The 56,667-nt window shown below is 39.0% G+C and carries 54 protein-coding genes and 1 pseudogene; 2 read left to right on the forward strand and 53 right to left on the reverse strand.

The genetic code is table 11. The features are described 5' to 3' along the window. The 19 genes from CYP64_RS00835 to lpxB all read right to left on the reverse strand — a co-directional run. A partial coding sequence (locus CYP64_RS00835) for a Fur family transcriptional regulator (protein ID WP_103648319.1) occupies window positions 1–320 on the reverse strand: 320 nt, incomplete at its 3' end. A gap of 72 nt (window positions 321–392) precedes the next feature. Continuing rightward, window positions 393–2,219 (reverse strand): 1-deoxy-D-xylulose-5-phosphate synthase, encoded by a 1,827-nt coding sequence (gene dxs, locus CYP64_RS00840; RefSeq protein WP_103648320.1) that lies wholly within the window; start codon window positions 2,217–2,219, stop codon window positions 393–395. Further along, window positions 2,212–3,075, reverse strand: coding sequence for a flagellar assembly protein FliH (fliH, locus tag CYP64_RS00845; RefSeq protein ID WP_103648321.1), 864 nt, complete (start codon window positions 3,073–3,075; stop codon window positions 2,212–2,214). Before fliH ends, dxs begins: the two co-directional genes overlap by 8 nt. Next, the gene (gene fliG, locus CYP64_RS00850; protein WP_103648322.1) at window positions 3,072–4,103 is read right to left on the reverse strand and encodes a flagellar motor switch protein FliG; all 1,032 of its coding nucleotides are present in this window, start codon (window positions 4,101–4,103) and stop codon (window positions 3,072–3,074) included. The genes fliH and fliG overlap by 4 nt, the downstream gene beginning before the upstream one ends. Beyond that, on the reverse strand, window positions 4,103–5,800 hold the full coding sequence (gene fliF, locus CYP64_RS00855; protein WP_103648323.1) for a flagellar basal-body MS-ring/collar protein FliF: 1,698 nt from the start codon (window positions 5,798–5,800) through the stop codon (window positions 4,103–4,105). Before fliF ends, fliG begins: the two co-directional genes overlap by 1 nt. 4 nt (window positions 5,801–5,804) lie before the next feature. Beyond that, on the reverse strand, window positions 5,805–6,902 hold the full coding sequence (hisC, locus tag CYP64_RS00860) for a histidinol-phosphate transaminase (RefSeq protein WP_103648324.1): 1,098 nt from the start codon (window positions 6,900–6,902) through the stop codon (window positions 5,805–5,807). Continuing rightward, window positions 6,902–7,981, reverse strand: a complete 1,080-nt coding sequence (pheA, locus tag CYP64_RS00865) for a prephenate dehydratase (RefSeq protein ID WP_103648325.1) — start codon at window positions 7,979–7,981, stop codon at window positions 6,902–6,904. Before pheA ends, hisC begins: the two co-directional genes overlap by 1 nt. Then, window positions 7,965–9,188, reverse strand: a complete 1,224-nt coding sequence (gene lysA, locus CYP64_RS00870) for a diaminopimelate decarboxylase (RefSeq protein ID WP_103648326.1) — start codon at window positions 9,186–9,188, stop codon at window positions 7,965–7,967. The genes pheA and lysA overlap by 17 nt, the downstream gene beginning before the upstream one ends. Before the next feature lie 55 nt (window positions 9,189–9,243). Further along, a complete protein-coding gene (locus CYP64_RS00875; protein WP_103648327.1) occupies window positions 9,244–10,308 on the reverse strand; it encodes an LptF/LptG family permease in 1,065 nt (354 codons plus the stop codon). Continuing rightward, entirely contained in the window at window positions 10,305–10,853 is a 549-nt protein-coding gene (gene pth / locus CYP64_RS00880; protein WP_103648328.1) for an aminoacyl-tRNA hydrolase, read from the reverse strand. The genes CYP64_RS00875 and pth overlap by 4 nt, the downstream gene beginning before the upstream one ends. Before the next feature lie 11 nt (window positions 10,854–10,864). Further along, window positions 10,865–11,401, reverse strand: coding sequence for a 50S ribosomal protein L25/general stress protein Ctc (locus tag CYP64_RS00885; RefSeq protein WP_103648329.1), 537 nt, complete (start codon window positions 11,399–11,401; stop codon window positions 10,865–10,867). Window positions 11,402–11,518: 117 nt separating this feature from the next. After that, window positions 11,519–12,511: a transaldolase gene (locus CYP64_RS00890; RefSeq protein WP_103648330.1), complete on the reverse strand. Its 993-nt coding sequence runs from the start codon at window positions 12,509–12,511 to the stop codon at window positions 11,519–11,521. Window positions 12,512–12,517: 6 nt separating this feature from the next. Then, the gene (gene serB / locus CYP64_RS00895) at window positions 12,518–13,144 is read right to left on the reverse strand and encodes a phosphoserine phosphatase SerB (RefSeq protein WP_103648331.1); all 627 of its coding nucleotides are present in this window, start codon (window positions 13,142–13,144) and stop codon (window positions 12,518–12,520) included. An 8-nt stretch (window positions 13,145–13,152) separates the two neighbouring features. After that, on the reverse strand, window positions 13,153–13,650 hold the full coding sequence (locus CYP64_RS00900; RefSeq protein ID WP_085658145.1) for a chemotaxis protein CheW: 498 nt from the start codon (window positions 13,648–13,650) through the stop codon (window positions 13,153–13,155). A gap of 9 nt (window positions 13,651–13,659) precedes the next feature. After that, entirely contained in the window at window positions 13,660–16,002 is a 2,343-nt protein-coding gene (locus tag CYP64_RS00905) for a hybrid sensor histidine kinase/response regulator (protein WP_103648332.1), read from the reverse strand. A gap of 8 nt (window positions 16,003–16,010) precedes the next feature. Beyond that, the gene (locus tag CYP64_RS00910; RefSeq protein WP_021091802.1) at window positions 16,011–16,964 is read right to left on the reverse strand and encodes a chemotaxis protein; all 954 of its coding nucleotides are present in this window, start codon (window positions 16,962–16,964) and stop codon (window positions 16,011–16,013) included. Beyond that, window positions 16,964–17,755: a UDP-2,3-diacylglucosamine diphosphatase gene (locus tag CYP64_RS00915; protein WP_103648333.1), complete on the reverse strand. Its 792-nt coding sequence runs from the start codon at window positions 17,753–17,755 to the stop codon at window positions 16,964–16,966. The genes CYP64_RS00910 and CYP64_RS00915 overlap by 1 nt, the downstream gene beginning before the upstream one ends. Before the next feature lie 112 nt (window positions 17,756–17,867). After that, window positions 17,868–18,353: a transcription elongation factor GreA gene (gene greA / locus CYP64_RS00920; RefSeq protein WP_103648334.1), complete on the reverse strand. Its 486-nt coding sequence runs from the start codon at window positions 18,351–18,353 to the stop codon at window positions 17,868–17,870. A gap of 3 nt (window positions 18,354–18,356) precedes the next feature. Further along, entirely contained in the window at window positions 18,357–19,391 is a 1,035-nt protein-coding gene (gene lpxB, locus CYP64_RS00925) for a lipid-A-disaccharide synthase (RefSeq protein WP_103648335.1), read from the reverse strand. Between the two features lie 102 nt (window positions 19,392–19,493). Here lpxB and surE point away from each other — a divergent pair, with 102 nt between their 5' ends. Next, window positions 19,494–20,261 (forward strand): 5'/3'-nucleotidase SurE, encoded by a 768-nt coding sequence (gene surE, locus CYP64_RS00930; RefSeq protein WP_103648336.1) that lies wholly within the window; start codon window positions 19,494–19,496, stop codon window positions 20,259–20,261. Beyond that, a complete protein-coding gene (locus CYP64_RS00935; protein ID WP_103641114.1) occupies window positions 20,261–20,908 on the forward strand; it encodes a tRNA threonylcarbamoyladenosine dehydratase in 648 nt (215 codons plus the stop codon). Before surE ends, CYP64_RS00935 begins: the two co-directional genes overlap by 1 nt. Window positions 20,909–21,569: 661 nt before the next feature. Here the strand turns inward: CYP64_RS00935 and CYP64_RS00940 are convergent. The 34 genes and pseudogenes from CYP64_RS00940 to CYP64_RS10170 form a co-directional block, all read right to left on the reverse strand. Beyond that, the gene (locus CYP64_RS00940) at window positions 21,570–23,084 is read right to left on the reverse strand and encodes a 2-isopropylmalate synthase (protein WP_021091757.1); all 1,515 of its coding nucleotides are present in this window, start codon (window positions 23,082–23,084) and stop codon (window positions 21,570–21,572) included. Between the two features lie 146 nt (window positions 23,085–23,230). After that, complete coding sequence (pssA, locus tag CYP64_RS00945) at window positions 23,231–23,962, reverse strand: CDP-diacylglycerol--serine O-phosphatidyltransferase (protein WP_103648337.1); 732 nt, start codon at window positions 23,960–23,962, stop codon at window positions 23,231–23,233. Then, window positions 23,955–24,581, reverse strand: coding sequence for a phosphatidylserine decarboxylase (locus tag CYP64_RS00950; RefSeq protein ID WP_021091662.1), 627 nt, complete (start codon window positions 24,579–24,581; stop codon window positions 23,955–23,957). Before CYP64_RS00950 ends, pssA begins: the two co-directional genes overlap by 8 nt. A 2-nt stretch (window positions 24,582–24,583) precedes the next feature. Then, on the reverse strand, window positions 24,584–26,509 hold the full coding sequence (gene ftsH / locus CYP64_RS00955) for an ATP-dependent zinc metalloprotease FtsH (RefSeq protein WP_103648338.1): 1,926 nt from the start codon (window positions 26,507–26,509) through the stop codon (window positions 24,584–24,586). Then, window positions 26,502–27,335: a 50S ribosomal protein L11 methyltransferase gene (locus CYP64_RS00960; RefSeq protein ID WP_103648339.1), complete on the reverse strand. Its 834-nt coding sequence runs from the start codon at window positions 27,333–27,335 to the stop codon at window positions 26,502–26,504. Before CYP64_RS00960 ends, ftsH begins: the two co-directional genes overlap by 8 nt. Beyond that, entirely contained in the window at window positions 27,335–27,700 is a 366-nt protein-coding gene (locus CYP64_RS00965) for a chemotaxis response regulator CheY (protein ID WP_002939933.1), read from the reverse strand. The genes CYP64_RS00960 and CYP64_RS00965 overlap by 1 nt, the downstream gene beginning before the upstream one ends. Before the next feature lie 63 nt (window positions 27,701–27,763). After that, a complete protein-coding gene (gene hisA, locus CYP64_RS00970) occupies window positions 27,764–28,474 on the reverse strand; it encodes a 1-(5-phosphoribosyl)-5-[(5-phosphoribosylamino)methylideneamino]imidazole-4-carboxamide isomerase (protein ID WP_087577559.1) in 711 nt (236 codons plus the stop codon). Next, on the reverse strand, window positions 28,474–29,085 hold the full coding sequence (gene hisH, locus CYP64_RS00975) for an imidazole glycerol phosphate synthase subunit HisH (RefSeq protein ID WP_103648340.1): 612 nt from the start codon (window positions 29,083–29,085) through the stop codon (window positions 28,474–28,476). Before hisH ends, hisA begins: the two co-directional genes overlap by 1 nt. Beyond that, on the reverse strand, window positions 29,082–29,978 hold the full coding sequence (locus CYP64_RS00980; RefSeq protein ID WP_103648341.1) for a PDC sensor domain-containing protein: 897 nt from the start codon (window positions 29,976–29,978) through the stop codon (window positions 29,082–29,084). The genes hisH and CYP64_RS00980 overlap by 4 nt, the downstream gene beginning before the upstream one ends. 2 nt (window positions 29,979–29,980) lie before the next feature. After that, window positions 29,981–31,762 carry a UDP-N-acetylglucosamine 4,6-dehydratase (configuration-retaining) gene (pglF, locus tag CYP64_RS00985; protein ID WP_103648342.1) on the reverse strand — a complete coding sequence of 594 codons (1,782 nt, stop codon included), beginning with the start codon at window positions 31,760–31,762 and terminating at the stop codon, window positions 29,981–29,983. Beyond that, the gene (gene pglE / locus CYP64_RS00990; RefSeq protein ID WP_103648343.1) at window positions 31,763–32,854 is read right to left on the reverse strand and encodes a UDP-N-acetylbacillosamine transaminase; all 1,092 of its coding nucleotides are present in this window, start codon (window positions 32,852–32,854) and stop codon (window positions 31,763–31,765) included. 48 nt (window positions 32,855–32,902) lie between these two features. After that, complete coding sequence (pglD, locus tag CYP64_RS00995) at window positions 32,903–33,493, reverse strand: UDP-N-acetylbacillosamine N-acetyltransferase (RefSeq protein ID WP_103648344.1); 591 nt, start codon at window positions 33,491–33,493, stop codon at window positions 32,903–32,905. Then, window positions 33,480–34,085, reverse strand: a complete 606-nt coding sequence (gene pglC, locus CYP64_RS01000; protein ID WP_021088589.1) for an undecaprenyl phosphate N,N'-diacetylbacillosamine 1-phosphate transferase — start codon at window positions 34,083–34,085, stop codon at window positions 33,480–33,482. Before pglC ends, pglD begins: the two co-directional genes overlap by 14 nt. After that, on the reverse strand, window positions 34,078–35,193 hold the full coding sequence (gene pglA / locus CYP64_RS01005; RefSeq protein ID WP_103648345.1) for a N,N'-diacetylbacillosaminyl-diphospho-undecaprenol alpha-1,3-N-acetylgalactosaminyltransferase: 1,116 nt from the start codon (window positions 35,191–35,193) through the stop codon (window positions 34,078–34,080). Before pglA ends, pglC begins: the two co-directional genes overlap by 8 nt. A 2-nt stretch (window positions 35,194–35,195) precedes the next feature. Next, a complete protein-coding gene (locus CYP64_RS01010; RefSeq protein WP_103648346.1) occupies window positions 35,196–37,295 on the reverse strand; it encodes an STT3 domain-containing protein in 2,100 nt (699 codons plus the stop codon). Next, on the reverse strand, window positions 37,288–38,412 hold the full coding sequence (pglJ, locus tag CYP64_RS01015) for an N-acetylgalactosamine-N,N'-diacetylbacillosaminyl-diphospho-undecaprenol 4-alpha-N-acetylgalactosaminyltransferase (protein ID WP_103648347.1): 1,125 nt from the start codon (window positions 38,410–38,412) through the stop codon (window positions 37,288–37,290). The genes CYP64_RS01010 and pglJ overlap by 8 nt, the downstream gene beginning before the upstream one ends. Continuing rightward, on the reverse strand, window positions 38,409–39,452 hold the full coding sequence (locus CYP64_RS01020; protein ID WP_103648348.1) for a glycosyltransferase: 1,044 nt from the start codon (window positions 39,450–39,452) through the stop codon (window positions 38,409–38,411). Before CYP64_RS01020 ends, pglJ begins: the two co-directional genes overlap by 4 nt. Continuing rightward, window positions 39,449–40,507: a glycosyltransferase gene (locus CYP64_RS01025; protein ID WP_103648349.1), complete on the reverse strand. Its 1,059-nt coding sequence runs from the start codon at window positions 40,505–40,507 to the stop codon at window positions 39,449–39,451. Before CYP64_RS01025 ends, CYP64_RS01020 begins: the two co-directional genes overlap by 4 nt. Then, on the reverse strand, window positions 40,504–41,433 hold the full coding sequence (locus CYP64_RS01030; RefSeq protein WP_258032880.1) for a glycosyltransferase family 2 protein: 930 nt from the start codon (window positions 41,431–41,433) through the stop codon (window positions 40,504–40,506). The genes CYP64_RS01025 and CYP64_RS01030 overlap by 4 nt, the downstream gene beginning before the upstream one ends. A gap of 3 nt (window positions 41,434–41,436) precedes the next feature. Continuing rightward, on the reverse strand, window positions 41,437–42,198 hold the full coding sequence (locus tag CYP64_RS01035) for a glycosyltransferase family 25 protein (protein ID WP_103648351.1): 762 nt from the start codon (window positions 42,196–42,198) through the stop codon (window positions 41,437–41,439). Beyond that, window positions 42,199–43,716 carry an MATE family efflux transporter gene (locus tag CYP64_RS01040; RefSeq protein WP_103648352.1) on the reverse strand — a complete coding sequence of 506 codons (1,518 nt, stop codon included), beginning with the start codon at window positions 43,714–43,716 and terminating at the stop codon, window positions 42,199–42,201. Continuing rightward, on the reverse strand, window positions 43,716–45,107 hold the full coding sequence (locus CYP64_RS01045; protein WP_103648353.1) for an STT3 domain-containing protein: 1,392 nt from the start codon (window positions 45,105–45,107) through the stop codon (window positions 43,716–43,718). The genes CYP64_RS01040 and CYP64_RS01045 overlap by 1 nt, the downstream gene beginning before the upstream one ends. Window positions 45,108–45,132: 25 nt before the next feature. Then, the gene (locus CYP64_RS01050) at window positions 45,133–45,843 is read right to left on the reverse strand and encodes an STT3 domain-containing protein (RefSeq protein WP_103648354.1); all 711 of its coding nucleotides are present in this window, start codon (window positions 45,841–45,843) and stop codon (window positions 45,133–45,135) included. Window positions 45,844–45,851: 8 nt separating this feature from the next. Beyond that, window positions 45,852–47,084: a nucleotide sugar dehydrogenase gene (locus CYP64_RS01055; protein WP_103648355.1), complete on the reverse strand. Its 1,233-nt coding sequence runs from the start codon at window positions 47,082–47,084 to the stop codon at window positions 45,852–45,854. Further along, window positions 47,081–47,521, reverse strand: coding sequence for an ecotin family protein (locus CYP64_RS01060; RefSeq protein WP_103648356.1), 441 nt, complete (start codon window positions 47,519–47,521; stop codon window positions 47,081–47,083). Before CYP64_RS01060 ends, CYP64_RS01055 begins: the two co-directional genes overlap by 4 nt. Next, window positions 47,518–48,840 (reverse strand): UDP-glucose dehydrogenase family protein, encoded by a 1,323-nt coding sequence (locus CYP64_RS01065; RefSeq protein WP_103648357.1) that lies wholly within the window; start codon window positions 48,838–48,840, stop codon window positions 47,518–47,520. Before CYP64_RS01065 ends, CYP64_RS01060 begins: the two co-directional genes overlap by 4 nt. Window positions 48,841–48,848: 8 nt before the next feature. After that, complete coding sequence (gene galE, locus CYP64_RS01070) at window positions 48,849–49,832, reverse strand: UDP-glucose 4-epimerase GalE (RefSeq protein WP_103648358.1); 984 nt, start codon at window positions 49,830–49,832, stop codon at window positions 48,849–48,851. Between the two features lie 80 nt (window positions 49,833–49,912). Next, the gene (locus CYP64_RS01075; protein ID WP_103648363.1) at window positions 49,913–50,761 is read right to left on the reverse strand and encodes a DNA ligase; all 849 of its coding nucleotides are present in this window, start codon (window positions 50,759–50,761) and stop codon (window positions 49,913–49,915) included. After that, complete coding sequence (locus CYP64_RS01080) at window positions 50,761–51,339, reverse strand: DNA-3-methyladenine glycosylase I (RefSeq protein WP_103648359.1); 579 nt, start codon at window positions 51,337–51,339, stop codon at window positions 50,761–50,763. The genes CYP64_RS01075 and CYP64_RS01080 overlap by 1 nt, the downstream gene beginning before the upstream one ends. A gap of 9 nt (window positions 51,340–51,348) precedes the next feature. Continuing rightward, window positions 51,349–52,407, reverse strand: a complete 1,059-nt coding sequence (locus CYP64_RS01085) for an NAD-dependent epimerase (RefSeq protein WP_103648360.1) — start codon at window positions 52,405–52,407, stop codon at window positions 51,349–51,351. Window positions 52,408–52,452: 45 nt separating this feature from the next. Further along, a complete protein-coding gene (locus CYP64_RS01090) occupies window positions 52,453–53,130 on the reverse strand; it encodes a DUF4272 domain-containing protein (protein ID WP_258032882.1) in 678 nt (225 codons plus the stop codon). Window positions 53,131–53,168: 38 nt separating this feature from the next. Continuing rightward, entirely contained in the window at window positions 53,169–54,515 is a 1,347-nt protein-coding gene (locus tag CYP64_RS01095; protein WP_103648362.1) for an FAD-dependent oxidoreductase, read from the reverse strand. Between the two features lie 130 nt (window positions 54,516–54,645). Beyond that, entirely contained in the window at window positions 54,646–56,418 is a 1,773-nt protein-coding gene (locus CYP64_RS01100) for a TonB-dependent receptor domain-containing protein (protein ID WP_258032883.1), read from the reverse strand. After that, window positions 56,405–56,667, reverse strand: a pseudogene (locus tag CYP64_RS10170) (hypothetical protein); the annotation flags it as partial. The gene CYP64_RS01100 and the pseudogene CYP64_RS10170, both read right to left, overlap by 14 nt.

The following is a 56,667-nucleotide window of genomic DNA, read 5'->3' on the forward strand; positions in this document are numbered from 1 at the left end:
TTGCCAAGCTCAGCATCATCATAGCTCACGTCCTCAACGCTTCCACAGCTTTCGCAAACCACATGGATATGTGGATATTCGTAGATGTCGTATCTAGCTTTTTGATTGACGATATTTACTTCAACTACAAGACCTTCGTCTTTTAAAGTATTTAAATTTTTATAAACTGTCGCAAGAGAAACCGATGGACTCTCTTTTAAAATCTCATCATAAAGCTCATCAATCGTTGGATGCGTGTGGCGATCAAGAATTCTTAAAACGCTAAGGCGCTGTGGCGTGACTTTTAGCCCAGATTGCTTTAATAATGATACGTATTGCATAGTGCTTTTCCTTGTTTTTATTTTGGCTTATGCTAGCAAAAATAATATTAAACGTTACTTTATTAAATGATATTAATTATTTTCTAGTAAATTTTTGGTAATCTGCTCGGCACTTATACCAAGGTACTTTTCAACCTCGGCGGTTGAACCATGGGGGATAAATTTATCTTCATACTCAAAGCTAATGACGCTTATATTTGAAATTTTATTTTCTTGTAAAAATGCACTTACTATCTCGCCAATACCGCCTTTTTTGGCACTATCGCTAAAGATGTACCACTTTTTAGTGCGTTTTGCAAGATCCAGTAAAAGCTCACTATCAAGCGGCTTTGCAAAGACAAGATCAACCAATATCACATCAAGCTTGCCAGTTAGTAAATTTCTGACCAAATTTGCCCTGCCAACGCCGTTGCCATAGCCTAAAAATACAATATCACTATTTGCATCAGCTAAAATTTCACCCTTGCCAAACTCAAGTGGCTGAGCTTCAAACTCATCTCTTAAGATAAATGCCCCACGCGGATATCTAAATGCGCTAACACCCTTGTAAGAGTAGGCAAATTCCATAACATTTTTCATACTCTCTTCGCATCTTGGGGCAAAAAGAACCATGTTTGGCACAGCGTTTAAAAAGCTTATATCAAACGCACCCTGATGCGTTTCGCCGTCCTCGCCAACAATACCCGCTCTATCCATCGCAAATGTGATGTTTAAATTTAAGATAGAAGCGTCGTGAATGACTTGATCATAGGCCCTTTGCATGAATGTCGAGTATATTGCAACAAATGGCTTAAAGCCCTCTTTTGCCATGGCTGACATAGAGGTGACTGCGTGCTGCTCGGCTATCGCCACATCCCAAAAGCGGTCTGGAAACTCATGTATGAGCGCGTCCATGCCAGTGCCTGTTGGCATCGCGGCCGTTACGCCAACGATATCGCTGTGCTCTCTTGCCATCTTTAAAAGCTGCTCGCTAAAGATCGCCGTGGCTGACTTGTTTGACTGTCTTTTTATAAATTCGCCACTTTTTAGATCAAATGGTCCAACTCCGTGCCAATTTTCGTAGCACCCCTCAGCAAATTCATACCCTTTGCCCTTTAGTGTCTGCACGTGCACAATGACTGGCTTTTTCATATTTTTAGCAGTTTCAAATGTACTAAGAAGCGCGCCTAAGTCGTGTCCATCAACTGGCCCAATGTACTCAAGCCCAAGCTCTTCAAAAAACATACCAGGAGTAATGAGTCTAATGCCCTCTTCGATACGTCTAGCCATATATGCAGCTGAATCTGGCATATAACTTAGAAATTTCTCAACCCTGCCCTTAAATTTTTGATAAAACTGCCCTGCCATCATCTGGCTTAGATACTTACTAAGTGCGCCTATTGGCTTACTTATGCTCATCTCGTTGTCGTTTAGGATGATGACGCAAGGATATTTTCTATCCCCCAGCTCATTTAGCGCCTCGTACGCCATTCCGCCACTTAGTGAGCCATCGCCTATAACAGCTACTGGGATACGATCTTCGTTTTTAAGTTTTATCGCCTTTGCAGCACCAACTGCTAAAGATATAGACGTCGAGCTATGTCCTGCTACAAAGTAGTCAAATTTACTTTCGCTTGGCTTTGTATAGCCGCTGATACCATTAAATTTTCTAAGCGTATCAAAGCTCTCCCAGCGTCCAGTTAGTAGTTTGTGTGCGTAGCTTTGATGGCTTACATCAAAAATAAATGGATCTTTTGTCACATCAAAAATTTTATGCATCGCTACAATGATCTCAACTGCACCGATGTTTGAGCTAAGATGACCGCCATTTTTGCTAACAGTGGCTAAAATTTTATCCCTGATGTCATGACAAAGTGCGTTTAGTTCATCAACATCTAAACTTTTAACGTCTTTATTCATTATTTACCAGCATTTTTAGTTTTTCTAGCCTTGTTTGCATAGTCGCATCGATATTGCCACCATCACTTATAATAACCACACCGCCTTTGCTTATAGCATCATCAGCGCTTATTTTGACGTGCTCATTCTTGCTAAATTGCTCTTTTATATATTCGCTATCTTCGGGATTTACGCGAATTTCTATATTTTTGACATTACTTAGCTCTTTTATAAGCGAGCTTGCTAGATGATGAGCGATCTGATTTGAAGAGGTTGAAATTTCTTTATCGATTACTTCTTTTGCGATTTTTATAGCAGTTTGTCCAAGCTCTTCTTCGATCTTCTTTAAAAACTCATCAAATTTAACGTACTGCTCATCTAGCTTTGTAGCTGAAGCACTAAATCTAGCCTCAAGTTCATTTATTCTTGCTTCATTTGCTGCATTTGTCTGGGCGATACCCTCATTTTTACCATCCTCTTTTGCACGAGAAATTTCAGCCTCAAGGCGTTTAGCAAATTCGCTCTCTTGATTTTCTATTTGCATTTGAAGTTTGATGATGTTGCTACTTAGCTCATCTGTTTTTTTAAGCAGTTCTTCGACAAAGCTTGACTCGCCTCCTTGCTGCATTTGTGAGTTTTGGGGCTGAGAAGCAAAGTGGTTTTGTGAGTTTGTTTGCGTTTGATGGCTAGCTTGAGGAACAAAATTTTCACCCTTTTGCCCAAAATTTTGCTCGCTTAACTCTTCACTAAGATTATTTTCTTCTATCAATACAGGAGCACTATCTGCAGCTCGCTCTCCAACTCCAAGTACTTTAAATCTGTAATTTTCTATAAAGTGAGCTGGAGAAGTTTCACTGGTTATTACGCTGCTTTTCATTCTATCATCTCATCTGCTTCGCCGACTTGGAACACGCCTTGATCAGCTAGAGTTTGTACTGTCTCTACTATGCGTCTTTGAGCCTCTTCAACATCTTTTACACGCACCGCACCAAGATATTGCATCTCCTCTTTGAAGGCTTCTGCTGCACGCTGAGACATATTTGATAAAAATTTATCCTTTATGCCATCGCTTGAGCCTTTAAATGCGACCATAAGGTCTTTTTTATCGACATTTTTAAGAATTTCTCTAATCGCAGTTGCGTTAAGGTTGATAATATCTTCAAAGGTAAACATAAGCTCTTTAATCGTTGTTGCGAGCTTATCATCACTTTGTTCGATGCGTTCGATCGTACTTTTGCTAGCTTTTTGCCCAAGTCTATTAAGCACTTCTGCCACAGCTCTTGGACCGCCAACTTCGACTTTATATGATGTAAGACTTTCAAGCTTGCCTTCAAGTACGGTTGAAACGCGCTTAATTACCGATGGGCTAATATCACCAAGATTTGCCATTCTAATAACGACTTCACTTCTTAGCTCATCTGAGAAGAAGCTAAGCGTTTCAGCAGCACTTGTTGAGTCCATGTGAGCTAGTATTAGTGCTATGGTTTGAGGGTGCTCTTTTATGATAAAGTCTGCAAGCTGTTGTGGTTTTATCTTATCAAGATAGCCAAAGCTTTTTGAGTTCTCCATGCTTTTTGCGAGCTTGTCTAAAATTTTCTGAGCTGTCTCTGGACCAAATGTGCGGTATAGAATTTCTTTTGCGTACTCCAAACCGCCACTTCTCATATATTGATTTGACTGCATTAATGCGTAAAATTCTTCTAGCACAGCACTTGCGACTTGCTTGTCAATATTTTTCGCGGTTGCGATATAGCCTGAAATTTCAGTGATGACATCAACATCCATGTGAGAAAATATAAGAGCAGTTGCCTCTTCGCCAAGCTGAATCAGCAAAATAGCAATCTTTTCAGGCATCGATAGATCATCATAAATCATTTTTTGCTTGTCATTTAGCTTTATTGACATCAAATTTCCTTACGCATATTAAAGTCGCTGTCATTTTTTACCATATCTTGAAGTAGCATTGCTATCTCTTCATTTCTCTCTGTGATGACCGCTCTCATTTTCTCAAGTAAAACATCGTATTTTAGTTCATCTTCATTAAACTCGCCACTAAGTCCTAGTTGCTCTTCGACCTTTTTGCGAGCAGCTTTAAATTTCTCAAGCGTATCTTCAGCATCTACCTCAATATCTTCAAGGCCATCTTGAACTTGCTCCTCTTCTTCTTTTGTCTCTTCAAGCATCTTTTGCATAAATGGCACAATGACTTTTTTGTAGAAGATGTAGAGCAACAATGCTGCGAAAATATATTTTAACAGCGGCATAAATGGCACTACATAGTTATTCACAAAGCCATCCATTTTCTCACTAGCGCTTATATCTTTGCCGGTTTTAAACTCAAAGTTATCCAAGCTTACTTCATCACCTCTATTTTGGTTATAGCCGATTGACTGTTTGATTAAATTTGTGATTGATTCTCTTTGCTCTTTAGAAAGTGGAGTAAATTCCACCTCGCCAGTTGGCTTGCCGTCGCTATCTTTTTTACTCTGATAAAGTCCGTCTATAACAACAGCTGCACTCACCCTATTTATGCTAGCAAACTGCCCTTTGATATTTGTTACTTTCTTTGAAATTTCGTAGTTTGTCTGCTGTGAGCTTTTGTTGTACTGCTCTTTTAAAGTGCTATCATCAAGGCCTTGGACAGGGCCAATGTTGCTAACCGCACCTGGGACGCCACCAACTTCATTTGGTGCTGAGCCTTGGCGCTTTTCCTCGATATTGCTTTCGCTTCTTACGACGTTATTTGGGTCATAAACTTCACTTTTTGTATCTTTTTTGTCAAAGTCAAAGTCGATATTTACCTTTGCTACGACCTTATCTGCTCCGCCCACGATAGGAGCTAGTACATTTACGATCTTTTGCTCGTAATTATTTTCAAACTCGCGCTTATAGCGGATCTGCTGAGCTATAGCGTCACTATCAAACTCACCATCTTCATCGCCAAGTGCGACTCCGTCTTGATTTACAATTTTTACATTTTCTGTGCTCAAGTTTGTAACAGAGGCAGCGACAAGATTTTTAATACCAAAAATTTGCTTTGCATTTAGGCTAACGCCTGGCTTTAGCTCGACTACGATAGACGCTGTTGGAAGTGCTTGACGCTCAGTAAAAACGCTCTCTTTAGGGATAGCGATACGAACAGTCGCTTTTTGGATAGAAGAAAGACTCTCGATCGTTCTAGCTAGTTCGCCCTCAAGCGCTCTTTGAAATTTTACTCTCTGCTCGGCATCAGTCGCACCAAATTCTTGCTTATCAAAAATTTCAAAGCCGATTTTGCTCTCTTTTGGTATTCCAAGCGTTGCAACAGCGATGCGCTCTTTATAAACATCACTCGTTGGTACAAGGATAGTGCCTTCGTTTGCTAGTTTATATTTGATGCCATCTTTGTTTAGCTGATCGACTATTAAGGCTGAGTCGCTTGGGCTGATGTTTTCAAAAAGGACGCTGTAGCCTGCAAAATTTTCATTTTTGCTTTTATAAAGTGTTAAAAATACCAAAAATGCCACGACCAAGACGATCGAGCTAGCAGCAACGATTTTTTGCTTTAATGAAAGCTTTTGATAAATTTGACTTATTTGATGAAGTAATGCTTTAAAATCCATATTCCTACTTTAAAATTTGCTTTAATTCTTCAAAAACTCTATCATTTTGCCAGCTAAGGCCGATGGTGATTCTCACCGCATTTAAGGCGTAGCTTTTTAGATCTCGCAAAATTATACCCTTTTTTAGCATCTTTTCGCATATCTGGCTTGATTTTGGCTCGTTAAATTTAAAAGTTATGAAATTCGTATAGCTTGGGATAAATTCTATGCCATTTTGCTCTGCAAATTCTTCATATCTCTTCATTTGCTCGAAGTTATTTTGCATGGTTTGCTGCACAAACTCATCATCTCCAAGTGCTACTATCGCGGCTCTTAGGCTTGGGGTTGTGATATTAAATGGAGCTCTTAGTTTTGAGAGAGCGCCTATTATCTCTTCATTTGCTACGCCGTATCCTACGCGCATACCGCCAAGCGCATAAGCCTTTGAAAATGTTCCAAGATATATGGCATTTTTAAATTTCACCACCTCACTTGGCTTTATCTCTTTTTTGCTATCTTTAAATTTTGCAAATTCGTTGTAGGCACAATCAAGCACAACAAGCGTGTTTTCATCAACGCTTTTTATAAATTTAAAGACCTCATCTGCGTCCAAACACTCACCCAAAGGGTTATTTGGCAGGCAAAGAAAGATTACTGAAATTTCATCCTTATGTACATTATAAATTTCTAAAAACTCGCTCAAATTATGCTCTACGCTCTTTGTGCGGTAAATTTTTGCTCCGGTTTGCTTTGCATAAATTTCATACATAGCAAATGTCACGCCAGCCATCAAAACGCCACTTTGTTTATTTGCCTTTGCGTGAAGTGCGTATTCTATGATCTGATCACTTCCAGAGCCGATGATTAAATTTTTGCTAGTTACGCCAAATTTCTTAGCCAGTCCTTCTTTTAGCTCAAAGTAGCTATCATCTGGATAGAGATGTGCTTTTTTAGCGACCTCTTTTAGCGCCTCCTCTACGCGTTTGCTCGTGCCAAAAGGATTTTCGTTGCTAGCTAGCTTTATCACATCTTTTGCCTCGATGCCAAACTCTCTAACTACAAGCTCGATCGGCTTTCCAGCCTCGTAATTAACTAAATCATCTAAAAAATCATTAAACTTCATTACTCTTCTCCGTTTAAATAACTCCCTAACCAGCTTATCTCAGCACCACTCTCTTTTGCGAGTTCAAAGGCATTTTGCACCTTCTCATCGTCGATATGCCCTTCAAAATCAAGATAAAACATTGACTTAAATTCGCGTTGTTTTATAGGGCGTGACTCAAGTTTTGTGATATTGATATTTTCATTTTTAAAGATAGAAAGCAGATCAGCAAGGCGTCCTGGACTGTGATCAGTCTTTGCTAAGATCGAAGTTTTCGAGTTTTCAACTCTTGCATTTTTAAAATCGCTTAAAATCAAAAATCTCGTTCTATTTGCCATATTGTCTTCAATCGTCTCATAAACGATCGGCACGTTATAAATTTTTGCTGCGATCTTTGAGCAAATGGCGGCTGAGTTTCTATCCATTGATGCCATATATGCAGCTGCTGCGGTTGATTTTGCTGGAACAAATTCAATTTCGTTTAGCATATGATCTTCTAAAAATTTACGGCATTGATTATACCCTTGCGGATGTGAATAAATTCGCTTTATCTCTTTTAAATTTTCATTTATGCTAACAAAGCTGTGATGGATATCCACATAAAGCTCAGCAACTATTTTTATATCACTGAATTTACTCAAACAATCAAGCGTAGCGCCAACAGCGCCTTCAGTATTGTTTTCAATAGGCACAACACCGTATTTTGCCTCTTTTTGAGCTAGTTTTGTAAAAACTGCTTCGATGGTCGCAAGTGGCAAATATGAACTCATCGCACCAAATCTACTCTGAGCCGCCTGATGCGTGTAAGTACCTTCAGGCCCTAGATATACGATCTTTTGAGGCATTTCTAAATTTCTACTAACAGCAAAAATTTCAAGATAGATGGCCTCGATCGCAGCTTTATTTAAAGCCTTATCTTTACTAAGGCTAGTTAAGCGGTTTATGATAGCTCGCTCACGCTCAGGGCGATATATAGGCGCCCCACTAGTTTGTTTTAGCCTGCCGATTTGCTCAACTAAAATCATCCTTTCATTTAGTTTATTTAAGATGAGATCATCGATCGCATCGATCTCTTTTCTAAGCTCATTTAGCTCTTGCATCAGCGCTCTCCAAAAGTTCTCTCTCAAGTGCCACGACATCTTCAAAGCCCTCGCGTCTTCTTATCAGCCTATCTTTGCCATCAAGTACGCAAACCTCAGCGGCTCTGTTTCTTGTGTTGTAGTTTGAGCTCATACTAAAACCATAAGCTCCAGCACCTTTTACCACGATAATATCGCCACTATCGCACTCTGGCAACTCTATATCTTTTGCTAAAAAATCGCCACTTTCACAAACTGGACCAACCACGTCGCATGGGCCTAAATTTTTATCTTTGCCACAAACAAAAATTTCATGATGAGCACCATAAAGGCTTGGTCTAATAAGATCATTCATCGCGCCATCAGTGATGACAAATCTCTTTTTGCCGTTAAATTTTTCATATAAAACGCTTGCAACAAAGTAGCCAGCATTACCTACGATAAAGCGTCCTGGCTCGCATACGATAGTCACGTCTTGGCCTTTTAGTGCGGCTAAAATTCCTTGAGCATAGTCATATAAATTTATCTCTTTTTCATCGTTATAAATGATGCCAAGTCCGCCGCCAACATCGAAAAATTTGATATCTATCTCAAGTGCTCTTAGCTCTCTTAAAAGCTCACTAACGATATTTGCAGCATCGATTATCGGGCTAAGTGATGTTAGCTGAGAGCCGATGTGAAAATGTATGCCAGTTGGCTCAAGAAACTCTGATGCTTTAGCGTGGATATACATCTTTTTAGCAGTCACCGCATCAACGCCAAATTTATTTTCATTTAGCCCTGTCGAGATATATGGGTGAGTTTTTGCATCGACACCTGGATTTACCCTAATGCTAATTCTTGCCTTTAAGTTTAGCCCTTTTGCGATCTTTTCAAGTCTTAAAAGTTCAGCAAAACTCTCGACATTAATGAGCAAAATTTCATTTTTCAAAGCCTCTTTTAACTCTTCATCGCTCTTACCAACGCCACTAAAAATAATCTGATATCTCTTCGCGCCTGCTAAAAGTGCTCTTTTTACTTCGCCGATGCTAACACAGTCAAATCCGGCTCCAAGGTCGGCTAGAAATTTCAAAACACTTAGATTTGAGTTTGCTTTCACCGCATAGCAAATGAGAGATTTTCTAGCAAAAAATGCATTTTTTAGTGCTTCATAGCGGTTTTTTATGTGGTTAAAATCATAAATGTAAAGTGGAGTTTTGTATCTATTTGCAAGCTCTTTAAAATCCATAAAATAGCCTTTATTAAAATGGCTTGATTTTACAAAAAGCTTACCAAAATTTGGCTTAACGATGCGATTTTATGAGATAAATAGCGTATGCAAAAAGTAAAATAACTGGCAAAACTATGCCAATTTCTGGCAAGATCACGGAAGTTTGTGCAAATTTTGCAAGAATAAAGAGCAATCCCCAAACGACAAGGGTTATCACAACAAAGATAAAAGTCGAAAGCGCAAGATTAAAAAATCTACCGGTCACAGGCAAATGATAGTAAAAAATGAGCAATAAAAATGGTGCAAAAAATGGTGCAATAGCAAGGTTGTAAAAAGCTGTTTTTGCACTATCAAGGCCGATGCCTTCATTCTTAAATGTCTTTATAAAATTTATCGCATCTGGGATATTAAATTTTGAGTTTTCAACACTAACAGCACTTTCAATACTCTTTGGCTTAAAGCCTTTTAACGCATCTAAGCTATCACTTTGTATTTTATTAAAACCAGCTTCACCAAGCTCTAAAATTTGTGGCAAAAGGGTTTGATTAACATCTTTTAAGATCCATTCATTGTCTTTAAAATTAGCATGATTTGCAAATATAGTTGAGAGTAAATTTGTGCCATTTATCTCAAAAATTCTAACATCATTTGCTATTTGATTAACAGAATTTAGCTCCTTTATGTAGATAAATTTGCCTTCAAATTTTAAAAATGAATCATTTGTACTTTTTGAAAAAGCCGTATTTTTAGCGATACTTTTTTGATAGTCGTGTGCATAGGCAAATGGAGTAAAATTTAAGCCAACATAAAAAATAGTTATAAAAAGTGCAATAAAAAATGGTGGAAAAATTAGACTATTTTTACTAATGCCAAGCGCATAAAAACTGATTAGCTCGTTTGAACGAACCATATTTACATGTAAAATAATGAGTGCAAAAATGAGCGAAAGTGGTAAAACATAGCCAATAGCGCTAAGCGATGTAAGCCCAACATAAAGGAGCTGAAGGTTAGCAGATGGTGGCAGATCTTTTAAATTTGTAAGCAGATCAATGCCTACATAAAATAGTTCAAGCGCTAAAAATACGATAAAAAAAGATTTTATATAGACCCAGCCAACATATCTGGCGTATAGTTTCATTTGATAAGACCTTTTTTTATCGTAAATTTTTGCGAGATTTCGTTGATGTCACTCTTTAGTAGTTCACAAACTGCATTTTTTGTATAGGCTAAAATTTCATCTAAAGCCTTTTTCTCCTCATCACTAAACTCTCCAAGGACAAAATTTTTAGCATCACCAAGGTGTCCAATGCCAACACGCACCCTTTCGTACTCGTTACCTATTAGTCCATCGATCGATTTTATGCCGTTATGCCCGCCGCTACTACCGCCTTTTTTAAATTTAACTGCACCAAAACCAAGATCAAGATCATCGTGTATTACGATTATTCTATCTGGTTTATAAAAATCTTTGACCGCTTTTACACTTTGTCCTGAGAGGTTCATAAAAGTTGTTGGTTTTAGCAAGATAATGTCATTAAATTTAAAAACTTCGCCTTGGAATTTGGCTGAGCTAACATCTTTGTAATTTGAGTCTTTTAGAAGATCTATAAGCATAAAGCCTATATTGTGTCTAGTGTTTTCATATTTGGAGCCAGGATTTCCCAGCCCCGCTATTAGTGTCACAAAAGCCCTTTTTATTTAGCTTTAATAACTCCAAGTACCGCAACACGGTCAGCGTCGATAATAGTGACGCCTTTAGGAGCTGTGATATCACGAACCAAAATCGTATCATCAATGTCAAGTTTGCTTACATCAACATCAAATGAATTTGGTAAATTTTCAACTGTGCATTTTACGCAAAGACGTCTTTTTGATTGGATCAAAACGCCCTTATTTTTAAGACCAATAGGTGTTCCAACTGGCTTAACTGGGATCATATATTTTGATAAAACGCCTGGAAGTGCTACTTTTAGATCTACGTGTTTAAGATCGCTTGTAACAACATCTCTTTGGTAATCAACAATAACGACATTATAAACTTTTCCGCCTACTTTTACATCAAAAGCAAGACTCTCTTTTTTGCGTGCTTCTTTAATAAAGTCATTTACTTTAAAAGCAGCTGCAACATTCTCTAATCCCTTGCCATAAATGTTGGCGATTAGATAACCATCTCTTCTCAAAGCCTTCGCAGACTTCTTACCGATACTCTCTCTAACGATACCTTCTAACATCGTTTTCCTTTCATAAAAAATAGGTGCTGATTTTATCCAATGCTTTATAAATTTCACATAAAGCTTGTTTAAGAATGATCGCTTTTGCTGTTTGTGTATTAGCTTGGGCTTCTTTGTTTAAAGTGATTTCATAATATCATCAAATGCTGATACAAACTGCTTTAAACCATCGCTTAATAAATCTTTATAAACGACATTTATATCTATCTCATTATTTTTTATAATCTGGAAAAAGCTTGAGATATTTTCTTTACTAGGAACATTTTTTGCCTCTGCTTTTTCTTTTATAAATTCTTTTATCGTCTCTAATGGTGCTGTATTTATAGAATTTTTATACATTAGCTCTCTAACGTAATAATCCCCTCTTAAACCACCACCTTTTACGCCTGTGCTTGCAAAAAGTGTTCTTACATTTTCTAGTCCAAAATCTTCGATCAGGTGGTATATATTTGCAGCATTCATTATGCCAATTTGTCCTGTTGGCAAGCTCTTTGCAGCCATAACCTCATCAAGCTTTCTATCAAATCTACTTACAAAAACACTTATCACACCTTTTGGCATAGTAGTATCCATAAAGCGGCTTGCATAAGCCTTACTACCTTCTTTAAATGCTTCAAGGCAGTTTTTAGCCTGATCTGGTGAGAATATAAGCGTAGCATTTACACTAATTCCCCTTGCCATAAGCGCGCTCATCGCCTCATAACCATCTTTTGTAGCTGGAATTTTTATCATAACATTTGGCATTGATATTAGATTATAAAGTCTGATACCTTCCTCTATCGTTGCGGCTGTATCGTCACTTAAATTTGGATCAACCTCAATGCTTACAAAGCCATCATCGCCGTTTGCATAATTTCTTAACATTTTACATGCTGCGATTTTTATATCTTGAGTAGCCAAAATTTCATAAAGATCTTTTGGATGGCGTTTATTGCTAGTTTCTATTATCTTTTTATAAGCAGGTGAAGCAAACGCTGTTTTAAAAATAGCTGGGTTGCTTGTAGCACCGTTTATAATATTATTTTCCAATAAAGAGTTAAATTCGCTTTGTAAAAAATTTCTCTCTATAAAATCACACCAAAGAGAGAATTTAGCTTCGTTGTCATACATTAATTTCTACCTTATAAATTTTAAAATTTCACGCAAGTCTTTAACATCAACACAATGTGTCGCTTCTTTTTTTAAGATATCTTTTGCACAAAATGCAATGCTAAGGTCGCACTTTCTAAACATTGATATGTCATTGGCCCCGTCCCCAACACACATTATCTCGTCCTTGCCTAAATTTAATAGTCCACACAAGCGATCAATCATATCTCCCTTTGAACTACCAAACATCATCTCTCCGCCAACTTCACCACTTAAAATTCCATCTTTGTGGTGCAAAATATTTGCAAAATTTGCATCAAAATTAAGCTTTTTTTGCATTACATCGGTTGCATTGTGAAATCCACCGCTAAAAACCACAACTTTGACACCTTTTTGCTTTAAAGCTTCTATTAGCTCGCTAGCTCCTGGCATTATGGGTAAATTTTTGCAAATTTCATTTACTTTTAAAAGTGGCAATCCTTTTAAAAATTTTACTCTTTTTGTAAGACTTTCAAAAAAATCAAGCTCACCGTTCATCGAACGCTTAGTTATATTGGCTACTTCTTCACTAGCATTATTAGCGGCGGCGAGAATATCTATCGTCTCGCCGTCCATTATTGTAGAGTCAAAATCAAAAACACAAAGTTTTATCAAGTTATACCCTAAAAATCACGTTTCAAAAGGCTTTCGACCTTCAAGATCGTAAGGATATTTTGGTCGCGCTTTCCGATACCATAAATCATGCCTTTGTCTTTTACTAAAGTCTCTGGTGGCGGATCGATCCTATTGCGGTCTATTCTAATAGCCTCCGTCAAGCGGTCTATCACAAAGCCAGCGATATTATCCGCATCTTTCATAACGATATATCTTGTGCTTGGGCTTTGTTTTGTGACATTTAGTGAAAAACGCTTACGCAAATCAATAAGCGGAATAACATTTCCGCGTAGGTTAAACACGCCAAGAACATAATCAGGCACACTAGGAACACGTGTATATTCAATAGGTTTGATTATCTCTTGGATATTTAAAATAGGTATCGCGTACTCTTCCTCACCGACAACAAATCCTACTAGCTGAACTATATCCTCATTATTTTTTAACTCAGGACCATTTATTTGCTGTTTTTGTTTACTTAAAACTTGATTTAGTTTATTGTTCATCCCTTACCCCTAAGCTAATTTTATATTCTTTCTAACGACATTTTCTAAGTACTCGGCTGAATATGGTTTTGTAATATACTCAGTCATTCCAACTTCTACGCCACGCAATCTATCTGTTTTTGACGTCCTTGATGTAACAGCAATAAGTGGTAAATTTCTATACTTAGAGTATTTTCTAATTTCGCCAGCCAGTGTATATCCATCCATTCTTGGCATCTCAATATCTATCAAGATCGCATCAAAGGAGTGCTCTCCAGATTTTACGATATTTAATGCCTCAACACCGTTTGTGGCTTCTATTATCGTTACCCCAGTTGGTTCAAGCGCTTTTTGCATGATAGTTCTATCCATTTTTGAGTCATCAACTATCAAGACTTTATAATCGCTTGGTTTTTCCTTTGCTTTTGTGCTATCTTCTATTTCGGCTCTAATATCTACCTTGATATCTTTTGCCATCTCCATCATAGCACCAACATCAATAATCAATGTCACACGGCCATCACCTCTAATAGTAGCACCGGCAATACCTGGGATATTTTGCAAATAATCGCCCATTGACTTAATAACAATCTCTTCTTGTCCAACCAAAGTATCGACAATAATGCCTAGTTTTGCTTCAGCAACACCGATTATTACGACATAAGTTTGATCTCCACCATCAAATGCCTTTTCAACGCCAAATACGTCAGAAAGTCTAACAAGAGATAAGACTTCATCTCTTAGCCTTAGTACATTTTTGCCATCGATCGTGTAGATATCATCAATCGGTACACGAACAGTTTCAAGAACACTAGCAAGTGGAATAGCATAAAATTCTTCTTGCGTTCCAACAAGTAGTGACTGAATAATCGCAAGCGTGAGTGGAATTTTAAGCTTCATAACTGTACCTTTTCCAACTTCACTTTCAATATCAATGATACCGTTTAGTTTTTCGATATTAGTCTTAACAACGTCCATACCAACACCACGGCCAGATACGTTTGTGACCTTTGCCGCAGTTGAAAATCCTGGTCTAAAGATAAGTCCAAATGCCTCTTTTTCGCTCATCGCATCAGCTTCGCGCTCAGTGATGATGCCTTTTTCTATCGATTTAGACTTAAGCATGTCAGCATCTAGACCCTTGCCATCATCAACTATCTCAACAACGATGTGGTTGCCTTCATTGTAAGCTTTTAGTTGTACAAGACCTTTTTCAGGCTTGCCTGCTGCCTTTCTTGTCTCAGGATCCTCGATACCGTGATCGCATGAATTTCTGATGATGTGCACTAGTGGATCGCCGATCTCTTCTACGATTGACTTATCAAGCTCAGTCTCTTCACCTGAAATTTCAAGATCGATTTGCTTACCAAGATCGCGGCTAAGATCGCGTATCATACGTGGGAATTTATTAAAGACTTTTGCTATTGGAAGCATTCTTGTCTTCATAACTGCAAGCTGAATATCAGTCGTCACTAAGCTTAGACTTGAAACTACTTGATTTAGCTCTTCAAGGAATTTCTCACCCTCATATCTCTCTTCCACGTCATCATAAATTTTTAATAAGCGGTTTTTACCAAGAACAAGCTCACCAATTAGGTTCATTAAGTGGTCAAGTCTTTTTACTTCAACGCGTATAGTTTGTTCCTGTGCTACTGCACCGCTGCTTGCTGCTGGGACCTTTTTATCTCCGTCTTTTTCCTTACTCTCTGCTTTTGCAGCTGGAGCTGAAGTACTACTTGCGGCTGGGGCTATCTCGCTAGGAGATTTTGGAGCTATACCTTTTGAAGCACGCCTTGCTTGATCCTCAGCCTTTCTAACTTTTAAGAGTCTTTCTATTTCTGCTTCAACTTCTGAATCACTTAGCTTTGAAAGCTCAGCATCACTTATCTCTGGTACTTCTTCGGTAGGCGCGGCTGGCTCTGGCTCTGGTGTTGGCTCAGCTACCGGTGTGGCAGGAGCTTCAGGAGCTGCTGCTGGGGCTTCGCCTTCAGAAATTTGAGTAAGTCTTGTGCAAATATTTTTAATATCAATGCCAGCAGCTGTATCATTTCCATGATCCCTAATGCTGCTTAACAAGCCTTTCATCATATCAACCGACTCAAGAACTACGTCCATAATGTCTGGAGTGATCTTTAGCTCGCCTTTTCTAGCTTTATTTAAAACATCCTCCATATGGTGAGTAAGCTCTGTTAAAACATCAAAATTTAAAAAGCTTGAGCTACCTTTTACTGTGTGAGCAACGCGGAAAATTCTATTTAATAATTCCAAATCTTCAGGGTTTGACTCAAGCTCAACAAGGTCGTGATCTATCTGCTCAATAAGTTCGAAAGCCTCTATTAAAAAGTCTTCCATTATTTCTTTCATATCATCCATGTTTCACCTCATTTTGCAGATTTAGAATGTGCTTCAATAACTTTTAGCACTTCTTGATAAAATATGCTCGCATCAAATTTTGTAAGATACGCCGCACCACCAGCTTCTTTGCTCTTGATTTCACTAAAATCATTACTCAATGAGGAGTTAAATACTATTGGAACTTCTTTAAATCTTTCATCATTTTTAAGAGTTGAAGCAAAGCGGTATCCATCCATCTGTGGCATTTCGATATCACTTAAGATAACTCTAAGCTCTCTTGATAAGTTATCTCCATATCTTTGATAAAGTTCTTCCATTCTCTCCAAGCCCTCAACGCCGTTTTTAGCCTCAACCACGCTAAGTCCCATCTTCTCAAGTGCGTCTTTTACTAGTTTTCTAGCAGTTGAACTATCATCTAAAACTAAAGCAGCACCTTTTAATTTTTGATCGTCTGTTACATCAAATTCGATCTTTGGTGAGTAAATTCCAAGCTCTTCAACAATACTTTCAAGATCAAGGATAAGTAAAACTTCATCATTTTCTATTCTTGTCACGCCTGTTATTTTGCCTTTATCTAAAGCGCCAGAGCCTGAAGCAAAATTTGCAGGCTCGATATCTTTCCAGCTTATACGCCTGATCCTTTTTGCCTCATGGACGATAAAACCGATCAAAATACCACTAAACTCAGCAATAATAACACGTGGCTTTATAACTACGCCTTCGGTTGGCTCGATAATATTCATCCATCTTGCCAAATTTATTACAGGGATCACCACACCCCTTAAATCAAAAATTCCCTCGATATACTCGGGAACGCCAGGAAGCTCTGTAAGATTTGGCATCTTAATGATCTCCCGCACCTTTGCGACATTGACTCCGTATATTCCTTCATATACTTTGTTTTCGGTCTTTTTAAAGATACGAAAATCAACAAGTTCCATCTCGTTTGAGTCCGTTTTTAGTACGTTATCTCCAAACATCAATGTCCTTTCAAACTCATTTTGAGCAAATTTAACTTTTGCTGGGCGTATTCTACAACAAAATAACTTTGCTCGCATGCAAAACAAGGTAAATTTATATAAAATCTATCATAAATACTAAATTGCCTACCTTGATGATAGTGCCCTTCTATTATTATATTAGCGTTGTAACCGCGTAAATGCCTGCTCATTAACTCTTCAAAATTAGGAATTTTGTAGTCTAAATTTTTCTTAGTAAGCCTAGCTAGTATCGCTTTTGATATTTTAAAATGTAAAAATTTATCCAAAGCATTCATAAATTTTAAAAACCATTTTACACGTAAAAATCTAAGTGCGTATTTATCTATAAAAGGTAAAAATATATCGCCGTGTGCGATCTGGACGCGCTCTTCATTGATCGTCTTAAAATTTGCAGGCTGTGCAGAAATGTCATAGATTTTGACATTTTTATAGCTTTGCACCTCATGCCCATCCCAAAAATCTCTTGTTTTATTAAATAAATTTGAAAGTCTAAAGTCGTGATTGCCCTCAAAATAAAAGATCTCTATCTTTTCTGAAATTTTATTTATAAGTCTCAAATGCTCAGCGTAGAAATTTATAGTGTATTCGCTCTCGCCACTTAAAAAATCAAACATATCGCCTAGTAAAAAAATTTGTGGCGGCTCTGGAATTTTTCCGCTATCAATGGCGTGCAAAAATTTTAAAAAACCATCTCGATTTACATTTTCGTGTGCGTCGCCTATAAAAATCGCACCATCTTTAATAACGGGTGTGTATAAATATTCACTCAAATTTGGCCTTAACTAAAAGATATAAATTTAACCCATTTATGAGCCAAAAGATTGCATAATGGCTATTATCAAGCATAAATTTTGGCTCTAGTAATATCACTTTTTACGATTTTTAATTAAATTTTATAGGCTTGTAGCAGATCTTTACGATCTCAACGTCGCTTCTACCCTTTGGTAAATTTAGCACCACTTCATCGCCCTCAGCCTTGCCTAAAAGTTGCTTTGCAAGAGGTGAGTTTATCGAGATATAGCCTTTATCTATGTCGCTTTCACTAATACCAACTATCGTGTAGGTATGTTCTATTTCAGTTTCCTCGTCCATTATCGTAACACTTGAGCCAAACCTAACTCTATCATGCTCGTAGCTACTTGGATCGATCACTTCGGCATTTGCAAGGAGCGAGCTAAGCTCTGCTATCCTAGCATCTATGAATGCTTGCTTTTCTTTGGCAGCATGGTACTCGGCGTTTTCTTTTAGGTCGCCGTGACTTCTTGCGATATCTATCTCAGTTACTATTTGAGGACGCTGCACGAGCCTTAAATCCTTTAGTTCAGCTTCTATTTTTTCATATCCGTATATTGTCATTGGTTCACTCATTTTTTACTCCATATTCTTTAAAATTTTTACTACATTTTTGCTGCTGCCATGTGATAAATACTCTCTCAATTCATCACAGCCTTTTAAAAATTTCTGCCTATCGCAGCACTCATAGGCTTTAAGTAAATTATCAACTGTCGCAAATTCTTGTATAAACTCCTCATGAAGTGGCTCTTTGCCCATGAAGTCAAACATTATATTTGCAAGTCCTGCGTGCTTGATCTTTACAAATTTTCTAGCGATGAAAACATCTATGGCTTTTGCCTTGTAAGCTAGCACAAATGGCGTACCAATGAGTGCTGCTTCAAGCGTGGCCGTACCTGAGCAAATAAACGCAAAATCACTATCATACAAAGCCTCAGGAGTGTTTGAAACTATCTCAAAATCGCTTGTATCACCATAAATTTCACCCACTTTATCAAGCAAAAATGGTGGCACGACAAGTAGCCTCCTAGCCTCTATCTTTTTAGCAAGCTCCCTATAAACTGGCATAAGTCTTGAAATTTCAGACCTTCTTGATCCCGGCAAAAACGCTACTTTGCCACTGCTGCTTAGGCTCGTTTTTTTTAGCCTTATCTCATCCATCAAAGGATGTCCAACATATGTTGAACGGCCATAAAATTTGGAGTCAAATGGCAGAATCGAAGCAAGGTTGTCACAATACTTCTCAACTGCACTCACACGCTTTGGCTTCCATGCCCAAACTTGTGGCAAGATGTAGTATGTCACGGCCGCCTTTACCCCAGCCTCTTTTATCGCCTTTGCAAGAGGTAAGTTAAAAGCTGGACTATCGATAAGTAGCACTGCATCGGCCTCTTTTGCCATCTGGCTCATCACTTTCATCGCCTTTTTTGCTTTTAAAATGAGCGGTAAAACTTCAACAAAGCCCATCGCAGAAAACTCGCTGCTTTTCATATATGGTGTGCCAAATTCTTCGCTAAAAATTCCCATTAGTTCAAATTCGCCCTCGAAATTTTTCAAAATTTCTTTTAAATGCAAATTTGCCGATGGCTCAAGAGCGGAGACTAAAATTTTCATTTTCACACTTTCGGTTGGTCTTTTTTTAGGGGCATTATACGCAAAAATTCTTTAAAATTTTAAGAAAGCTGTGATAAAATCCAAGCCTTTAAAGGATAAAATTTGAAAGAAATTTTGATAACAAATGATGATGGATTTGAGGCGGCTGGACTACTTGCTCTAAAAGAAGCTTTGAGCGAATTAAAAGACGTAAATGTCACGATCGTAGCTCCAAGCTCAGAAAAGTCAGCCTGCGCTCACTCGCTAACTCTCACAAGGCCACTTAGATTTATCAAGCTTGATGATAACTTTTTTAAACTTGATGATGCTACACCAAGTGACTGTGTCTATCTTGCGCTTCACGCACTTTATAACAAAAAACCAGACCTTGTAATAAGCGGTATAAACCACGGAGCAAATTTGGGCGAAGATATAACCTATTCTGGTACGTGTGGAGCAGCGATGGAGGGTGTTTTACAAGGCATTAAAAGCATTGCATTTTCACAGTTTTATACCAACAACTCATTAAATGAACTGGGGTTTAATCTAGCAAAAGAAGTTGTAAAATTTATCGTACCAAAGGTGCTAGAGGGTGAAATTTTGCCAAATGCGAGGGAATTTTTAAATGTAAACATCCCAGCCGTAACAAGCAAAAATTTCAAAGGTTACACCGTCGTACCAGCTGGCAAACGCACCTATGCTACGCACGCTACGCTTAACCGCAACCCAAGAGGAATCGAGTACTACTGGCTTGGAAATGCAGCACTTGACTACGAGGGCGGTGAGCCAAGTGACATCAGCAAGGTAAATGAGGGCTTTGCGACGCTCACACCAATAAAACTTGATATGACTTCCTATGAGAGTCTAGTTGCGCTGCAGGGGAAATTTTAATGCAAAATGATAGATTTACAAGGATAAGATGGCTCTTTGGTGAGGATGGTTTTAGCAGGCTTCAAAGCGCAAAAGTGCTAGTTTGTGGAGCTGGTGGTGTGGGCGGAATGTGCGTGGATGCGCTTGCTAGAAGTGGAGTTGGGCATATCACACTAATCGATAAGGACACCTTTGACGTAACAAATCAAAACCGCCAAATTTATAGCGAAAATACCGGAAGCGTAAAGGTAGATGAATTTGCAAAGGTTTATCCTTGTATAACGCCTATTCAGACGCTAATCACGCCAGAATTTATTGCTAGCTTTGACTTTGGTAAATTTGATGTGGTTATCGATGCGATAGATGATATAACAGCCAAGATCGCCCTTGCAAATGCGGTAGATCCTGGCAAATTTATAGCCTCTATGGGTGGGGCAAAAAGGATAGATCCAACCAAGATAAAAGTAGCCTCAGTGTGGAAAACATCGGTCGATCCGCTAGCTAGAAAATATAGATATGAGCTGAAAAGATCAGGCTTTAGCGGTAAATTCGATGTGGTCTTTTCAACAGAAGAGCCACGTTGCAAGCCGCTTGGAAGCTTCATGGGCGTGACTGCTTGCTTTGGGCTAAATTTAGCTTCACTAGCTGTTAAAAAGATAGTTGGGTAGTAAGTCAAAAATTTACTCTCTGAGCAAAATTTCAAATTAAAGCTGGTATTTTTTGGATATAAATTTAATAGCCAGCTCTACAAAACACAAATTTAACAATCCAAGATGAGCGTCTAGCAAATTTTAAAAATTTATAAACGAGTAATTTCGGCTCTAAAAATTTATGATAAGCGATAAGCGAACCCAAATTTTAGTAATCAATTCTTGCGAGCGAATGAAAGTTTAAAATTTGCAAAGACGGCTTGATTAAATTTTCATTTTTTTATTCGAAAGGGAGGCAAGTGGACTTAAATTTACTTCTCAGGCTCGCAACTGCGTGGCAGACACGAAGTCCATCCCCTTATCCCCCCCCTCCTGCCCCTTTTTTAATCCACCCCCTCGCACATTCAAGGGGCATGTGCTAGTACTTCGCACTGCATGCGGTCTAAACCCTATCAAATTTTAAAATTTACAAGCGAGCATATCACGCTTCTAAATTTAGTGGCGAATGTTTATGAGCCCTAAAATTAGTAAGTTGCTAAGGCGAGTGAGTAAGATTTTAAAATTTGTAAAGATAGTAAAATCTATTTTTTTAAATAGAAACTTTGAATTTTAAAAATTTATATAGTTTTCGGATTAAATTTAAAGTAGCCAGCTGCAATTTTAACAGCCGGCTAAAATTTTAGTTTTTATGTATGCGAAGGTAGCTATTTAGTGCGCCAACATAGGCTTTTGCGCTTGCCATCATAGTATCTATGTCAAGTCCATGGCCTATTACAGCCGTTTTGCCCTCAAACTCGACCTTTACATCAACCTTTGCAAGTGCGTCCTTACCTTGAGAAACGGATGCCACTTTATAGTCTTTTAGCGTGCCACTAATGCCACTAATGCGATCAACTACCTTAAATATCGCATCAGCAGTACCATTTCCTAGGGCTGAGTCGCTGATAATCTCATCATTGTGTTTTATGCTAATTGAAGCACTTGCAAGGCTTCCACCGCTACTTTGAAGAAGAGCCGTGATCTCATAAGCTTGTGGAATTTTTGTAATCTCTTCAGCCACAAGAGCCCTAATATCGTCATCAAATATCTCTTTTTTCTTATCAGCTAGCTCTTTAAATTTTTCAAATGCTTTATTAAGAGCATCGCTATCAAGGTCAAATCCAAGGCTAGCAAGCTTATCTTTAAATGCGTGGCGACCACTATGCTTACCTAAAACAAGAGAATTTTTCTCAAGGCCTATGCTCTCGGCGCTAATTATCTCATAGGTCTCTTTGTGTTTTAGTACGCCGTCTTGATGTATGCCACTCTCATGAGCAAATGCGTTTTTACCAACGATAGCTTTGTTTGGTTGAGGCTCAATGCCTATAATACTAGCAATCAGTCTTGAAGTTGGATAAATTTCTTTTGAGATAATATCTGTATAAAATGGAGCAAAGACGTCTTGGCGGGTTTTGATAGCCATCACGATCTCTTCAAGCGCAGCATTTCCGGCGCGCTCACCTATGCCATTTATCGTGCCTTCGACCTGCCTTGCACCAGCTTTTATGGCCGCTAACGAGTTTGCTGTAGCCATACCTAAGTCATTGTGATTATGCACAGAGATTATCGCTCTATCGCCTACAAATTTTACTATTTCACTAATGCGAGCAGTTATCTCTTCAGGATACAAATAACCAACTGTATCAGGGATATTTAAAGTTTTTGCACCTGCATTTATAGCAGCATCACAAATTTCTTTTAAAAAGCTCATTTCACTTCTACAAGCGTCCTCGCAGCTAAACTCCACATCATCGCAAAAGGTTTTTGCGTATTTTATAGACTCGACTGCACGTTTTATTACTTCATCTGGGCTCATTTTTAGCTTGTACTCCATATGAATTGGGCTTGTCGCTATAAATGTATGAATTCTCTTATTTTTAGCCGGAGCCAATGCCTCACCAGCTGCCTTGATATCACGTTCAACTGCACGTGCAAGAGAGCAAACCGTGATATTTGAGGCTTGCTTTGCTATTTGATTTACTGCATCAAAATCCCCTGGGCTTGCTGCTGCAAATCCCGCCTCCATAACATCCACACCAAGCCTTTCAAGCTGAAGTGCGATCTGTAGTTTTTCAGCTGTATTCATCGATGCACCAGGGCTTTGCTCACCATCCCTTAAAGTCGTATCAAAGATTATAATTTTATTCTTATCCATTTTTGTCCTTTTTTATTTTTTTATATTTAAATTTTAAATTTGATGAGTTAAGTAAAGAGAAATTTGCTACCTAAGTAGCAGCAGTAGAGAGTTTTTGATTTCGATTTTTGGTAAAAATTTACGTGATTTTATGACGCCATTTTCGCTCATTCGCTCTCCTTTTTTTTGGAATTTTTACTAAACATTATAGTGGCTCTTACTATACCATAAAGCATATAGATGCTCATAACCAAAGTCGCACTTTCAAATGGATATAGATAAAGCATCGAAAACGCAACGACAAGAGCTACTAAAATTCTTATCACGTGGGTTTGTTTTAAATTTATTTTTTTAAAGCTTGGATAGCGGATGTTGCTAACCATTAAAGCTGCCAGAGTAGCTTCAAGTAGCATCAAGCACCACTCAAATCCTTCTAAAAAAGTATAGTCGATATAAATACCAACCCAAAGTACGCTCACAATAGCTGCTGATGGAATAGGAAGTCCGATAAAAACATTTGGCTCATATGTGCCAGTAGTGACATTAAAACGAGCAAGCCTAATAGCTCCAAAAACTACAAACATAGCAGCTATAAGTGCCCCAAATCTACCAAAATTTTTACCAATAGTCAAATAAAATAAAATTGCTGGTGCTACACCAAAAGCAACAAGATCTGCGAGGCTATCAAACTCTACGCCAAATTTGCTAGTTGTCTTTGTAAGTCTAGCCACACGCCCATCAAGTCCATCTAAAATAAGCGATAAGATTATATAAATAATGGCTTTAAAATAGTTACCTTGAATAGATGAAATAATGCTAATAATACCTAAAAAAGCGCTAGCTGCTGTAAATAAATTTGGCAAGATATACATTAGTTGCATCTTTTGTATGTTATTCATCTCTTTTTCCCTCTTCAAAATATCCCAAAAGTGAAGCAGCCTTTACGCTTTCTCCGACACTTACACATATTTTAGTATCTCTTGGTAGGTATAAAATCACCTCACCACTTCCTAAAAAGCCAAATTTCCTAGATGCTTTTAGGCTAGTAACATTTGAAATTTCTAAACTTCGACTGAAAGCTCCAGCTATAATTTTCATAACAAATTTTATATTTTCTTTTTCAAAGCGAATAATCGCTCTTTCATTTAAAAATTCTGAAATTTTCATAGCTTGACACAAAAATAAGCCATGTCTTTTGCGTATTTCAGCTACTTTTACATCACTTACAGCCCTTAATGTACCAACATCAAAAAAAGATTTTTTTATGACGATCTTAGCTACTTCATTATTATCAAAATTTGAAGCACTAATCTCTTTTATCTTGCCATCAATCGGCGATAGTAAAGCCAATTTATCATCAGAAAATGGCTCTCTCTCAGGATCTCTAAAAAAATAAAGTCCCAAAAAAAGTAAAATAGCAAAAAGTAGTGGCAATATCCCAAATAGCAAAGATAAAACAAATAAAATTAGAAAAAATAATATAAATTTATATCCTGCTTTCGCGATATAGCCACTCATTTTTATTCCTCTTTTTTACTCTTTTCATCTTCTTCGGTCTCTACAAGTCTGCTCTCTAGACTATTTTCGATCTCATAGTTTTTAATGATCTCTCTAACTCTTTTTCCTTCGATTGTTTCTTCTTCATAAAGTGCTAATACCATATTTTCAATAGCACCTTTGTAAATTTCAAGCAAACCAAGCACAGCTGTGTATCTTTCATGAAGAAGCGTTTTTACAAACTCATCAACCTTTTCAGCCATCTTATCACTGTAATCTTTGATACTTTGACCGCCATTTAAAAACGTAGCACGTTGTTTTTCAAGCACCATAAGACCAGCAACATCACTCATACCATACATACTAACCATAGCTTTTATGATATCGGTCGCACGCTCTAGGTCGTTGCTAGCTCCGGTTGAAATTTCTTTAATAAACACCTCTTCAGCAGCCCTACCAGCCAAAAGCACATCTACTTCTGCTATCAATTCATGCTTTTGCATCATAAATTTATTCTCTTCAGGTGTGTTTAGAGTATAGCCAAGTGCCGCAAGACCACGTGGTACGACTGAGACTTTTGTTACCCTTTTTGCACCTTTTGTTAGCTCAGCTATCAAGGCATGACCGCACTCATGATAAGTGACGATTCTTTTTTCTTTTGGATTTACGCGGCGAGACTTTTTCTCAAGTCCAGCGATCGATCTCTCAACAGCCTCCACAAGATCGGCCTGCTCGACAAAGGTCTTTGACTTACGTCCTGCAAGAAGTGCTGCCTCATTTATGATATTTTCAAGATCAGCACCAGCTAAACCAGTCGTAAGCCTTGCAATATCTTCGATATTTACATCCTTACCGATCTTTACATCTTTCATGTGAACTTTTAAAATGTCGCAGCGTCCTTTAAAATCAGGCTTATCAACAAGCACTTGCCTATCAAATCTACCTGGCCTCAAAAGCGCAGCATCTAAAACTTCAGGTCTATTTGTAGCAGCTATAACAATGACTGGCGACTTGTCCGCATCAAAGCCGTCCATCTCAGAAAGAAGCTGATTTAGCGTCTGCTCTCTCTCGTCATTGCCGCCCATTGGACCAGAATTTCTACTTTTACCGATCGCATCGATCTCATCTATAAAAACGATCGCTGGAGCCTCTTTTTTAGCATTTTCAAAAAGATCTCTAACTCTGCTTGCGCCAACACCGACAAACATCTCAATAAAGCTTGATGCTGACATAGAGAAAAATGGCACACTTGCCTCGCCTGCAACTGCTCTTGCAAGAAGTGTTTTACCTGTGCCTGGAGGGCCAACTAGCAAAATTCCTTTTGGAATTTTTGCCCCAAGTCTTAGATATTTATCAGGACTTTTTAGATAATCAACTATCTCTTGAACCTCTTCTTTTGCCTCTTCGACACCTGCAACATCATCAAATTTTACTTTTGGCTTTTCAGAATTTATAAGCTTTTTTGCACTTCCTATGCCAAGTATGCCACCGCCAATGTTCTTTTGCATACGACTAGCGATAAACATCCAAATAGCAAAAAATATAAATACCGGGATGATCCATGAAAATATAAGATCACCAAACCAGTTGTTTTCGCTATAAACGCTATAGGTTATGCCATTTTGCTCAAGTATGCCAATGAGCGTTGGATCATTTATGCGTTTTGCAAGATAGATAGTTTTGTCACTGCCTATGCCTTTTATGGTAGTTTCTGAGATAGCAACCTCATTTAGCTGCTTATTTTTTAACATATCTTTAAACTCAGAATAAGCTACCATTTTACTCTGGGCATTACTATTTAGCCCAAAAGAGCCGCCAAGTCCATCTCCACTAAAGCTTCTAAAAGCTAAAACTATAACTATTGCAAAAATGGCAAAAATAAAAATAGGATTTTTATTAAAAAAACCGTTATTGTTACCATTATTTTGGTTATTATTTTGGTTATTCATCTATTTCCTTATAAACAAAGCTACTCCAATCGTTACTTTGTTTTATCTCAATTAGCTCCGAATCCTTAAATGTATCTTTAATCCTATCTTCGTATTTGTTTAAAATTCCTGACAATACCAAGTAGCCGCCTTTTTTAAGCGATTTTTTTAAGTCATTTGAGAGCATAAAAATGACATCAGCGATGATATTTGCTACGACAATGTCATATTTTTGCTCTAAATTCGCGATAGAGCCTGTCCAAATTTTATTAAATTTAACCTCATTCAACTCGGCGTTGCTAAGTGAGCTTTGTGTGGCTTGCTCGTCTGTATCACAAGCATCGACCTTACAGCCAAGCTTTGCTAAGGCTATGCTTAATATCCCGCTTCCACAACCTACATCTAAAGCAGTATTGCCACTTTTTACATATTTTTGTAAAAGTTGCAAACAAGAATTTGTGCTTTCATGGTGCCCTGAGCCAAAGGCTAGAGCTGGGTCGATTATGATATTTGTTACGCCATTAAGTGGCTCTTCCCAGCTAGGTCTAACATAAATTTTATCAACCAAAATAGGCTTAACTGCCTTTTTATATTCACCTAGCCAGTCTTTATTTTCTTTTAAATTAAGAGAAATTTTTAAATCATTTGAAATTTTACGAACACTAGAGAGTCCTTTTGCATACTCTTCAATACCCCAAGCTATATCTTTTAGATCATACTCTTCCCTGATGATGATCTCGTGATCTAGCTCTTCAACACAGGTGACTCCAAAAGAGAAAACTAGCTCTAAAATTTCATCATAAAAATTTGATGTTTTTATGCTTAATTCGTAAAATTTATCTTTCATTAACCAAGAACGTCTTCAAGCTTCTCTTTTAAAACTTGTGGCGTAAAAGGTTTAACGATGTAGTTATTAACACCTGCTTTTAAAGCTGTTATAACTTCGGCTTTTCCGCCCTCTGTTGTTACCATTATGATAGGCATATCAACATACTTCTGCTCTGCTCTTACCTTTTTAACAAGCTCAAGACCATTCATCTCAGGCATATTCCAGTCAGTAATAAGAACTTCAATACCTTCATTTTGAGTTAAGATATTCCAAGCCTCAAGACCGTGCTCAGCCTCAAGAATTTCTTGATGTCCTAACCTTTGTAAAGTATTTTTTATGATTCTTCTCATTGTTGAACTGTCATCTACAACCAAAATCTTCACATAATATCCTTTTAGTAAAAATTGCCCTATTCTAGCTAATTTAAATTTATAAAAGCTTTAACGCTATCTAAGTAGTTTAAAGGCCTCTTTTAGGTCAAGCAAGCCCTCATAGTAGGCTTTCCCAACTATTACGCCACTAATCTCATTTGTGGCTTTTAGCATCAAAATATCATTTATATCACTCACGCCACCACTTGCTATTGTCTCAAGCTTGCTATTTCTAGCTATTTGTAAGCTAAACTCAACATTGACTCCGCCAAGCATTCCATCCTTGTTAATATCGGTACAAATCACAGCTTCCACGCCAACATCTGCAAATTTTCTTGCAAGATCGACTGCTTTTATATTTGAGATCTCGCCCCAACCTTGCACGGCCACGTAGCCATCTTTTGCGTCAATGCCAACTACAACTCTATAAATTTCAGCCATTTTTGCTGTAAATTCTGGATCTCTAAGAGCAACTGAGCCAAGGATCACTCTGCTAACTCCTAAATCTAAATAGCGTTTTATTCGATCTTCATCTCTTATGCCACCACCCACTTGGACACTTAAATTTGTAGCCTTTGTAATTTTTTCAATTGTTTTAAAATTTATCGTCTCTCCAGCAAATGCACCGTCTAAATCAACCACATGAAGCCATTTTGCGCCATAATCTTCAAATTTCTTAGCAAGTTCACTTGGCTCGTTGCTATAAATTTTTGCACTTTGCATAAGACCTTTGCTAAGTCTAACTGCTTGCCCCTCTTTTAAATCAATCGCTGGAAAAATTTCCATCACAACCTCGCAAAATTCTCTAAAATTTTAAGTCCAGCTTCATGACTTTTTTCTGGATGAGGCTGAAAGCCAAAGACATTTTCATACCAAACCGCACTTGTAAATTCATATCCATAAGTTGTCTTTGCCAGTGCAAATTTATCATCACAAACCACATGATAGCTATGTACAAAATATAAATACTCAAGCCTTTTTAGTCCTAAATTTAATGGGCTATTTTGCTTAAATTCCAAAGCATTCCAACCAATGTGGGGTATCTTTAATGGTTTATCGAAATTAGCTTCATTAAATTTTACGACCTCACCAGGCAAAAGAGAAAGTCCCTTATGCTCACCAAACTCGAAGCTTCGCTCAAATAAAAGCTGCATGCCAAGACAAATACCAATAAATGCTTTGCCGCTTTTTACGGCTTCTCTTACAGCTTCGTCCATGCCGTTATTTTTTAGCTTTGTCATCGCCTCACCAAAAGCTCCAACGCCTGGCAAAACGATGTGAGAGTACTCTTTTAAACTATCAGGCTCACTTACTAAAACGCACTCATGTCCAAGAAATTTAAAAGCATTTATTACGCTTTTGATATTGCCCGCACCATAATCAATAATAGCGATCATCTGTTCTCTTGTCTTTTTACGCTGAAAAGATAAAAGCTAAGTGCCGCCATCAGCATCGCCACACCGCCTATTAGATAGATAGCATTTATAATATTTTCAGGTGCAGTGATAGCAAATTTAAAGACTAGCATAAGCGCCTCGATTGCAAGTGCGATGATAATTGAGCCGATAAATCTCACCATCGTCTTATAAATAACGCTATTTTCCTCGTGATTTTTACCTAACACCTCTTCTTCAAATATCGTCTTAACAAGGTCAAAAATGGCGAGGGCTAGCGTTAAAATGATAGTTGATTCAAAAATTTCTTCAACATTTATATGCTGGATACTCTTTGATATAAAGCTCTTCACACCGTGCCAAAACAAAAACGCACAGATCATAAAAAGTGAGGCACAAAATAGTGTGTAAACAGTCTTTAAAAATCTACCAAAATGCTCCTCAACAAAGCCGCTATCGACCATATTTAGGATATTTTCTAGGCTTATGTCGATGCAGGCGATAAATTTAAGCTCATTTTTATCGTTATAGATAGGCACACTTGCTGTGACGCATAAACCTCCATTTAGGCTTGATGGATATGGATCGCTTAAAACGCACCTTTTCTCGCGCACAGCGGTGTAGTAGTAGGCTTTATTTGCGCGGTTTTCGCCTTTTGGGATTTTATACTTTTCGTTTAGGCTGATCGAGTCTTCGATCTGTATGCCATTTTCGTCCAAAATGTATAGTGCGTCAAAATTTTCTATCTCGTGGCTGATCTTATCAAAGCCAGCTTTTATGTTTTCTAAGCACACCCCAGGCAATCTGTTTGGTAAATTTCTACTAAATAAATAGCAGATATACGCCCTTGCCTTGTATCTCGTGTCGCTAAATCTCTTAATATCTTTTATAACCAAAACTAGCCTTTTAAATTTAATGCATGATTAAACTCAGGCACGATCACCTTAAGTGCAGGTGCGATCTCATTATCCTCAAGCTGTAAAAGCTCACTTATCTGCGAGTTTAAAAGCGCTAAATCGTAAGGCTCTGAATGCGTCACAAAGATCGATTCATACTTAGTTTGAACGTCATCTTTGTTGATAAGCAGCTCCTCATAAAGCTTCTCGCCTGGTCTAAGACCCACAAATTCGATACCCAGATGCTCTTTGTTTGAAAGTAGAAGCATCTTTTTAGCAAGATCGACGATCTTAACAGGCTCGCCCATGTCAAGCACGAAAAGCTCACCACCTTTTGCAATGGAGGCTGCCTGAAGGACTAGCTGACAAGCTTCTGATGTAAGCATAAAATATCTTGTGATCTCTGGATGAGTGACGCTTAGTGGCCTATTTGCAGCGATCTGTGCTTTAAATTTAGGTATAACTGAGCCACTTGAGCCAAGGACGTTACCAAAGCGCACGCAAACTATCTCGCATACACCTGCTTCATTTGAATTTAGTGCGTAAAGCTCGCAAATACGCTTGGTTGTGCCCATTATGTTTGTTGGGCGCACAGCCTTGTCTGAAGAGATCATGACAAATTTCTTAGCACCATATTTTTTAGAAAGATCGACTGCATTTTTTGTGCCAAGGATGTTGTTTTCAACTGCTGAGCGAGGATTTAGCTCACAAAGTGGCACGTGCTTGTAGGCTGCGGCGTGGATGACGATCTCTGGTCTAAATTCTTCAAAAACTTCTTCAAAGTCCTTTAAATTTGTGATATTTACAAGCTTACTAATAGTTCTTTTATCTTTTGTATCTTCGCCTATTTTATAAAGGTTAAACTCGCTGTGCTCAACCATTATAAGCTCACTTACACCAAATTTTAAGCACTGCTTACAAATTTCACTTCCTATACTGCCTCCTGCTCCAGTGACAAGTACTCTTTTATCTTTTAAAAAATTTGAAATAGCTTCTGGGTTTAAATCTTTTGGCTTTCTAGCGAGCAAGTCTTCGATCGAGATATCCTTGATCGGCTCATTTTCAATAAGAGAGAAGAGTTTCATATCTCTTATGCCATATCCACTTAGCTCATCAACTAGAGCTTGAAGCTCATCTTGATCTAGCGCAAGTGCTATGATAGCAGTCTTTGTGTCATAATCTTTTATAAGGCTTGGTATCTCTTTTTTATCTTGCACTAAAAATCCATCACAATAAGTGCCAATAAGATCACTCCTGCCATCTACCACACCAACTGCGTAATAATCAAGATACCCTTGTTTTAAGCCACGCAAGACGTGAAGCGCTTTTGACGTTGCGCCTATAACGATACAAGGCTCACCTTTGTGAGGTCTATTTGAAAAGTCTAACACCATGCGTTTTGAAATTCTTAAAAGCCCAACAAGCAAACATGAAATAAGAAGATCAATGAAAATAACGCTTCTTGGATATGGATTTAAAAAATCTTGAATGATAAAAAAAATGATCGTAAATAAAACCGCTGAACAAACATGAGCTAGGAAAATTTTTCTTGCTTCATTTAATCCAAAAAACCTCCACGGCACCTTGTAAATTTTAAACATCCACATGAAAAATAGTTTAAAAACGATCAAAAATCCAGCCGTTACAAAAAGCCCTTGCACGTAGATATCTGGGATGTCAGCGTTAAATCTTAAAAGATAAGCCGCATATATCGAAAAGATAAATATAAAAACATCGCCAAGAAGGAAAAATACGAGCCTTTTTAACTTCGTTGCATGAAACATTTACGCATTTTCCTTGACTATTTTTATCACTCTTTCTTGTGTCTGTTCGCTCATATCGCTGCCACTTGGCAAGCAAATTCCTCTTGAAAATAGATCTTCGCTATATCCATCGATAAAGCTTAACGCACCCTTAAAGACAGGCTGCAAGTGCATAGGCTTCCAAAGTGGGCGACTCTCAATATTTTCATCTGCTAGTGCTTTGATAACTTTTAAATGTGCATCTTTTTTAGCAAAAACGCCAGTTGTGAGCCATCTGTTACCACGAGAATTTGGCAGTTCTGGCATAAATTCTAAAATATCGACAAGCTCTTTTTCATAAATTTCAAAGACTTTTCTCTTTTGCTCGACTCTTTTTTCCAAAATTTCCATCTGAGCCACGCCAATAGCACCTAATACGTTGCTTAAGCGATAGTTGTAGCCATAGTCTTTGTGCTCGTAGTGAAGCAGTGGCTCTCTTGCTTGAGTGCTGTAAAATCTAGCTTTTTCTACAAAATCCTTGTCGCCAACTAGCATACCTCCGCCTGAAGTGGTGATGATCTTGTTGCCGTTAAAACTATATGCACCCATCACACCAAATGTGCCAAGCGCCTTACCAACGTAAAATCCACCAAGTGCTTCAGCTGCATCTTCAACTAAAGAGATGCCCTCGTTTTGGCAAATTTCACAAATTTCTTTCATCTTTGAAGCTTGCCCGTAAAGATGAGTGACGACCAATACCTTTGGCTTTTTAGGTAAATTTGAGATCGCTTTTTTAAGTAGTTCTGGGCTTAAATTCCAGCTCTCGTCGCAGTCGATGAAGACTGGAGTTGCTTTTTCATAAAGTATAGGCGAGACTGAAGCCATGAAAGTAAAACTAGAAGCCAGCACAAAGTCGCCATCTTTTACGCCAAGGACACGAAGTGCTAGGTGAAGCGCCGCCGTTCCAGCGCTTAGTGCAAGAGCATCTTTTGCTCCGGTGTAAGCTTTTATGCTATCTTCAAATTTATTAACATACTCGCCAAGTGGCGCTATATAGTTGCTTTCAAAAACTTTTTTTATATATTCCTGCTCTTTTCCGCTCATATTTGGTGGAGATAAAAAAACCCTATCCATTTCATCCCTTTCGTAATTTTTTGGCGATTTTAGCACTTATTTTTAAATTTATATCTTAGCGCGCTCGCATGCTGGCACGCCGTAAGCCTTTGTGCCATCTTTTATATCTCTAATAACCACACTTCCAGCGCCAATGATGCAGTTTTTGCCGATGCTTATACCTTGAATAACGCTTGAGCCAATACCAACATGCGTAAATTCGCCCACGCTAACGTTTCCAGCAAGAGCTACATTTGGGCTGATGTGAGCAAATTTGCCTATCACACACTCATGCTCTATCACCGCGCCAGAATTTATGATAGCGCCCTCTTTTATGTGAGCTTTTGCGTTTATAACGGCATTTGGCATGACAACTACGCCTTTTTCTATCACAGCACTTTCGCTCACAACCGCACTTTTATGGATCAAATTTACTATATCAAAGCCAGCAGCCTCTACTTTTTGGCTAATTTTTTGCCTTGTTTTATTGTCGCCAATGGCTATTATGATGTCAGCTTTTTCAAGCTCTGGGCTAAATTTACGCTCGCTAGCATCATCTAAAAAAACTATCTCATCATAGCCATTATTTCTAGCGATGTCAGCTACTACAAGGCCATGCCCGCTTGCTCCGTAGATGTAAATTTTCTTAGTTTTTGCCATTAAATTTCTCCGTCGTAGCCTGCCCCTCTTTGCTGACGCCACTTCGTTTTAGCACCTTTTCGATGGTCTGTAATGCGATCTTTACATCAAGCATAAAGCTTAAATTTTTAGCGTAATAGACGTCGTACTCAAATTTTTTCTCCCAGCTTATGGCGTTTCTGCCATTTACCTGTGCTAGGCCTGTGATACCTGGACGTACGTCGTGGCGGTGCTTTTGTGTTTCGTTATAGATGGGCAGATACTCAACCAAAAGCGGCCTTGGCCCGATAAAACTCATATCGCCCTTTAGCACGTTAAAAAGCTGTGGCAGCTCATCAAGACTAAGCGAGCGGATAAGTTTACCAAATTTACCAAGACGCTGTTCATCTGGCAAGAGCTCACCATTTGCGTCACGCTCGTCACTCATCGTCTTAAATTTATAAATTTTAAAAATTTTCTCATTAAGCCCTGGTCTTGCCTGCGTAAAAATGACGTCGCGGCTTACCTTAAAATAGATAAAAATCGCCGTTGCTATGATGATAGGCGATGTTAAAATGAGCAAAAACAAAGCCCCTAAAATATCGATCACCCTCTTTAAAAAATTTCTATACATCTATAAATTTCCTATAAATTTCTATATATCTTTTTGCGATTTGCTTCTCGTCAAACTCACTAACTGCCCAGTCCCTGCCATTTGCTCCAAGCTTAGCACAAAGTGCTTCGTCATCAAGTAAAATTTTTATCTTACTAGCAAGATCGCTTGCATCTTTTACCTTGCATAAAAGTCCGTTGTAGCCATCTTTTACAGCTTCATTACAGCCTGTCACGTCACTTGCGACAACTGCTTTAGCCATGCTCATCGCCTCTAAAACCGTTCTTGGAAAACCCTCTTTGTAGCTAGGAAGTGCTAGCAAGTAAGAAGCCTTTAAAAGCTGTGGTATGTCATTTCTAGCGCCGAGATATCGCACCTTGCCACCTTTTAAAAAGCTCTCGTCTGCGGTTGATTTATTACCAGCAAAGCCCTCGCCCACAAAGACAAATTCGCAGTTTTTGTAGCCATTTAAAATTTCTGCTGCCTCATAAAATTCACGAACGCCCTTGTGCCACATGGCTCTTGCGATCATAAGAACCACCTTTTTTTCACCCAAGTCCGCTGCCTGCGTGATAGCTGGGTCAAATTTCGCAGTATCGACGCCGACACTTTTTATGCGATACACTTTGCTTTTATCTATCAAATTTTTTGAGATCAGATAGTCTGGATCTGCGTCATTTACGAAGATGCAAGCATCAGCTTTTGCAAAAGAGAGCTTATAAAGGCTCTCCATGACAAAACGCACAGCCTTTGTCTTAATATCATCATCGATATAAAAGCTGCCAAGGCCTTCGACCAAATTTATCACGTATTTTATGCCAGCGTTTTTAGCAGCAAAAGTGCCAAAGACATTTGACTTGTGAGCGCCAGTTTGAAGCAGGTCTAAATTTAGCTCGCCTAAAATTTGAGATAGTTTTTTTGAGTTATTTATCACGGTTAGTGGATTTAGGCTCGCCTTATCAAGCTCGTAGGTGACGGTGTGAAAGCTTTTAGCAAGCTCATTAGTGAAATTTCCTTTTGGAGCGATAGCAAAAACCTCATGCCCCATATCTTTTAAAGCCTGCATGATAGGGCGTCTAAAAAAGTGTATGCTCATATCAGCGTGGCTTAAAAATCCTATCCTTGCCATATCTACCTCTTTAGCCTATAAACTTTTGCCGCCCCGTCAAGTATGACTGGCTCAAAGACCTTAGGATCGTATCTTTCAAGCACGAAAAGCTGGATGTAGGCACTATTTAAAATGCTCTCATCAAGGATGATAAATCTGCCATAATCCCTCATAAAAATGACAGAAATGTTTGAACTTTCATTATTTTTATACTCTTTTACATTTAGCTTGCCAGCCTCGTTGTAGTCGGTCTCTATGAAAGATCTTAGTGGTAAGACATTGCCATCATAGATCAAATTTGTGACATCACTTGTTAGAGTAAATCCGCCACTTAGCCTAATGCCCTTTTCGCTTTGCGAGATCGCTCTAGTGGTGATGAAAAGTCCGTTGTTTAGGTTTTTACCACTTTTTAGATCGATCTTACTAAACTGCAAAATGGTCGGAAAAATGCTAAGCATCCTATCTGGCAGGTAATAATATATCTCTCTGCTCTTTGCTGGTAGGCTAAAATTTGCCTCTTTTATCTCGCTAAAAAACTGATCAACGCTTAAATTTCTATCTTTTAAAATTTGAGCCAAGTTGCCATTAAAGTGCTCTTTGAAATTTCGCTCAGTGTATTCTACATCGAGTCTTGCCATATTTGCCGAGCTCATCTCATCGCTTCCAAGCGCAAAACTCACGGCAAAATTTTCACGTCCAAGGTGCTTTCCGCCGTCAATGAGCGTCTTAACATCGCTGTAATATCTAATCGGATATCCATAGTCCCACCACGCAACCACGTAGTCCTCGCGATCCGCGATACTTTTTAGCTTATTTAAAATTTCAACCTCTTTGTGCACAAAAACTGGCTCAGCTTTGTAACCATAGATATGAATGAGTGCCGGAGTTAAGGCGAGCACGATTATAAAAGCTCTCGCAAGATTTAGCACTGCTCCTTTTAGCTTTAAATTTGCAAGCACGAACTCTACTAAGTAGCCAAAGCCAAGTGCCATGATAGGCACAGCATAAATGGTAAATCTAAGGCCACTTTTAAAGGCCAAAAAGCCAAGTGCCAGCATGCCAAGCGAAACAGCAAATGAGCGGTGCTTGTAGCAAAATAGAGCGACGCCAACAAGCGAGATCAAAAATGTGATGACATTTGCGCTGATCCTCTCGCAAAATAGCGTAAAATCAACGACGCTTGACTCTTGGATAGTTTGATTGACATTAAAAAAGTGAAAGCTCATGCCGCCAACTTCAGGCGCATCTCTAAAGACGTAAAATTTAAGCTGAAAGATTATCGGATTTAGCCCGCCACGGATGATAAAAACTATAAATATAACTGCCAAAACACCAAGAGCAATTTTTAAATTTATCACCTCTTTTTTAAATAGACAAAGTGCGTAAATAGCGATGACAGCGATAAATTTAAGAGCTAGATCAAGGTTTGAGATAGCAAGTAAAAGCAGCGAAATTTCAAGGTAAAAAAGTGGATTTTTCCTATCAAAAATGAGCGTGTAAAGTAAAAATAGCCCAGTTAAAATACTAATAAGAGAAAACGCACTCATATACCACCACATATAGATAAGCGCGCTTAAAGGGGCGATTATCAGGCTCTTTGCGTCCTTTTTCTCAAGTACTCTAATAAGTCCCCAGACGACAAAGACGCTAAGTGGGATGATGAGCATGTCAGTGTCGTAATAGCCTGCCATCGTGCGGTTGTAGTAGCTATTTGCGATCACTGCAAGAAGTGCGGCGATGAAGCCAGCAAATTTTAGCTTATACTCATTTGCGATCAAGATGACAGGCACAGCGACAAGCGACGAGAAAAAAACGCTCATATAAATCATCGCCGTCTCAAGCTTGACGCCTAGAAATTTCACGATCCAGTAAGTAAGCGTCGAAAGCGGATAGCCGTAGTAGCTAAGGTCATTTTCTTGGTGAAAGCCAGCTAACATATCCCTTGCGCCCTCGGCAAATGCGTAGCCGTCGTTTGTGCTGATCATCAGCTCGTTGTTCCAGAAAAAGACTGGATACTCGCTCGCCCAAAAGACCCAGTAAAGCCTGCAAACCATGCCAAAGATGACTGCGGCAAATATCATAAGGTATAAAGAGTAATTTTTAAAAAACAAATTTCTATTCATTAGGATTTTCCAAAAAATTTATAAGCTCGATCGCTATGTTTTCACTATCAAAAAATTTAGCCCGATTATACGCAACATTTTCAAAATTTTGCCTTATTTCACGCTCGTTAAGCACCTTTATCATCGCCTCTTTCATCGCATTTTCGTCATCGACAGGCACCAAGATGCCAAACTCGCTCTCGCCCAAAAGCTCCTTTGCGCCGCTTTTATGCTCGGTTGAAATGATAGTTTTTTCGCATGCAAGCGCTTCAAGCAAGACGTTTGAAAAGCCCTCAAAACGCGAAGCACAAAGCAAGCAAGAGGCGTTTTTTATATGCCTAAAAGGATTTTTATCAGTGCCAAGAAGCTTTACTCGCTCGCCCACGCCAAATTTGTCTATCAAATTTTGCAGCTCATCCTTTAAAGGCCCTTTACCAAGGATGCCAAGCGTGGCACGAGGGTCATTGATAGATGCTATTATTTTTATTAGCATGGCTTGATTTTTACCGCTATCAAGGCGGCCTATGTTTATGAAAAATGGCTTAAAATCGCTCTCAAGCGGCTCATCTTTTAGCAAATTTATAGTTTTTAGATCAAGGGCGTTATAAAGCACCTTTGTCTTAGCCTCGCTCATGCTAAAATTTCGCACCAGATCCTCTTTGTTGCCAGCTGCATTTGCGAGGATGAGATCAGCTTTTTTATAAAGATGAGTGAGTAAAAATTTATTAACCCTGCCGCTTAGATCGTTTTTATATAGGATAGACGGGCAGCTTCGCTCGCTGATAACTAGCCTTGACTTTAGCCCTAATATCCTAGCAACCCCAGCGATATAGCATGGGCGGTTCATCAGCACAAACTGCGTGTCGATGCCTAAGTTTTGACAGAGCTTTTTATACTTAAATGCAAGCATTGGCATCGCTAAAAAGAGCCTTGCAAGCTTCTTTAGCCCGCTCTCGTAAGGATCGCTATTTTCTATAAAGTGGATCTGCACCTCGCTTGGGATCTCGTAAGCGATGACCTTGCTCATTAAGATGAGATGAACTTCATAACGTTTAACCAAAAATGGCAGTAAATTTGCCACATTTCGCTCAGCCCCGCCAGGCCCCATCGAGTATAAAAAAACGGCTAATTTTTTCACTTGTTAACAACCTTTTTTATAAATTCTCGCCACTGTTTGATAATGTTTTCTTTGCTGAATAAATTTGCACTTTCACTGGCGTTTTTTGCTAGTTTTTGCCTTAAATTTTCATCTTTTAAAAGCATTTCAAGCTTCTCTTTTAGATTATTTGCGTCGCCATTTTTAAAGATAAGCCCGTCCGTGCCGTCATTTATAAGCTCTCTTGCGCCCACGGTGTCGCTACTTAGCCTAGCGCAGTTAAAGGCACCTGACTCGATTAACACATTTGAAAGCCCCTCGCTTCTTGAGCTAAGAGTGAAAATTTTTGCCTCGCTATAAAGCTTTGTAACGTCATTCATGTGACCTAGAAATTTGACGTTAAGCCCTAAATTTGACGCCATTTGCTTCAGTTGCGCTTCTTGCCTGCCACTGCCTGCGATCTTTATCTCCCAGCCATCAAGTAAGCTCTTATCCGCCTTGCTAAGCGCTTCAAAATAGATATCATATCCCTTTACCTCCTCCAGCCTTGCCACGCTCAATATAACGTTTTGCTTCTCGCAAACTTCAGGCACCTCGATAAAAAGTGGGTTGTGGATGACCTCGCGGTTTTTGGCAAATTTATAGTAGTCGTAGTCGCTTTTACTTAGCACGCTTAAGCCATCTACAAAACGGTAGCTAATATCACGCATAGCGCTTGCGATCTTACTTTTTAGATAGCTGTGCTCGTGATGCTCAGTTGCTATTAGTTTGCTCTTTAGCCCAGCATTTGCCAGCACGCAAGCGACATTTGTCCAGTCGATAAAGCTAATTATCAGATCAGCCCTTTGCTCCTTAAAAAGCGCTCTAAGAGCGAGGATTTTTTTAAATTTTAAAGCGAGCCCTGAGCCAGCGACGTTAAGATTTATGATATTTATTTTTTCACTAAATTTATAAAGTCCAAGATCCTCTTCAAGCAGGGCGATAGTGATCTCATTGTCCTTGCTAAGCTCATTTGCTAGCACGTTTAGCACGCGCTCAGCCCCACCATTTCTAAGTGCGGCTATGACAAAAAGAATTTTCACTTCACACCTCCAAGCCTTAAAAGCTCCAGCCATTTTTTATAAATTTGCTCCACACTAAACTCATCAAGTCTAGCCCTTGCGTTTTTGACAAATTCGCCCATCTTTGCCTCATTTTGGATCAAATTTGCAAGCTTTTCGCTCATCTGATCAGCGTCATTTATCTCGCAAAGCAAGCCATCAAAACCATCTTTTATAAGCTCTTTTGCCCCGCTAGTTCTTGTAGCAACCCGCACGCAGTCATAGTTTATCGCCTCTATCAAGGTATTTCCAAGACCCTCGAAATTTGAGCAAGAGAGCAACACCTTTGCCCTTTTATAAAGCGAAGCGATGTCGCTTACATTGCCTAAGAATTCAACATCAGCGCCCAAGCTTTTGGCTAAATTTTCTAAATTTGCTCTCTCGCCACCATCTCCAGCGACAGCAAATTTATAGCCGCTTTGCTTTAAATTTGCAGCCACTCTTACAAACATTTCGCAGTTTTTTATCTTATTTAGTCTGCCAACAAAGATGATTAAATTTTCTTTAGCAAAGCCCTCACTGCGCACCTCTTCAAAGAGCGGGTTGTAAATTTTCATCACATTTTTGCAAAATTTAGAGTAGTAGTCTAGATCCTCGTCGCTTAAGACGCTAAGTGCGTTTGCAAATGGATAGCTTATGCGTCTTAGCACCTTGAAAATGGCTCTTTTTGGCGCAAGATAGTTTGTGTGCTCGCTTATGATTATAGGCGTTTTTAGTCCGGCTGAACTAAAGAGAACCAAGGTATTTACGGCGTCTAAAAATGATATCACAGCGTCAAATTTGCCCTCTCGTATGAGCGCTCTTAAAGCAAGCACCTTTAAAACTCTCTTTTTTAAATTTCCAACCAAGCCAAGCTCATCAGCCCCAACGCCTAAATTTATGAGCTTCACGCCGCTTGCTAGCTCGTAAAATGGCTCGTCTTTGTCAAATTTAACAAGGCTTACATCATGATCCATGCTAAATCTTGATGCGATCACCGCGCAAACTCGCTCTGCACCGCCACTTCTAAGCGTTGATGTGACAAATAATATCTTCATACACCAAACCTTTGTTTTATCTTCACTCTAAGCTTTGAAAGTGCTGGTAAAATGCCACTTGGAAGCGGGCAAAGCAGTAAGAAAATAAACGCTTCTTTACTAAATTTAATGCTAAGGCTTTTAAAGATACACCTTAGCATAAGGCCATATTCGCCCGCTATTTTGGCGTAGTAAGCGGCGTTTTTATACTGCATAGCTAGAAATTTTGGCTCATTTTTTATAGCGATGTCGTAGTGCAAATTTGCTGTTTTTATGTAGGCGTTTGCCACGTTTAATGCGTGCTTGCCGGCATTTAGCGTAGCACTATCGCTTCTTGCGATGCGGTAGACGTAAAGTGGCTTTTTAAGATAAAAGACATTTTTTTCAAAAAAGCGGATATAAAGCTCATTTTCGCCGCCAAAACTACTCTCATCAAATCTAAAGCCGTCTATAAATTCACGCGAAAAAAGCTTAAAATACTCGCCATTTATCCGCCCGCAGTGATAATCAACCTTGCTCATCGCCCCACTCTTGTTATATGGGCTTCTACCAGCTATCATCTCGGTCATCACGCCATCTTTTTCGCAGATCGCGTCTGCAAAAACGCACGAATACTCGCCACTTTTTAAAATTTCATAACACAAAGCAATCGCCTCTGGCAAAAGCTCATCGTCATCATCAAGCAAGCAGACAAACTCGCCTGTTGCATTGTCAAAGCCGTTATTTTTGTTGCCATTTGGACTTTTTTTGTGAGCGCTGTTTTTTACAAATTTGATCCTAGCATCGTTAAAACTCTTGCAAATTTCGCTTGCACTCTCGTCATCGCCGTCGTCAGTTACTATAATCTCTAGGTTTTTATAGCTTTGAGCTAGAGCGCTTTTTATGGCCTTTTGTAAAAGCTCTGGACGCTTGTAAGTCGCGGTTACTATGCTTATTAACGGCCCCATTATCTAGCCCCTTTTAAAAATTCTCTCATAGCCTCGAAGCTTTTCAAGCCGTGAGAAAAGTATAAATTTAAATGTTTTTATATAGGCCTTTAAATTTGCGCTATAACCTCTCTCAAGGCGCTCGCCCTCGATGTTTGAGCCACTAAGATCTGTTGGGTGCGCAAAAAGATCGCAAAAATACATCTGCATATCATTAACGCCTAGTAAATAGTCCCAAACATCGGTCGTACAAAGCGCACGCTTATGAATTTCAAGCAAATTTTTAGCACTTTTTTTAGTTAGCACATAAGCCCCTGCTCTATAAATGCTTGAAAATGAGTGTTTTGAGACCTGCCAAAGTGGCTTACTTAGGCTAGTATCCACCTTTTTGCCAAAGGCACTAAACCTGCCCTCCAGCCCATCTTGCATGCCACATATCAGCACGCTGTTTTCAGGCATCTTGCTAGCTGCTAAAAAGGCCTCTTTTATCGCCTCATCATCTCCGATCACGTCATCTTCAAAGATGAGGGCAAATTTAGCTTCACTCGCCAAAAATGCCTCGTAAGCTTTTACGTGCGAGAGCGAGCAGCCAACCTCTGCTGGGCTTAAAACCTTGCCATAAGCTTTAAATGATGGCGAAATGATCTTGTAGTATTCCCTCGCGTTTAGCTCCCTGCCATCAACTGCGTCTATTAGCTTAAAGCTATCATAAGAGCTAAATTTTTGCTGCAAAAGCTCGCGCCTTTTGGTATCTTTAGCCAAAGAGATCAGGTAAATTTCATCCATTTAAGACCTTTTAAATTTTTTTAAAATTTTACGCCAGACTATGCCTCGCTCGAAGGCATTAAAAAACAAAAAATATCCCAAAACATAAGCTGCGCTGGCGTATATCGCAGCAAAGATAGCAAATTTTAGCCAGTTATCTAGGCTCACAAAGTCCTTGCAAGCAAACATCGCAAGCACGCAAAGCGCAAAAACGGCTAAATTTTTAAAATAAACCCCGTAAAAGGTGGTGAGCTTCACCTCTAAATTTAAGGCGGCATTTATGAGGTCAAAGCCAAGAATTCTTATACTATAAAAAATAGCTGCGACGATGACGATACCATAAACGCCGTAGTCACTAAATTTAAGCAGTGCGATCTGCGCTATGATCGTGCTAACGCCAAGGATAGTGTTGGCAATGGCTGGTCGGCGAAGCTTGTTTGTTGCGCTATCAAGGTTAAAAAGCGAAAAGACAAAGCTTATAAAGACGATCGGCACAAGTGTGATCATCGAGACGTTGTAGATAAATTTGACCTCATCTGCGCTTTTAAAAGGTAGCCAAAGCGTGTAAAAATCAAGCCCAAAAACGACGAAAAATGCGGCCGGAGCGCTCATCACAAAGGCGATCACCTTCATTGAAAATTTAGCCTCTTTTATGAGGTCCGTGATCAAATTTTTAGAGTAAAGCTCGACAAATTTTGGCGCAAAGATACCGCTAAGCTGCGCTACAAAGCTCTCCAGTATGATAGGGGCGGCCTTGGCGACAGAAAGAAGGCCAGTGGCGTTTGCATTTACAAAGATGTTGCAGATAAATAGGTCCATGCCTGTTAAAAGTATGCGGTTTAGCGCATTAAAGCTGTTCCAAATGCCAGAGCTTAAAAGCTCTTTGATCTTAGAAAAGTCAAATTTACTAAGGCTAAATTTTAGCTCCGGTGTGATGCGAGCTGACATAAAAATGGTGCTAAAAAAGACAAAAAGGCTAGCAACTAGCGCTGAAATGGCGATGTATGAGATAAATGGCTTAAAAAAGAAAAAGAGCGCCACGATGAGGGCTGCTAGGATCGCGCTTGAGATGGCGTTTCTGATGGAGAGTAGATAGAGCTTGTTTGTCACAAAGGCGCAGACCGTCAAAACGCCGTTAAATAGCCCAACGCAGAAATTTATAAAGTAAAAAACAAGGGTCATTCTCACGTCAAAGAGTAAATTTTCAGGGACGTTTAAAAAGCTTTGCAAATTTAGTATAAAAATGGAGCTAAGCACCACGACAACGGCGCAAAAGAAGATATTTACAACAATGACTGATGAGTAGTAGGTATTTGCAAGGCTTAGATCTTTTTTGTGCCACGCATGAGCGACAAAGCGCCCACTGACCGAGTTGATCGCCACGCTCACGACTGCTGCGTAGCTTACGATGGCGTTACTAAGGCCTACAAAGCCAAAAGCCTCATTGCCAAGACTTTTTAAGATAAATGGCGTAAGAAAGAAATTTATGCCCATTGATACGACAAAAACGACGATCGAGCTTATTAGATTGATTAGCATTAGACTTTTAACCTATAAATTTTTACGCCATTTGAAATGATAAATGGCTCAAAGTATCTCTCATCGGCCTTTTCAAATATAAAAAGCTGCACAAAAGATGAGTTAAAAGCATTTTCATCAAGCAACAATATCCGCGCATAATCTTCCAAAAAAACCACATAAATTTTGGCGTTTTCATCTATGATTTTTTCATCTATTCGCAAATCTCTTCCGGCACCTTTTACCTTATAAAATGATTTTACGGCTATTTTTTCACCGTTATGTATGATAAATTTTTGCTCATTTGTAGGTAAAATATAACCATCTCCAAGGTCGATACTAGCTTCGCTAACACCATTTAATACACTAACATGATAAAAATTCTCTTTTTGCCTTTTACCAGTTGTAATATCGATATAGCTATATCTAAAGATATTTGGTGCGATGTCAATCATATTTGGCACAAGATAGTAAAAAACCTCTTTTTTTGCAGCTGGCAGAGTGAAATTTTCGCTTTCAAGCTGACTTAAAAAAGTATTTATATCGCTTGTGTTGTAGTCTTTTAAAATTTTATCTATTGGCCTTATATTTTGCCAAAGTGAGATGTCATTATACGTAACTGCCACTCTTGCAAGTCTAGCCGAAAATGCCTCATCTTTTCTCAAAGCAAGGCTAACAAAATAATTATTTTCGCCACCTTGCCTGCCAGGATCGTTTAAAGTCATAACATCAGCAAAATACCTTATAGCATACCCGTAATCCCACCATGAAAGTACATAATCATCGCGCTTTGCTACCTTTTTGAGCCCATCAAGTGCCGCTGCTTCATCACGGCTAATTACAGTCTTTGGCCTATATGAATAAGCAAAATCTAAATTTATAGCAAGAGCGGCTACGGCAAAAACTAAAAATGATAAATTTTTAATAGATTTTCTAAGATCAAATAAATTTAAAAAAAAATGCAAGAAATACCCAAAACCAAGTGCAATAAGTGGTGTTACATACATAACAAATCTAACTCCACCAAAGAAAGAGAGAAGCCCTAGTCCAAGCATTGGTAATGTAAGTAAGAATGGACGAAATTTCAAGCAAAGTAATAAGTATCCAATAATAGCTGCCAGCAGTATAAGAATATTTCCTGACATAAAATATATAAAATACAAAGGACTAGCACTTTTTACTTCGCTGATGAAATTATATTCATTTATAAAGTGAAATTTATCGCTAAGAATTTCATTACCTTTAAAAACATAAATACCCATTTTTGAAGTAATGAAATCAAAACCACCAAAATAGATAAAAGCAGCTAGCATTAAAGTAAGAAAAATGGCTAAATTTCTAGCTGAGAGTAAATTTTTATATTTGCAAAAAAGAGAGAAAAATAAAGCAATAACTGCTAAATTAAAAATCAAAATTTTATTTGCTATTAGTGGATCTTTAGTTAAAAATATTTGAGCTTACGATGCTTATAAACATAAAAAATATCGCTTGATAATTTTGCACTCTATCTCGCATAAAAACTAGCGTATATAGCAAAAACATAAAGAAAATGCTTAAAATAAGTGCATATGAGCTTTGATACCACCAAAGATAAAGCGATATAAAGACTCCAGGCAAAACGATAAATTTTTGTTCATTTGTGTCTAAAAGCCTGATCAAAAAATAGATGATAAAAAGTGCAAATGTGACATTTAACATATCACTATCAAAATATCCAGGCGATGTCCTTGAAAGATAGCTTGGCAAGATAACACTCATAAACGCTGCCACAGCCCCAGCTTTTAGCGCCTTAAACTCATTTGATATTAAAATGACTGGAAGTGCAATAAGAGGAGCTAAAAAGATACTCATGTAAAACATCACGCTTTCGATCTTAAAAGGAAAAATTTTGCAAATATAAAAAACTATGGTTGAGATTGAGTGATTAAAGGGGCTAAAGTCATTTTGCTGATGAAAGCCAGCCAGCATATCTCTAGCGCCCTCTGCGTAATAATATGCGTCATTTGTCGTAAGCATAAATTCGCCATTAAAGTAAAACTCTGGCATATCCTTTGCCCACAATACCCAAAGCATTCTAGCCGCAAATCCAAACAAATAAGCAGCCAGAAATATAAGTAAAATTTTACAATTTATGCTTACTTTGTGCACTAAATTCCTTACAGTCTAGCGTCAGCCTCTGGGTAGATATTTTTTATATCATAAACTAAATGGCCTTTTAAATTTAGCTTTTTAAACTCATTGTGAGCTACGGCGATCACGATGCAGTCGTAGTCATCTAGGTTATACTCTTTTACTAGATCAAAGCCATACTCGTGTTTTACCTCAGTGCTATCAGCCCAAGGATCGGTCACATCGACCTTGCAGCCAAAGTCTTTTAGCTCATCAACTACGTCTATAACGCGAGAATTTCTTATATCAGGGCAATTTTCTTTAAATGTCATACCAAGAACAAGCACGCGCGCTTTGTTGATAAGCACACCTTTTCTTATCATTAGTTTTATCACTTGATCGGCTGCGTATCTGCCCATATCATCGTTGATACGGCGACCTGCTAGGATCATTTCAGGGTTGTAGCCTACCTCTTGAGCTTTGTGAGTGAGGTAGTATGGATCTACGCCGATGCAGTGACCGCCAACTAGTCCTGGGCGGAAATTTAAGAAATTCCACTTCGTACCTGCAGCCTCAAGCACGTCTATGGTGTTGATGTGAAGCTTTTCAAAGAGCATCGCAAGCTCGTTTATAAAGGCAATGTTGATGTCGCGCTGAGTGTTTTCGATGACCTTTGCGGCCTCTGCCACTTTGATGCTTGAAGCTTTGTGAGTGCCAGCTGTGATGATAGAGCGATAAATTTCATCGACCTTGTCTGCGATCTCAGGAGTTGAGCCACTTGTGATCTTTTTGATCTTTGTAACAGTGTGCTCTTTATCACCTGGGTTTATGCGCTCTGGAGAGTAGCCGCAGAAGAAGTCTTTATTAAATTTAAGTCCGCTCTCTTCAAGTAGCGGCACGCAAATTTCTTCTGTAACGCCTGGATAAACGGTGCTTTCATAAACAACAATGTCACCCTTTTTAAGCACTTTTGTTACACTTTGCGTAGCTTTTACCACTGGTGTTAGGTCCGGGCGCTTGTTCTTGTCTATAGGTGTTGGAACGGTTACGATAAAGAAGTTGCAATCTCTAATGTCTTCTAAATTTAGGCTAAATTTCATGCCATTATCGATCGCTTTTTTCATCTGCTCATTGCTAAGCTCAAGCGTTCTATCATAGCCACTTTTAAGCTCTTCTATACGTTTTGCATTTACGTCAAAGCCGACTACTTCGTACTTTTCACTAAAAGCTGCTGCTAGTGGAAGTCCCACATATCCAAGTCCTACTACTGCTATTTTCATTTACTTTTTCCTTTCTTTTTTGCTTCTATCTTTTTTACGCGTTCATACATTCTTATTTCCGCACTTACACCTTTTGGAGTTATGATTCTAATAGGGCTAATGCCTGGTAAAATTTTAGTAAATTCGTAATAAACCCGCCTCTTTTTCTTTCCGTCCTTGCAGAGCATCATCGTTTGCGCTAGCTCGTCACCGCCGCTAAATTCGTAATAAATCCCGCGCGCGTCCTCTTTTTCCTCGAGCTTTCCACCAAGCAAAAAGGCGAAGTTGCAGTCGATTTCTATCTCTTTAAAAAATGCGACTTCGTATTTAAAATAATCAGGCGGCATCTTTGAGATAGGTAACTCAAAAATATTTTCCTCGGTTTTTGGCACGTTTTCGCCTGCTAAAAGTGCAAATGGAAGCGCGAAAGCCGCGATAAAAAGTAAAAATTTTCTCATGCCTTTACTCCGATTTGGAAATACTTAAATCCATGCTCAGCCAAAATTTTAGCGTTGTATTGATTTCGCCCGTCAAATATGACAGCATTTTTTAGCCTCTCTTTGATCTCCATAAAATCAGGCGATCTAAACTCGCTCCACTCGGTTACAAGCACCATTGCATCGGCGCCATTAAGAGCGTCGTATTTATTTTTAGCGTATTTTACATCTAAATTTGGCATATATTTTTTAGCTTCTTCGCTTGCTTTTGGATCGTACGCCACCACTTTTGCGCCAGCCTCATCCAAAAGTTTTATCAAAGTTAGCGAGCTAGCCTCGCGCATATCGTCCGTGTTTGGTTTAAACGCAAGCCCCCAAAGCGCAATCGTCTTGCCCTTTAGATCGCCACCAAAGAAGTTATAAATTTTATCAAACAGCACTCTTTTTTGAGCCTTATTTCTTGACTCGACCGCGTTTAAAAGCTCTGGCTCAAAGCCATTTTGCCTAGCTGTATAGATGAGCGCCTCGACATCTTTTGGAAAGCAACTACCGCCGTATCCGCAGCCTGGATAGATGAAGCTATATCCGATCCTCGAGTCGCTGCCGATACCTTTTCTTACTAAATTTACATCAGCACCCACGCGTTCACAGATATTTGCTATCTCGTTTATGAAGCTTATCTTTGTTGCCAGCATCGAATTTGCAGCGTATTTTGTCATCTCGGCTGACTTTACGTCCATGCAAATGAGCCTGTCGTGATTTTTCATAAATGGCTCATAAAGCTCTCTCATCACGCTAAAGCCCCACTCACTACTAGCTCCGATAACCACGCGATCTGGCTTTAAAAAATCCTCAACCGCAGCGCCCTCTTTTAAAAACTCTGGGTTTGAAACGACTTCAAATTTAACCTCTATATTTCTCTTTTTAAGCTCAGCCTCGATCACCTCATGCACCTTAGCTCCAGTGCCCACTGGAACGGTTGATTTATCGACTACGATTAGCGGTTTGCTTAAATTTTCTCCGATAGATTTTGCCACCGAGAGGACATATTTTAAATCCGCCTGTCCATCAGCGCCCATAGGAGTACCAACTGCGATAAATAGCACATCTGCATGCTCTAGCGCCTCAGTTATTTGCGTGCTAAATTTAAGCGAACCATTTTTGTAGCACTCGCTCACGATATCAGCAAGCCCTGGCTCATATATCGGTACGACGCCGTTTTTTAGTGCCTCGATCTTTTTTTCATCGACATCGACGCAGATCACGCTGTTACCCATTTTGGCAAAGCATGCACCACTTACTAGCCCAACATATCCAGTTCCGATTACTGCTACTTTCATACTTGTCCTTAATTTTTCTTTTCCCACTCAAGGGCGGTTTTTATGATGAGAGCTAGATCATCTCTTTTTGGCTTCCAGCTTGTTAACAAGCGTAGTTTGCTTGCGTTTGAGATAAGGATAGCCGGATCGCCGTCCCTTCTTGGCGCATTTAACACTTTGAAATTTACCCCACTCACCTCTTTTGCAGTCTCGATGACCTCTTTTACGCTAAATCCTCTGCCATATCCCACGTTAAAAGTTTCACTTCCATTTTGGCTGATGTAGTCAAGCGCGCTTATGTGAGCGTCTGCTAGGTCACTAACGTGAATGTAGTCTCTTACGCATGTGCCATCTTTTGTCGCGTAGTCATCACCAAAAATGCCCATACTCTCGCGCTTGCCAAGTATAGTTTGCACAGCCACCTTGATAAGGTGTGTGGCATTTGGATAGTTTTGACCGATAAGTCCCTCTTCGTCTGCACCTGCTACGTTGAAGTAGCGAAGTATTGCAAATTTAAAATTTTCATTTGAAGCGGCGTAATCTTTAATGATCTGCTCACTCATAAGCTTGCTTCTGCCGTATGGGTTTATTGGGTTTGTAGGCGTTGTTTCGCTAACCTCTGCCACATCTGGCTCGCCGTAAACTGCGGCAGTTGAGCTAAATATAAATTTATTTACATTATAAGTTTTTGCGCATCTTAGCACCCTCGCAACGTTTGCGGTGTTGTTTAGATAGTATTTTAGCGGCTCACTTATACTCTCGAAAACCTCAATAAACGCTGCAAAATGGATGATCGCATCAAATTTACCATTTTCAAAAATTTCACTTAGATCATCTTCTAGATTTGCGTTTATAAATTTAAAATTTCCGATTTTTTGGAGTGCCTCAAGTGCTTTTTGTGAACCCTTGCAGAGATTGTCGATGATGGTTATCTCATCTTTACCTTGCTTTAAAAGTGCTTTTACTACGTGGCTGCCGATGTATCCAGCACCACCTGTTACTAAAATTTTCAAGTTTAAGCCTTTCGTAAAAAGTGGTTAATTTTATCAAAAATAGGGTAAAGCAAAAGTAAAGCAAGGCTTTTGAATAAATTTTAATCTTCTCTAACCCTTAAAAATATTGGAAATCTTGGCTTACCATTAGCAGTTAAATTTTGAAATTTATATGTGATGATAGAGCCTATCTTTGGGGGATTTCGGCGCTTTTCATCGCTTAGTCCTGAGCCTATTTTAAAGATAGTGCCAGATTTTGGCTCACCAGCTTTTTCTTCATCCTGCTTGTCACCAAGTGCTTTGCAGGTAAGCGAGCCAGCAAATTTTGCGTATTTGCCGCTGCCTTTGTTTATAGCGGTCACTTCACACTCGGCATCTTTAAATTTCTTAAATTTCAGTGCATTTTTGCTTCTTTTTCGCTCGTACGGCACATTTGGCTCACGCACGACTGCTCCCTCTCCGCCTTTTACAATAATGTCCTCTGTGAATTTTAAAAATTGAGCGTTATCTCGCATTTTTATCTGTTTTATGATGATCAAATTTTCATTTGGCTTATTTTTTAGAAATTTAGCCAAAACTTCAAGACGGTCAAGCAAGCCACCACTTGCCTCAGGCACGTCAAAAACGTGAAATTTAAGCCTTCTCCAAGCTTTTTCATCGGGCAACTTATCCATCACTGTTGCTTGAATTTCTTCAAACTTAAGCTCCTTTGCGTAAAGCTCGCCATCGAGTGCAAATTTTGGGAAATTTTTAGTAAAACTTAGCGGTGCATTTAGCTTTTTGCCCTGTCTTGATAGTAAATTCTCTCCGTCCCAGTAGGCACGCACGCCATCAAGCTTCTCGCTAGCTAGCCAGCCACTGACATTTTGATCTTTATACTCGCTAAGGCGCAGCAAATCAAGAGAAAATGCAAAATTTAAAAGGGCTAAAGCCACAAAAATTATTCTAATCAAGCTTTTGCCTTGCAAAAACAATAATCCATATGATCGTCTACAACGCCCACACTTTGCAAAAATGCATAGGTGCTAACTGAGCCTAAAAATTTAAACCCTCGCTTTTTTAGCTCCTTTGCCACAAAGTCTGACATAGGCGTAGTGGCTGGCACTTGTTTGATATCTTGATAGTGATTTATGATCTGCTTGCCGTCAAATTTGGAATCAAATTTTTTTAATAAATATCCCCACAAATAGTCATAAAAGCTGCCAAATTCTTTGGTTACGGATAAAAATGCAAGGGCATTTGCAGAGAGTGATTTTAGTTTTAATTGGTTACGAATCAGCCTCTCATTTTGCATAAATTTAGCTATCTCAGCCTCGCCGTAATGCTTGATCTTCTCTGGATCAAAGCCATCAAACGCCGCTCTCATTGCCTCTCTTTTTTGAAGCACTCCATGCCATGAAAGTCCCGCCTGAAAGCCCTCCAAAACTATCATTTCGAAAAATTTTCTATCATCTTTTACGACTTTGCCCCATTCATTATCGTGGTAAGCTATATCAAGCTCGCCTTTTGCCCATTCACATCGCCTCATCTGCGTCCCTTAAATCTTAACTCCGTAAAACTCGCAGTACCACTCGACAAATTTAGCCACGCCGTCATTTACTTTTGTATTTGGCTTGTAGTCAAAGTCGGCCACCAGATCGCTCACGTCCGCAAATGTCGCTGGCACGTCGCCTGCTTGAAGTGGGAGAAAATTTTTCTTGATCTCACGGCCGATCTTTATCTCAACAGCCTTGATGTAGTCCATGAGCTCAACTGGGCTGTTGTTTCCGATGTTATAGACTTTAAATGGTACTTTTGAAGTGGCAGGATCTGGGTGTTTCGCATCCCAAGCTGGATTTGGCTTAGCAGGGTTATCTATGCACTTAATGATGCCCTTTACGATGTCGTCCACGTAGGTAAAGTCACGCTTCATCTTGCCATAGTTAAAAACATCGATAGTTTTATCTTTAAGCGCAGCATCAACAAACAAAAATAGCGCCATATCAGGGCGTCCCCATGGTCCATAAACTGTAAAAAAGCGAAGTCCAGTCGTTGGCACGTTAAATAGATGACTATAAGTGTGAGCCATCATCTCGTTGCTCTTTTTGGTCGCTGCGTAGAGACTTATTGGGTGATTGACCGCTTCGTGCGTAGAAAAAGGCATGTTCTCATTTAGTCCATAAACCGAGCTAGAGCTTGCATAGACTAGGTTTTTGATCTCGTTGTGACGGCAGCATTCTAGGATATTTGTAAAGCCAGTGATGTTGCTATCTATGTAGGCTTTTGGGTTTATGAGCGAGTAGCGAACGCCAGCTTGTGCGGCTAAATTTACCACTACGTCAAATTTCTCTTTAGTAAAAAGCTCTTTCATAGTCTTTTCGTCGGCCAAGTCGGCTTTTATAAATTTTAAATTCGGATGCGTTTTTGAGGTGATTAGCTTGCCATACTCTATCTCGCTCACGTCAAAGCCAGCCGTTTTTAGGCGTGCAAGCTTTAAATTTACGTCGTAATAGTCATTTATTACATCATATCCAACGACCTCATCGCCACGTGCTATAAGGGCATTTGCAAGGTGAAATCCTATAAATCCAGCTGTTCCAGTTACTAAAATTTTCATATTTTTCCTTTCATTTTTGGCTTATTTTAGTGCAAAAATATAAATTTACGTATTTAGATCAGGATGATCCCAAGCGTTAAATTCGGCCTTTATGTCATCATTTTCTTGCCCTTTGCAACATAGCCACTCAAGCCCTGCACGTCTTTCCATAACGACCTCTTCGTCAAGTCCAGCAACCTTTTTGCCATTTATCCTAGCATCTACACACGCCCAGTGATAACGATAAACTAGGTCAAGTTTGCTTAAAATTTCATCCAAACTGCGTAGTTTTGAACGATTTTTTAGTCCGCCTTCTCTAAAGACATTCATCACAAAATCACAGTCACAAATTTTATCCATCTCACCGATATCTTCTGCGATGCCAAGCGCCCAAAGCAAGATCCAAAGTGACTCATACTTCCAGCCCATATTTACGGTCAAATTTATATCAGCCCTGCCCTCTACGACCTCTTTTTCTTTTACACTTAGGTCATTATAAAAATCGCCCAAAAAGTCTTTAGCCCAGGCTATCTCATCTTCACTTAGGTGGCCATTATCGCGGATAGTGCAAGCACACATGATCGCTGTAAATGAGCAAACCGCACGAGCAATGATCTCATCAACGCTTCTTGGCGTAACTTCACTATTGTCATACCTTAGTGGCAGACTCTCAAGCACAGCCACGCCCTCTTTTTTTAAAATTTTTATACTTTCATCTTTTCTTTGTTGTGCTGTTTTTGGCATATCCGCACCTTTTTTAAAAATATCAAACACTCCCATTTTTATTCAAAAAACTCGGCGTTAAATTTTTCTTCGTTAAAATTTTTACCTAAAAATTTACAGGCTTCGATCATATCAATTCTTGCTATCTCAAAACAACTCGTAGCCCCAGGACTTGGAGTCATATTAAAACTTATGCCCTCGCCTGTGCTTATCTTGCCCTCGCCAAGCTCAAGGCACTTTTTATTACGGTCGATAACTTGCGGTCTTACGCCGCCAAAATTTATAGCATAGCTCAGATCGTTTTCACTTAGGCTTGGTACGATCTTTCTAGCATCTTTTACAAATTCTTTTTTATTGATAAATGGCACTTCAAATAAGAAATTTCTTAAAATATAAGATCTGATGTCGCTATCTTTTAAGAGATTTGTAAAGACTTCAAAGATGTTTTTATCAAATTTTAGGCATTTACAAAAGTCAAAAAAGCTTGAACAGCCGTGGTATCTCTCTAGTTTTGGTATGACTAGGGCTGTTGGTCCAAAGCGAGTGTTGCCGTTAGCTAAGATATCTGGATCGCCATGAAGCGCGGCAAATGGGAGCTTATCGTTTTGCACCATATAGACTTTGCCGTTTAGTAAGCGTTTTTTTGCGAAATAAAAGCTTCCAGCAACGGGCAGTGTGCTAAGATGAAGCCCATAACCCATTTTGTGAGCTAAAAATAGCGAGTGTCCTCCAGCATCTACTACAACGTAGTTTGCAGTGATCACTTCGCCATCATTTATCTTTATGTGAAATGTATCGCCCGCCTTTTTTATATCAGTTACTTCTGAGTTTAGGCTGATCTCATAGCCATCTGCGCCTAAATTTAGCGCATTTTGCACAAGTGAGTTTGCTAAGCCACCAAAGTCCATCGTCGTAAACTGCCCATTTTGCGTGCCTATGGCGATGATGTTTTCTGGCCTCTCATTACCATTTGCGTCAAAAACGACGTTTGGCTCGATCTGTTTTAACTTCTTTTTGTCATAAATTTCAAGGTAAGGAAAAAGCTCCTTAAAACTCTCATATCTCTCTTTCATGCGCTCTACTTCGGTATCTCCGATAGCTAGTGCCATTTTTTGATGAGCGAACATATATTTGCCCTCTAGATTGTATTTTAGAGCATATTTTACTGGCATATTTGCCACACGAGAGACTTTTTTCGCCTTTTCTAGTGTGTAGTTTGTCTCGATATCGCCACAATGAATGGTTTGTGAGTTGCCTTTGCCGTTTGAATTTAGAGTAGCTACACCGTCATATTTTTCTAAAAGTGCGACTTTTTTTATGTCGCTAAATGCAGCCAACTCATAAAAGAGCGCCGTCCCACTAATGCCTGCTCCGACAATTACCACTTCAAAGTGCTTCTGCCTCATTTTTTCTCCCAAAAAAGTTTAGTCGCCCAAATGATACTATATTAAATTTAAATCAAACAGCAAAAAGTAGAAAGTGAAATTTTACCTGTGTAAAAGAGAAATTTGGCAAGAGTTTCCCCTTGCCGTGAAGTTAAAATTTATAAGAGACGTTTACTTTGAAATTTCTACCTGGCTCCCAGTCTATCGTATTTTGATTGCCTGTGTAGTCAGCTATCCTTTGAGAATGCGAAGCATATGCTTTGTTAAATAGATTATAAATTCCAGCATTTATCTCTAGTCCTTTAAATTTACCGCTACTTGGCGCATAGGTAGCATAGATATCGCTAACTGCATAGCTTGGTATCTTGACATTTTTATCATCGCCAGCTGAGACGGTATTTTTAGAGGCAAAGTAGATTAGGTTGTAGCCTATTAGCGTATCGATGCTAGAAAATGCGTACTCTGCGTTAAATGTATATTTATCGCCCTGATCGCGGTAACCGATGACATTTGAGGTCGAATAGCAAGGCCCAACAGTTCCTGGCCGACAAGATGTCAATACCCTATCTTTATATTTTACATTTTGATGAGTGTAGCTAGCAGCTAGGCTTAGTGCGTCTAAATTTAGCCTTGCAAGTAGCTCTACGCCACTTATATCAGCTCCACCAGCGTTTATCCTCTTTAAAGCTCCATTTGCTGCGTTGTTATCAACTATTAAATTTTTATATTTTGTCATGAAATATTTTGCGGAAAGGCTATATGAGCTAGCTTCATTTATATCGCCATGGTATTTAAGACCAGTTTCATAGCTATTACCAGTGGTCGCTTTTAGATCTTTATTTGCTTCAAAATTTTTTGCTCTACCTGCATACATAGACTCTATTACGTCAGGCCCTCTAAAGACTCTTGCGTAGCTTGCAAATGCGTGTAGCCCTTTAATGATCTCATAATCAAGCGCAAGCGCTGGGGTAAATTCATTAAATTTATAGGTGTAGCTCCTTACATTTCCAGCTCTGCCGTCGTAGCTTTTTAGCTCGTGATGAGTATATCTGATGCCTGGAGTGATGGTGAGCGAGCTAAAATTTAGCGCATCTTCTGCATAAACTGAGTAGTTATTTACCTTTTCTGGGTAGTGATTATCTGGTTTGTTGAAATTTTTACTTTGATAAAACTCAGCGCCGTATCTAAGCGTCTGCGTCAAAGCGCCGGTCTCGACTATACTCTTAGCCTTTGCATTTATGCCGTTTGTTTTTACGCCTAAAATTTTTAAGACCGGGTCATCTTTTTTATGCTCAGTGTTGTATACCGTTACATCTAAATTTAGAAGATCACTTGGTTTATACTCGTATTTTAGCGTTGTAGTATCACGTTCATATTTTCGGTTATCAACAGGATAATCACCAGTATACCAGCTGCCAAACTCGGCTCTCATTGGATACATGCCTTTAAATTCATTATGCTCTCTTGAGATAGAAATTCTATGTGCATCAAGGAAGCTATAGCCAAGCTTTAGAAGATAGCTAAGGTCGTTTCCGTCACCGCCTATCTTTCTTTTATTACCACTTTTGCCGTAGTCGTAGCCTTTGTGATTAATAGCAGCTATAAAGTCAAGCCCATCAACCGGTGCAGTAAAGAGCATAAGACCTTGAGAAAATTCGCTATTATTTGAGGCGTATCCTGTCTTTATCTTTGCACCGATGATCTCACCACTTTCTAGCAAGTCTTTTGCGTCAACCGTTTTAAAGGCGACCGAGCCACCAAGTGCGCCTGAGCCGTTTACTACTGACCTTGAGCCAACTTCGACATCAACGGCTTTTATAAGATCTGGGTCGATTATTAAGTCAGCGTTGTGGTGAAACGTGTTTCCATTTTGTTTTGCGCCATCTACTGCGATGTTTAGGCCGCGGTCACTAACACCCCTCATGTAAATTTTTTTGATTCATACCGTTTGTGCCGCCCACGTAGACGCCAGGGATGTCCCTCATCACATCTTTTACAAGACCAGCGTTTCTAGTTGAAATTTTGATGTCATCAACGCCATATCCGCCACTGCTACTTGTTACCTCAACTCCGCTTAATACACTCTCGTCTGCCCCGTTTGCACAAACTGCTATGCCTGCTGCAAGAGAGAGTTTAAATAAGCTTTTAAATCTCATATTTCCTCTTAATTTGG

It is taken from the genome of Campylobacter concisus (assembly GCF_002913945.1).
In the GTDB taxonomy this organism is placed as follows: domain Bacteria; phylum Campylobacterota; class Campylobacteria; order Campylobacterales; family Campylobacteraceae; genus Campylobacter_A; species Campylobacter_A concisus_P.

Excerpts from the sequence above, each read along its gene's own strand:
- dxs (WP_103648320.1), bottom strand. The coding sequence starts at position 2,219 with ATGAATAAAGACGTTAAAAGTTTAGATGTTGATGAACTAAACGCACTT.
- fliH (WP_103648321.1), bottom strand. The coding sequence starts at position 3,075 with ATGAAAAGCAGCGTAATAACCAGTGAAACTTCTCCAGCTCACTTTATA.
- fliG (WP_103648322.1), bottom strand. The coding sequence starts at position 4,103 with ATGTCAATAAAGCTAAATGACAAGCAAAAAATGATTTATGATGATCTA.
- fliF (WP_103648323.1), bottom strand. The coding sequence starts at position 5,800 with ATGGATTTTAAAGCATTACTTCATCAAATAAGTCAAATTTATCAAAAG.
- hisC (WP_103648324.1), bottom strand. The coding sequence starts at position 6,902 with ATGAAGTTTAATGATTTTTTAGATGATTTAGTTAATTACGAGGCTGGA.
- pheA (WP_103648325.1), bottom strand. The coding sequence starts at position 7,981 with ATGCAAGAGCTAAATGAGCTTAGAAAAGAGATCGATGCGATCGATGAT.
- lysA (WP_103648326.1), bottom strand. The coding sequence starts at position 9,188 with ATGGATTTTAAAGAGCTTGCAAATAGATACAAAACTCCACTTTACATT.
- CYP64_RS00875 (WP_103648327.1), bottom strand. The coding sequence starts at position 10,308 with ATGAAACTATACGCCAGATATGTTGGCTGGGTCTATATAAAATCTTTT.
- CYP64_RS00885 (WP_103648329.1), bottom strand. The coding sequence starts at position 11,401 with ATGTTAGAAGGTATCGTTAGAGAGAGTATCGGTAAGAAGTCTGCGAAG.
- CYP64_RS00890 (WP_103648330.1), bottom strand. The coding sequence starts at position 12,511 with ATGTATGACAACGAAGCTAAATTCTCTCTTTGGTGTGATTTTATAGAG.
- CYP64_RS00900 (WP_085658145.1), bottom strand. The coding sequence starts at position 13,650 with ATGAACAATAAACTAAATCAAGTTTTAAGTAAACAAAAACAGCAAATA.
- CYP64_RS00905 (WP_103648332.1), bottom strand. The coding sequence starts at position 16,002 with ATGGATGATATGAAAGAAATAATGGAAGACTTTTTAATAGAGGCTTTC.
- CYP64_RS00910 (WP_021091802.1), bottom strand. The coding sequence starts at position 16,964 with ATGTTTGGAGATAACGTACTAAAAACGGACTCAAACGAGATGGAACTT.
- greA (WP_103648334.1), bottom strand. The coding sequence starts at position 18,353 with ATGAGTGAACCAATGACAATATACGGATATGAAAAAATAGAAGCTGAA.
- lpxB (WP_103648335.1), bottom strand. The coding sequence starts at position 19,391 with ATGAAAATTTTAGTCTCCGCTCTTGAGCCATCGGCAAATTTGCATTTA.
- CYP64_RS00935 (WP_103641114.1), top strand. The coding sequence starts at position 20,261 with ATGCAAAATGATAGATTTACAAGGATAAGATGGCTCTTTGGTGAGGAT.
- CYP64_RS00940 (WP_021091757.1), bottom strand. The coding sequence starts at position 23,084 with ATGGATAAGAATAAAATTATAATCTTTGATACGACTTTAAGGGATGGT.
- pssA (WP_103648337.1), bottom strand. The coding sequence starts at position 23,962 with ATGAATAACATACAAAAGATGCAACTAATGTATATCTTGCCAAATTTA.
- CYP64_RS00950 (WP_021091662.1), bottom strand. The coding sequence starts at position 24,581 with ATGAGTGGCTATATCGCGAAAGCAGGATATAAATTTATATTATTTTTT.
- ftsH (WP_103648338.1), bottom strand. The coding sequence starts at position 26,509 with ATGAATAACCAAAATAATAACCAAAATAATGGTAACAATAACGGTTTT.
- CYP64_RS00960 (WP_103648339.1), bottom strand. The coding sequence starts at position 27,335 with ATGAAAGATAAATTTTACGAATTAAGCATAAAAACATCAAATTTTTAT.
- hisA (WP_087577559.1), bottom strand. The coding sequence starts at position 28,474 with ATGGAAATTTTTCCAGCGATTGATTTAAAAGAGGGGCAAGCAGTTAGA.
- hisH (WP_103648340.1), bottom strand. The coding sequence starts at position 29,085 with ATGATCGCTATTATTGATTATGGTGCGGGCAATATCAAAAGCGTAATA.
- pglF (WP_103648342.1), bottom strand. The coding sequence starts at position 31,762 with ATGTTTCATGCAACGAAGTTAAAAAGGCTCGTATTTTTCCTTCTTGGC.
- pglE (WP_103648343.1), bottom strand. The coding sequence starts at position 32,854 with ATGGATAGGGTTTTTTTATCTCCACCAAATATGAGCGGAAAAGAGCAG.
- pglD (WP_103648344.1), bottom strand. The coding sequence starts at position 33,493 with ATGGCAAAAACTAAGAAAATTTACATCTACGGAGCAAGCGGGCATGGC.
- pglC (WP_021088589.1), bottom strand. The coding sequence starts at position 34,085 with ATGTATAGAAATTTTTTAAAGAGGGTGATCGATATTTTAGGGGCTTTG.
- pglA (WP_103648345.1), bottom strand. The coding sequence starts at position 35,193 with ATGGCAAGGATAGGATTTTTAAGCCACGCTGATATGAGCATACACTTT.
- CYP64_RS01010 (WP_103648346.1), bottom strand. The coding sequence starts at position 37,295 with ATGAATAGAAATTTGTTTTTTAAAAATTACTCTTTATACCTTATGATA.
- CYP64_RS01025 (WP_103648349.1), bottom strand. The coding sequence starts at position 40,507 with ATGAAGATATTATTTGTCACATCAACGCTTAGAAGTGGCGGTGCAGAG.
- CYP64_RS01030 (WP_258032880.1), bottom strand. The coding sequence starts at position 41,433 with ATGGGGCCGTTAATAAGCATAGTAACCGCGACTTACAAGCGTCCAGAG.
- CYP64_RS01035 (WP_103648351.1), bottom strand. The coding sequence starts at position 42,198 with ATGGATGAAATTTACCTGATCTCTTTGGCTAAAGATACCAAAAGGCGC.
- CYP64_RS01040 (WP_103648352.1), bottom strand. The coding sequence starts at position 43,716 with ATGCTAATCAATCTAATAAGCTCGATCGTCGTTTTTGTCGTATCAATG.
- CYP64_RS01055 (WP_103648355.1), bottom strand. The coding sequence starts at position 47,084 with ATGAAAATAGCAGTAGTAGGACTTGGATATGTGGGACTTCCACTAGCA.
- CYP64_RS01060 (WP_103648356.1), bottom strand. The coding sequence starts at position 47,521 with ATGAGAAAATTTTTACTTTTTATCGCGGCTTTCGCGCTTCCATTTGCA.
- CYP64_RS01065 (WP_103648357.1), bottom strand. The coding sequence starts at position 48,840 with ATGAAAGTAGCAGTAATCGGAACTGGATATGTTGGGCTAGTAAGTGGT.
- CYP64_RS01080 (WP_103648359.1), bottom strand. The coding sequence starts at position 51,339 with ATGAGGCGATGTGAATGGGCAAAAGGCGAGCTTGATATAGCTTACCAC.
- CYP64_RS01085 (WP_103648360.1), bottom strand. The coding sequence starts at position 52,407 with ATGAAAATTTTAGTAACTGGAACAGCTGGATTTATAGGATTTCACCTT.
- CYP64_RS01090 (WP_258032882.1), bottom strand. The coding sequence starts at position 53,130 with ATGCCAAAAACAGCACAACAAAGAAAAGATGAAAGTATAAAAATTTTA.
- CYP64_RS01095 (WP_103648362.1), bottom strand. The coding sequence starts at position 54,515 with ATGAGGCAGAAGCACTTTGAAGTGGTAATTGTCGGAGCAGGCATTAGT.
- CYP64_RS01100 (WP_258032883.1), bottom strand. The coding sequence starts at position 56,418 with ATGAGGGGTGTTAGTGACCGCGGCCTAAACATCGCAGTAGATGGCGCA.